45 protein-coding genes and 1 pseudogene (1 of these 46 running past the window's edge) are annotated in these 57,671 nt (G+C 41.9%); 23 read left to right on the top strand and 23 right to left on the bottom strand.

All coding sequences use genetic code 11. The features are described 5' to 3' along the window. Together GFB48_RS10495 and GFB48_RS10490 are read right to left on the bottom strand one after the other, a co-directional pair. Window positions 1-1,492: the 5' portion of a S9 family peptidase gene (locus tag GFB48_RS10495; protein ID WP_163935050.1), read on the bottom strand. It extends 551 nt beyond the left edge of the window; the window shows 1,492 of its 2,043 coding nt (coding positions 1-1,492); it begins with the start codon at window positions 1,490-1,492; its stop codon lies beyond the left edge, outside the window. Window positions 1,493-1,773: 281 nt separating this feature from the next. Then, window positions 1,774-3,282, bottom strand: a complete 1,509-nt coding sequence (locus GFB48_RS10490) for a fumarate hydratase (RefSeq protein ID WP_163935047.1) — start codon at window positions 3,280-3,282, stop codon at window positions 1,774-1,776. 140 nt (window positions 3,283-3,422) lie between these two features. Between GFB48_RS10490 and pabB the strand changes: the two genes are divergently transcribed. The 5 genes from pabB (at window position 3,423) to GFB48_RS10465 (ending at window position 8,765) form a co-directional block, all read left to right on the top strand. After that, window positions 3,423-4,808 carry an aminodeoxychorismate synthase component I gene (pabB, locus tag GFB48_RS10485; RefSeq protein WP_163935045.1) on the top strand — a complete coding sequence of 462 codons (1,386 nt, stop codon included), beginning with the start codon at window positions 3,423-3,425 and terminating at the stop codon, window positions 4,806-4,808. After that, window positions 4,795-5,364: a CoA pyrophosphatase gene (locus GFB48_RS10480; protein ID WP_163935042.1), complete on the top strand. Its 570-nt coding sequence runs from the start codon at window positions 4,795-4,797 to the stop codon at window positions 5,362-5,364. Before pabB ends, GFB48_RS10480 begins: the two co-directional genes overlap by 14 nt. Before the next feature lie 148 nt (window positions 5,365-5,512). After that, window positions 5,513-6,913, top strand: a complete 1,401-nt coding sequence (gene asnS / locus GFB48_RS10475) for an asparagine--tRNA ligase (protein WP_163935039.1) — start codon at window positions 5,513-5,515, stop codon at window positions 6,911-6,913. Between the two features lie 325 nt (window positions 6,914-7,238). Beyond that, window positions 7,239-7,496 (top strand): hypothetical protein, encoded by a 258-nt coding sequence (locus GFB48_RS10470; protein WP_163935037.1) that lies wholly within the window; start codon window positions 7,239-7,241, stop codon window positions 7,494-7,496. 192 nt (window positions 7,497-7,688) lie between these two features. Then, window positions 7,689-8,765, top strand: coding sequence for a heparin lyase I family protein (locus tag GFB48_RS10465; protein WP_163935034.1), 1,077 nt, complete (start codon window positions 7,689-7,691; stop codon window positions 8,763-8,765). Between the two features lie 116 nt (window positions 8,766-8,881). Here the strand turns inward: GFB48_RS10465 and GFB48_RS10460 are convergent, their stop codons facing one another. Then, window positions 8,882-10,576, bottom strand: coding sequence for a YdiU family protein (locus tag GFB48_RS10460; protein ID WP_163935031.1), 1,695 nt, complete (start codon window positions 10,574-10,576; stop codon window positions 8,882-8,884). A gap of 230 nt (window positions 10,577-10,806) precedes the next feature. Between GFB48_RS10460 and GFB48_RS10455 the strand changes: the two genes are divergently transcribed. The 3 genes from GFB48_RS10455 to GFB48_RS10445 all read left to right on the top strand — a co-directional run bounded on the left by GFB48_RS10455 (window position 10,807) and on the right by GFB48_RS10445 (window position 13,451). Continuing rightward, window positions 10,807-11,208 (top strand): hypothetical protein, encoded by a 402-nt coding sequence (locus GFB48_RS10455; RefSeq protein ID WP_163935028.1) that lies wholly within the window; start codon window positions 10,807-10,809, stop codon window positions 11,206-11,208. A gap of 243 nt (window positions 11,209-11,451) precedes the next feature. Further along, entirely contained in the window at window positions 11,452-12,045 is a 594-nt protein-coding gene (locus GFB48_RS10450) for a DUF3365 domain-containing protein (RefSeq protein ID WP_163935025.1), read from the top strand. Window positions 12,046-12,122: 77 nt separating this feature from the next. Continuing rightward, window positions 12,123-13,451, top strand: coding sequence for an AarF/ABC1/UbiB kinase family protein (locus GFB48_RS10445; protein ID WP_240464858.1), 1,329 nt, complete (start codon window positions 12,123-12,125; stop codon window positions 13,449-13,451). An 85-nt stretch (window positions 13,452-13,536) separates the two neighbouring features. Here GFB48_RS10445 and GFB48_RS10440 read toward each other — a convergent pair whose 3' ends face one another. Continuing rightward, window positions 13,537-15,204 (bottom strand): SulP family inorganic anion transporter, encoded by a 1,668-nt coding sequence (locus GFB48_RS10440; protein WP_163935020.1) that lies wholly within the window; start codon window positions 15,202-15,204, stop codon window positions 13,537-13,539. A 512-nt stretch (window positions 15,205-15,716) separates the two neighbouring features. On the opposite strand from GFB48_RS10440, the gene GFB48_RS10435 reads away from it, so the two are divergent. Continuing rightward, complete coding sequence (locus GFB48_RS10435; protein WP_163935017.1) at window positions 15,717-17,069, top strand: hypothetical protein; 1,353 nt, start codon at window positions 15,717-15,719, stop codon at window positions 17,067-17,069. A 46-nt stretch (window positions 17,070-17,115) separates the two neighbouring features. Here GFB48_RS10435 and GFB48_RS10430 read toward each other — a convergent pair whose 3' ends face one another. The 3 genes from GFB48_RS10430 to GFB48_RS10420 form a co-directional block, all read right to left on the bottom strand. Next, complete coding sequence (locus tag GFB48_RS10430; RefSeq protein WP_163935014.1) at window positions 17,116-18,054, bottom strand: GGDEF domain-containing protein; 939 nt, start codon at window positions 18,052-18,054, stop codon at window positions 17,116-17,118. 122 nt (window positions 18,055-18,176) lie between these two features. Further along, window positions 18,177-19,298, bottom strand: coding sequence for a DUF1501 domain-containing protein (locus GFB48_RS10425; RefSeq protein ID WP_163935010.1), 1,122 nt, complete (start codon window positions 19,296-19,298; stop codon window positions 18,177-18,179). 6 nt (window positions 19,299-19,304) lie between these two features. Continuing rightward, window positions 19,305-20,657, bottom strand: a complete 1,353-nt coding sequence (locus tag GFB48_RS10420; protein WP_163935007.1) for a DUF1800 family protein — start codon at window positions 20,655-20,657, stop codon at window positions 19,305-19,307. 548 nt (window positions 20,658-21,205) lie between these two features. Between GFB48_RS10420 and GFB48_RS10415 the strand changes: the two genes are divergently transcribed. The 7 genes from GFB48_RS10415 (at window position 21,206) to GFB48_RS10385 (ending at window position 35,052) form a co-directional block, all read left to right on the top strand. Continuing rightward, window positions 21,206-23,257, top strand: coding sequence for a DUF1302 domain-containing protein (locus tag GFB48_RS10415; RefSeq protein ID WP_163935004.1), 2,052 nt, complete (start codon window positions 21,206-21,208; stop codon window positions 23,255-23,257). Between the two features lie 13 nt (window positions 23,258-23,270). After that, complete coding sequence (locus GFB48_RS10410) at window positions 23,271-24,635, top strand: DUF1329 domain-containing protein (RefSeq protein WP_163935001.1); 1,365 nt, start codon at window positions 23,271-23,273, stop codon at window positions 24,633-24,635. A 45-nt stretch (window positions 24,636-24,680) separates the two neighbouring features. After that, window positions 24,681-25,715, top strand: a complete 1,035-nt coding sequence (locus GFB48_RS10405; protein ID WP_163934999.1) for a YCF48-related protein — start codon at window positions 24,681-24,683, stop codon at window positions 25,713-25,715. Beyond that, window positions 25,705-27,999 carry an RND family transporter gene (locus GFB48_RS10400; protein ID WP_163934996.1) on the top strand — a complete coding sequence of 765 codons (2,295 nt, stop codon included), beginning with the start codon at window positions 25,705-25,707 and terminating at the stop codon, window positions 27,997-27,999. Before GFB48_RS10405 ends, GFB48_RS10400 begins: the two co-directional genes overlap by 11 nt. Window positions 28,000-28,422: 423 nt before the next feature. Further along, complete coding sequence (locus GFB48_RS10395; protein WP_163934993.1) at window positions 28,423-33,264, top strand: NAD-glutamate dehydrogenase; 4,842 nt, start codon at window positions 28,423-28,425, stop codon at window positions 33,262-33,264. A 64-nt stretch (window positions 33,265-33,328) separates the two neighbouring features. After that, window positions 33,329-34,339, top strand: a complete 1,011-nt coding sequence (pyrD, locus tag GFB48_RS10390) for a quinone-dependent dihydroorotate dehydrogenase (RefSeq protein WP_163934989.1) — start codon at window positions 33,329-33,331, stop codon at window positions 34,337-34,339. Between the two features lie 164 nt (window positions 34,340-34,503). Next, window positions 34,504-35,052 (top strand): cell division protein ZapC domain-containing protein, encoded by a 549-nt coding sequence (locus tag GFB48_RS10385; protein ID WP_163934986.1) that lies wholly within the window; start codon window positions 34,504-34,506, stop codon window positions 35,050-35,052. Between the two features lie 84 nt (window positions 35,053-35,136). Here the strand turns inward: GFB48_RS10385 and GFB48_RS10380 are convergent, their stop codons facing one another. The 3 genes from GFB48_RS10380 to GFB48_RS10370 form a co-directional block, all read right to left on the bottom strand. After that, window positions 35,137-35,877 carry a TIGR04219 family outer membrane beta-barrel protein gene (locus tag GFB48_RS10380; protein ID WP_163934983.1) on the bottom strand — a complete coding sequence of 247 codons (741 nt, stop codon included), beginning with the start codon at window positions 35,875-35,877 and terminating at the stop codon, window positions 35,137-35,139. A gap of 93 nt (window positions 35,878-35,970) precedes the next feature. Beyond that, on the bottom strand, window positions 35,971-37,170 hold the full coding sequence (locus GFB48_RS10375; RefSeq protein WP_163934980.1) for a glutathione S-transferase family protein: 1,200 nt from the start codon (window positions 37,168-37,170) through the stop codon (window positions 35,971-35,973). 9 nt (window positions 37,171-37,179) lie between these two features. Next, window positions 37,180-38,064 (bottom strand): bile acid:sodium symporter family protein, encoded by an 885-nt coding sequence (locus GFB48_RS10370; RefSeq protein WP_163934977.1) that lies wholly within the window; start codon window positions 38,062-38,064, stop codon window positions 37,180-37,182. Window positions 38,065-38,153: 89 nt separating this feature from the next. On the opposite strand from GFB48_RS10370, the gene GFB48_RS10365 reads away from it, so the two are divergent. From GFB48_RS10365 to GFB48_RS10355, 3 genes are read left to right on the top strand one after another with little or no spacing between them, the layout of a single operon-like run. Further along, a complete protein-coding gene (locus GFB48_RS10365; RefSeq protein ID WP_163934974.1) occupies window positions 38,154-39,269 on the top strand; it encodes a glutathione S-transferase family protein in 1,116 nt (371 codons plus the stop codon). After that, window positions 39,262-40,038 (top strand): SDR family NAD(P)-dependent oxidoreductase, encoded by a 777-nt coding sequence (locus GFB48_RS10360; RefSeq protein WP_163934971.1) that lies wholly within the window; start codon window positions 39,262-39,264, stop codon window positions 40,036-40,038. The genes GFB48_RS10365 and GFB48_RS10360 overlap by 8 nt, the downstream gene beginning before the upstream one ends. 11 nt (window positions 40,039-40,049) lie before the next feature. Then, window positions 40,050-40,619, top strand: coding sequence for a hypothetical protein (locus GFB48_RS10355; RefSeq protein ID WP_163934967.1), 570 nt, complete (start codon window positions 40,050-40,052; stop codon window positions 40,617-40,619). A 1-nt stretch (window position 40,620) separates the two neighbouring features. Here the strand turns inward: GFB48_RS10355 and GFB48_RS10350 are convergent, their stop codons facing one another. From GFB48_RS10350 to potA, 5 genes are read right to left on the bottom strand one after another with little or no spacing between them, the layout of a single operon-like run. After that, complete coding sequence (locus GFB48_RS10350; RefSeq protein ID WP_205597719.1) at window positions 40,621-41,835, bottom strand: DEAD/DEAH box helicase; 1,215 nt, start codon at window positions 41,833-41,835, stop codon at window positions 40,621-40,623. Between the two features lie 55 nt (window positions 41,836-41,890). After that, window positions 41,891-42,979 (bottom strand): extracellular solute-binding protein, encoded by a 1,089-nt coding sequence (locus GFB48_RS10345; RefSeq protein WP_163934965.1) that lies wholly within the window; start codon window positions 42,977-42,979, stop codon window positions 41,891-41,893. A gap of 3 nt (window positions 42,980-42,982) precedes the next feature. Next, window positions 42,983-43,762 carry a spermidine/putrescine ABC transporter permease PotC gene (gene potC, locus GFB48_RS10340; RefSeq protein WP_163934961.1) on the bottom strand — a complete coding sequence of 260 codons (780 nt, stop codon included), beginning with the start codon at window positions 43,760-43,762 and terminating at the stop codon, window positions 42,983-42,985. Continuing rightward, complete coding sequence (gene potB, locus GFB48_RS10335) at window positions 43,755-44,612, bottom strand: spermidine/putrescine ABC transporter permease PotB (protein ID WP_163934959.1); 858 nt, start codon at window positions 44,610-44,612, stop codon at window positions 43,755-43,757. Before potB ends, potC begins: the two co-directional genes overlap by 8 nt. Continuing rightward, window positions 44,602-45,708: a spermidine/putrescine ABC transporter ATP-binding protein PotA gene (gene potA, locus GFB48_RS10330; protein ID WP_163934956.1), complete on the bottom strand. Its 1,107-nt coding sequence runs from the start codon at window positions 45,706-45,708 to the stop codon at window positions 44,602-44,604. Before potA ends, potB begins: the two co-directional genes overlap by 11 nt. A gap of 235 nt (window positions 45,709-45,943) precedes the next feature. Here potA and GFB48_RS10325 point away from each other — a divergent pair, with 235 nt between their 5' ends. Both GFB48_RS10325 and GFB48_RS10320 read left to right on the top strand, forming a co-directional pair. Then, on the top strand, window positions 45,944-46,774 hold the full coding sequence (locus GFB48_RS10325; RefSeq protein WP_240464859.1) for a glucosaminidase domain-containing protein: 831 nt from the start codon (window positions 45,944-45,946) through the stop codon (window positions 46,772-46,774). After that, complete coding sequence (locus GFB48_RS10320; protein WP_163934950.1) at window positions 46,743-47,363, top strand: DUF2987 domain-containing protein; 621 nt, start codon at window positions 46,743-46,745, stop codon at window positions 47,361-47,363. Before GFB48_RS10325 ends, GFB48_RS10320 begins: the two co-directional genes overlap by 32 nt. 168 nt (window positions 47,364-47,531) lie before the next feature. Here the strand turns inward: GFB48_RS10320 and ttcA are convergent, their stop codons facing one another. Then, entirely contained in the window at window positions 47,532-48,503 is a 972-nt protein-coding gene (ttcA, locus tag GFB48_RS10315; RefSeq protein ID WP_163934947.1) for a tRNA 2-thiocytidine(32) synthetase TtcA, read from the bottom strand. Between the two features lie 168 nt (window positions 48,504-48,671). On the opposite strand from ttcA, the gene GFB48_RS10310 reads away from it, so the two are divergent. Further along, on the top strand, window positions 48,672-50,594 hold the full coding sequence (locus GFB48_RS10310) for a DNA topoisomerase III (RefSeq protein ID WP_163934943.1): 1,923 nt from the start codon (window positions 48,672-48,674) through the stop codon (window positions 50,592-50,594). Between the two features lie 272 nt (window positions 50,595-50,866). On the opposite strand, the gene GFB48_RS10305 is transcribed toward GFB48_RS10310, so the two are convergent. Beyond that, window positions 50,867-51,289 carry a hypothetical protein gene (locus tag GFB48_RS10305; protein WP_163934940.1) on the bottom strand — a complete coding sequence of 141 codons (423 nt, stop codon included), beginning with the start codon at window positions 51,287-51,289 and terminating at the stop codon, window positions 50,867-50,869. Window positions 51,290-51,959: 670 nt separating this feature from the next. On the opposite strand from GFB48_RS10305, the gene GFB48_RS10300 reads away from it, so the two are divergent. Then, on the top strand, window positions 51,960-53,762 hold the full coding sequence (locus tag GFB48_RS10300; protein ID WP_163934936.1) for a putative 2OG-Fe(II) oxygenase: 1,803 nt from the start codon (window positions 51,960-51,962) through the stop codon (window positions 53,760-53,762). A 377-nt stretch (window positions 53,763-54,139) separates the two neighbouring features. On the opposite strand, the gene GFB48_RS10295 is transcribed toward GFB48_RS10300, so the two are convergent. The 6 genes and pseudogenes from GFB48_RS10295 to GFB48_RS10270 form a co-directional block, all read right to left on the bottom strand. Beyond that, on the bottom strand, window positions 54,140-54,565 hold the full coding sequence (locus tag GFB48_RS10295) for a DUF4844 domain-containing protein (RefSeq protein WP_163934934.1): 426 nt from the start codon (window positions 54,563-54,565) through the stop codon (window positions 54,140-54,142). 66 nt (window positions 54,566-54,631) lie between these two features. Continuing rightward, a complete protein-coding gene (locus GFB48_RS10290; RefSeq protein WP_163934932.1) occupies window positions 54,632-55,420 on the bottom strand; it encodes a DUF2071 domain-containing protein in 789 nt (262 codons plus the stop codon). A gap of 71 nt (window positions 55,421-55,491) precedes the next feature. Next, window positions 55,492-56,019: a DUF2314 domain-containing protein gene (locus GFB48_RS10285; protein ID WP_163934929.1), complete on the bottom strand. Its 528-nt coding sequence runs from the start codon at window positions 56,017-56,019 to the stop codon at window positions 55,492-55,494. A gap of 34 nt (window positions 56,020-56,053) precedes the next feature. Next, a complete protein-coding gene (locus GFB48_RS10280; RefSeq protein WP_163934926.1) occupies window positions 56,054-56,371 on the bottom strand; it encodes a hypothetical protein in 318 nt (105 codons plus the stop codon). A gap of 28 nt (window positions 56,372-56,399) precedes the next feature. Continuing rightward, window positions 56,400-56,981 carry an RDD family protein gene (locus GFB48_RS10275; protein WP_163934923.1) on the bottom strand — a complete coding sequence of 194 codons (582 nt, stop codon included), beginning with the start codon at window positions 56,979-56,981 and terminating at the stop codon, window positions 56,400-56,402. Between the two features lie 443 nt (window positions 56,982-57,424). After that, a pseudogene (locus tag GFB48_RS10270) lies at window positions 57,425-57,671 on the bottom strand (transposase); the annotation flags it as partial.

Here is a 57,671-nt window from a genome sequence, read left to right as displayed (position 1 = left end):
GCCCGTAACCCACAGAGCCATGGAAATCAACCATGACAACACCATAGCCTTGACCTGCCCATAATTGCGCATTCCAACGGCCAGAGAAGCTATTACCAAAGGAGCCCTGAGGGCCGCCATGTACTAGATAAGCAATTGGGTATTTTTGACCTTCTTGATAACCGACAGGCTTGATCCAGTGGCCATAAACGGTTTCATCATTCCAACCCTTGAATGTGAATTGCTGGTATTCACCAAATTCAACATTTTTTAACTTATCTCTGTTTGCCTCAGTTAACTGAGCTGTAGCAAAAGAGTTTAAATTGAGGTGATATAAGTCAGCTGGCTTATCAAGGGCTTTGTGACTGTAAACCAGTGTATCCCCTGCAATTGCCACAATCGAATTGCTGCCTTTATCCACCAATTCAGTTACTTTGCCTAAGTTGGTATCGATGCTATAAATGCTAACTTGACCTAAATCATAGGTACTTGCATAGAGTGTTTTGCCATCTTGACTAAAGTGAAGATCGTGGGCGCTACGATCCCATAAGGGAGCAACTTCACGCTCTTGGCCTGTGACTAGGTCACGCAGCATGATGCGAAAGCGATCCGCCTCAAATCCCGGCTTTTTCATGGCTAAGTAGGCCATGTGACGACCGTCACTGGAGAAGGTTGCGTGGGCATCCCAAGCTTGATTGGCTGGGGTAAGGTTAGTGGTCTTGCCTGTAGCCAATTCAATTTGCCATAGGTCATAGTTGGTTGACCATGCCTGATCTTTACTTGGCGCTTTGGCGGTGTAGACCAGATACTGAGAATCCTTGGAGAAGCTAACTTCTTCTAAACCAGAAAATGGCAGTGGTGGAGTATGGGTGTCTAATCCTTGGGTGATGTCGTTAAATTGCGTGTATTGGCCACTTTCATTTAACTTACCTAGCCATAGATGATTACGGGCATGATTGTCCCATGTATCCCAATGTCGAGCCATCAATTGGGTATATTCACGTCCATCGCTTTTGCGCGCTTCTTCAGTTGCAAACTTTTCTTTGCTGCACTTAGCGGTGTCACACTCAGGGAATGTTTGGGTGTACACCACCATGAGGTCGTTACTATTATCTAATTTGAAACCTGAAATTGGCAGTTCAAAGTCCGTCACTTGCTCGGCTTCACCACCGGTCAAAGGTAGTTTCCATACCTGTGCTGAACCACTTCGACTAGAAATAAAGTATACCGCTTGGTTATCTTTGCTGAAGCTAACCGAATGCTCAGTACCTTTATGGCTGGTAATTTTCTTTGCCTTGGCATGTTCTTTAGTAAGATCCAGCTGGTAAAGATCTGAAACAGCATGACGTTGCTCATCAACCAGTTTTAAACCGTAAACGAGAGTTTTGCCATCAGAAGAGACTGCAGCAGAATGAATTTTGTTTAAAGTGGTCAGTTTATGCACATCGAACGGTGCCGCAACCGCCGTTGTACAAAGGCCGCCAAGCAAGGCAGCAATGATATTGTTTTTCATTATTATTTCCCAAAAGGCCGTTTGTAGGTCGTATTTCATAAGAAATTGTTGTTGATTTTACGCTTACTTTTAAGCAATCACCGCCCCCTTTTATAAGGCAACAATTGTTAGGCAAAACATGATTTGCCGATTACGCTAATCAACCACAACGTTATGCGATTAGGGTATTTTTTATGGTGTCAATTTTGGCTAATGTGCCAACATAGAAAAGCGAAGCTGTAAAGCTTCGCTATTTCTTTAACTGAAATCGTACATAATATCTGTACGAAAGGTCAACCGTTCTAGCCTTCTAATTTCACTTTCCAAATAGCAGGACCAGTATCATGGGCATTGGTGCCTTCTGAATCAACGGCAACGGTCACAGGCATGTCTACCACATCAAACTCGTAGATAGCTTCCATACCAAGATCTTCAAAGGCAACGACTTTTGCCTTTTTAATGGCTTTAGCCACTAGGTAGGCGGCACCACCAACGGCCATAAGATATACGGCTTTATGGTGTTTTATACTTGCCACTGTTGCTGGTCCACGTTCCGCTTTACCAATCATACCCATTAGCCCAGTCTCGGCGAGCATCATTTCTGTGAATTTATCCATACGGGTAGAGGTTGTAGGGCCTGCGGGGCCAACCACTTCATCACCAACAGGGTCTACTGGGCCAACGTAGTAAATAAATTTGCCATTAAAGTCGACACCTTCAGGAAGGCCTTCACCACTTTCTAATAAACCTTGAATGCGTTTATGGGCGGCATCTCGGCCAGTGAGAATTTTACCTGACAGTAAAACGGTATCCCCTGACTTCCAAGTTTGGATTTCTTCTTTAGTGATGTTGTTAAGATCAGCGCGCTTAACATTGTCGCCCACTTCCCAGGTAATTTCTGGCCAGTCTTCAAGTTTAGGTGGGGTCAGTTCAGCAGGACCGCTGCCATCGAGATGGAAATGAACGTGACGTGTAGCGGCACAGTTTGGGATCATGACAACCGGCTTAGAAGCGGCATGGGTTGGCGCGCTTTTAATTTTAATGTCTAGAACGGTGGTCATGCCGCCAAGACCTTGAGCACCAATGCCTAACTTATTACAACGTTCGAAAATGTCTAAGCGTAAGGCTTCTTCGGTGGTTTGCGCACCACGAGCTTGTAGCTCATGAATATCCACAGGGTCCATGAGTGATTCTTTGGCCATTACCGCGGCTTTCTCTGCAGTACCGCCAATGCCAATCCCCAACATGCCAGGTGGACACCAACCCGCACCCATAGTTGGAACCGTTTTTTCAACCCATTCGGCAATATCGTCTGATGGGTTTAGCATGACCATCTTTGACTTGTTTTCAGAACCGCCACCTTTTGCGGCAATCATTACTTCGACTTGATCACCAGCTACCATATCAATATGGACAACAGCAGGAGCGTTGTCTTTAGTATTAATGCGCTTACCCGCAGGATCTTTTACGATGGAAGCTCGAAGTGGGTTATTCGGGTTGGAGTATGCCTTAGCGACACCGGCATCAACCATTTGCTGTACCGTCAGGTCTGAATCCCATTGCACATTCATACCAATTTTAACGAAACAAGTCACAATACCCGTGTCTTGACATAATGGGCGTTTACCCTCAGCAGACATACGTGAGTTAATTAAAATTTGCGCCATGGCGTCTTTTGCTGCAGGGCTTTGCTCGCGCAGGTAAGCGCTGTGCATAGCATCAATAAAATCTTTTGGATGGTAGTATGAAATATACTGTAGGGCATCTTCAATACTGTCAATAAAGTCAGCTTTTTTAATGATAGTGCTCATTTGGGCAACTCCGTTGGGGTTGTTCTTGTTATTTTCAACAAAATGTATTGAGTAATACATTTTGGCTATTAATCCTTTTGGTCAGCTATGATACCCTTTCCCGCCTTAATGGGCTAGAGGTATAACATTTAAGGTTTTTCATGACGATTGCGCTGCACACACAGATACTCAAATGGCAGGATGAGCCGCATTATTATTTTGCCCAAATTGCTCATTTACCTTGGGCGACCTATTTGAGCTCTGCCAATGCTGAGCACATTGATGCGCGCTATGATATTATTAGCGCCGATCCTCGCTTGACCATTGAATCTTATTTTAGCAAAGGAAAATGCACCAGCACTATTACCCATAACGGGACTAAAGTGCAGATGGCGGATAACCCGTTTCAATTAGTAAAACATTTCTTAAACCAAGTTTTTCCAATCAAAATCGATTCTAATCTGCCATTTTCAGGTGGAGTGTTAGGGCAGTTCGGTTATGATCTGGGTCGGGCTATGGAACGCATTGATACCATAGCGACTGCGGATATTGATGCGCCTGTAATGGCGGTAGGCATGTATGATTGGGCCATTATTGTCGATCATCAACTAAAAATTGCCACTATGGTGCATTATGGTGATCAACAAGGTTTGGCCAAAAGAATACAGTGGTTGCAGCAGCAACAAGGTGGTGCAACTGAACACTTTGCGTTAACGTCAAAATGGCATAACCAGATAAGCAAACAACAATATTTAGCCAAGTTTAATCAGGTCCAAAATTACCTTGCCAGTGGGGATTGTTATCAAATTAATCTAACCCAAAGGTTCAGCGCAACTTATCAAGGGGATGAGTGGCAGGCTTATCAAAAGTTAAGTCACCATAATAGCGCGCCGTTTTCGGCATTTATCCGCCATCAAGACTACGCGATATTGTCGATTTCTCCTGAACGTTTTTTACAGGTACATAAAGGTGTAATTGAAACCAAGCCAATTAAGGGAACTCGCCCAAGACATCAAGACCCTATTACCGATGCGGCATTGGCTGCACAACTTCAGTCTGCACCTAAAGACAACGCTGAAAATCTGATGATTGTCGATTTATTGCGTAACGATTTAGGACGTGTGGCGGCTGCCGGCAGCGTCACGGTACCGAAATTATTTGATATTGAGTCTTTTCCTGCGGTGCACCATCTAGTATCAACGGTTAGGGCAAAATTAGATAGTCGATACCACCCCATTGATGCCTTAGCCAAGGCCTTCCCTGGTGGCTCAATCACTGGCGCCCCTAAAATTCGGGCGATGAATATTATTGAAGAGCTTGAGCCTAGTCGCCGCCATATTTATTGTGGTTCGATTGGTTATATTAGCCAAAATGGTGATATGGATACTTCGATTACCATCAGAACCTTGATTGCTGAGCAGGGCAAGATCCATTGTTGGGCTGGCGGCGGCATCGTGGTCGATTCTGATGGCGATGAGGAATACCAGGAAAGTTATGATAAGGTAGCTAAAATTTTGCCGATTTTAGAGTCCAATGAAATTAACTGAGCTAATAAATCGTTTTCAATTATGCCCATGTGTAGATTGGCCAAGTCCTCCTAATGTACCCGCTAATCTGCAACAAGCAGCAGTATTAATCGGCATAAGCGATGATATTAGTCCGGCAATCTGGTTAACCCAAAGACCTCTACATATGAAGCATCATCCTGGCCAGGTAAGTTTCCCTGGGGGCAAGGTCGAGTCTTATGATAAAGATATCTACGCCACAGCAGCTCGTGAGGCGCAGGAAGAAATTGGCTTGTTGCCTCAACATCTCCAATTTTTAGGGAAACTGCCCAATCATCAAACCCATACTGGCTTTGATATTACGCCAGTGGTGGCGCTCATCGACCGAAACTTTCAGCCTAAAGTCGATCAAGCAGAGGTGAGCGCCTGTTTTACTTTACCCCTGCAAATTGCCCTTGATAAGCGTAATTTCCATCAACTGAATATTGAACGTAATAATATCAATTATCGTTTGGATTTTTTGCCTTATAAACAGCGCTTGATTTGGGGAGCAACAGGCGCTATTTTGCAGCAGTTCCTGCATCAAATTCGACCCTAGAAGTAGGTTTTTTATAAAAAAGTACAAATATCAATCTTTAAGTTTAAACTTATTGGTTGTTAGCGTGTTTTTCTTCTTGAGAAAACACGCATAATAGGTAGTATAAGCCTTTCATCATGTAATTAATGATTTGGAGTAATAATCAACAATGTCTGTGGCAACTATCGCCGACCTTTTTAAAGGCGCACACACAACTGGCAGTGAAGTAACCGTTCAAGGATGGATCCGTACTCGACGTGATTCCAAAGCCGGCCTTTCTTTTTTAAATATCTATGATGGTTCGTGCTTTGACGGCATCCAAGGTGTTGCTGAGAATTCTCTAAATAATTACCAAAACGAAATTTTAAAACTGACTGCAGGTTGTTCTGTTGAAGTTACTGGCACCCTAGTTGAATCTATGGGTAAAGGTCAGTCAGTTGAAATTCAAGTGACGAACGTAAATGTGGTAGGTTGGGTAGACGATCCTGATACTTACCCAATGGCGGCGAAGCGTCATACTATTGAACATTTACGTGAAGTGGCGCATCTACGTCCACGTACTAACGTCATTGGTGCGGTTGCCCGTGTTCGTAACTGTTTATCCCAAGCGATTCATCGTTTCTACCACGAGCAAGGCTTCATTTGGATGTCTGCGCCACTGATCACAGCTTCTGATGCCGAGGGTGCTGGTGAGATGTTCCGGGTATCAACGTTAGATATGAACAATCTGCCACGCACAGATAAGGGAGAGGTAGACTTTAACGAAGATTTCTTCGGTAAAGAAACCTTCTTAACCGTATCTGGACAGTTAAACGCAGAAGCTTATGCTTGTGCTTTAAGCAAAGTCTACACTTTCGGACCGACTTTCCGCGCTGAAAACTCTAATACCTCTCGCCACTTGGCTGAGTTCTGGATGGTAGAGCCTGAGGTGGCGTTTGCCGACCTTGATGCGGTCGCTAAGCTGTCTGAAGAGATGCTTAAATATGTATTTAAAGCCGTTCTTGCAGAGCGTCGTGATGACCTTGAGTTCTTTGCGCAACGTATCGACAAAGAAGCCATCACTCGTCTAGAAAAATTCGTAGAGTCTGATTTTGCTCAAGTAGACTACACTGACGCGATTCAAATCCTACTGGATTCAGGCAAGAAGTTTGAATTTGACGTAGAGTGGGGCATCGACATGTCATCTGAGCATGAGCGTTACCTTGCAGAAGAGCATTTTAAAGCGCCAGTGATTGTTAAAAACTACCCGAAAGACATTAAAGCATTCTACATGCGTCTTAATGATGATGGTAAGACGGTAGCCGCGATGGACGTGTTAGCCCCTGGTATTGGTGAGATCATCGGTGGTTCACAGCGTGAAGAGCGTTTAGACATTCTTGATGCCCGTATGCGTGAAATGAACATCGATCCAGACCACATGAGCTGGTACCGTGATTTACGTCGCTATGGTACCGTACCTCACGCAGGCTTTGGTTTAGGTTTTGAACGCTTGGTTTCTTATGTTACCGGTATGGGTAACGTGCGTGATGTGATCCCATTCCCACGTACTCCTCGCAGCGCGAATTTCTAATTTCTGCTCTAGCCAGAGGATGTAAAAGGGTTGCCAATGGGCAATCCTTTTTTGTATCCGAGGTTTAAAATTTGCTCAACAAGTGGCCATGTTTATTAGTCATGGCCGCGACTCAAAATGGCAGCAACAATATTGGCTGAGCACTATCGAGTTATTTGCTAACGATCGTGATCACTAAAGGATATTTCTGATTGCTTACAATTAACTGAGAAAACCCAAAGATTATGGTTTATATTTTAATCACCCTTTAAGGTGTTATTGCTGAGGTTGCAATATAGGGTCCTTGTTATCAATTAAGATCACTCCCTAACAAAAGGATTGTTAAATGAACCATTTAATCAGCAAAGTATTTTTATTATTGTTTACTGTGAGTTTGGCCCAGCCAGTGATGGCAAACTGTGAGTCGCAGGTTAAGGCTGCTGAACGAGCCGCACAAGCAAGAGATAGAGCTTGCAACGCCGCTTCTAAGTCTTGGAAAGATAAAACCGCCGATGAAATGAAAAATGCCAATAAACGTTGTGAGCAGAAGCAAAAAGCATATGAGCGTGCCAAAGAGCGCCTGAGGGCTTGCCACGGCAAGTAATCAAGGTTTAGTATTTATACAACATGGTGCTAAAGCCAGCCTAGATTAAGGGCTGGCTTTTTAGCTTTGTAAACATCAATTTACTGATTTTGATTCATATTTAGAATAAATCGATTATTTGTAATTCGTTGCTTGTTAGTATTTTCAGTAATGGAGTATTTTGAATTTTTATCATTGTGGTTGTTAATATTTATGAAGAATAACAAAGTAGTATTGATATTGTTAGCCTTGTTCGCAACAGACTCTCTGGCAGCTCCCGTTGAGCTTAAATCAAGAATTGTTGCTCAAACACAAGTGGCTTTGGAGCAGGATATCATTGATGGTGTCTGGGGCATTGTTGGGAATAAGCCTAACCAAGGCGCCCATGTCTATCGAAACCCGAAAGGGGGGCCAAATGGTGAACCCAGTTATTTATTTCATGCAAAATCAAATAAGGTAAATCGCATTGAGTTTACCGAAGCTTTTGGTCGATTTGATACCCTTGATAAGCTTTCAGCAGAAAGATTAGAAAAAGTATTGGCGATCAAAGATGCCTATTTAAATGTCGATGTTGGTCACTATGGTGATACTGTTACCTATTCATGGTCGACCAAGTTCCCACAAAATCTAGATAAAAACAGCCAGGGTATCGTCGCCCAATGGCATGGCCGTCCGGACCGTACTTTGATTGAAAAGGATGGCCTTATCCAGTACCTGAGTATTGATGAATTTTATACTCTGCAACAGCAGTATCAATTCAGAAAAGATAAAAAGGCCATTAATCGCCGCACCAACAAAGTGGAAAATATCCTAATTGATGGTGCCGCTGGTGGTCCGATTGCGGCATTGCGTCTAGGTGATGGCTATTTACATATGATTGTGCGTTCGGAAAATGCCCGTCGCTCGGACTCCCTCACTAAGGTGAAGCCTAAAGCCACTTCCCCCCTTGGCAAAACCATTAGCAAGGGGTCAAAACAGGGAGCTTTAGTTTGGAAGTTACCTGTTAGTCAAATAACTAAAGATAAGTGGATGAATTTTAAGGTTGAAATTCATTATAGTGAATATTCTTTAGCAGAGGATGAGGTGCTAACACCCGGTCATATAAAAATTTGGCTTGATGGCAAAATGGTGGCTGATTGGCAAGGCAATATTGGCAAAAATGATATTTTAGGCCCTTACTTTAAATTTGGTATTTATAAGCCAGGTCGTAACGGCATTATGGTTGAGCACAGTAATTACCAACGTCAAATCGCCCGTACTAGAAAATCACCAGTGCAACATTTGCATTAATGGTGACCTCTGCTGCCCTAATTGAAGCTTTTCAATTAGGGCATTGTTATTGCGAACTCAATGGCATCTATCGTTTATGGGAAGGCCAATGCTTTAACTTGTCAATGCTGTTGTTGTTACGAAGAGCAGCTGTAATGACTTACGCCACCAAGGTTGAAGGTGTCCAGTGGCTTTAGGCGGTAATACTTTTCTTCAAATTCTTGGCTTTGTTCATCATAGGGAGCGGCAAATAATTGCTGTAGCTCTTGTATTAATGTGTAATCCCCTTGAGCTGCTTGTTGGTAGGCGGGCACGATTAACCATTCACGCCAAGTATACTTAGGGTTGACCAGCTTCATTTTGCTAGAAATACGTTCATTGCTCTGGCGGTTATCAAGCAAACCATGCCATTGGCTTAACCACTCATTCCACTGCTGCGCCATTTCATCATTGAGGTTAGTGTAAAAACATTTACCTAAACCGCTGACATCTTTTGGTAAGGATGATAACTCCCTAAAGAAAATGGTGTAGTCGACATGGCTTTTCATCATGAGGGTGAATAAGGACTTAAGTAAATCTTCATCCGCAGTTTCTAATCCCAGTTTACTGGCCCACATGGCATCGACTTTGTGTTGAACAAGCGTGCCAAACTGTTGCTGCAATTGCTCAAGCTGAGCTAAGGCTTGTTCATCGCCTTTTAGCAAATGCTCTAGAGATCCGCAGAAGCTTTCAAAGTTTTTTTGCGCTGCAGCTGGCTGGTTAAAGAATGAAAAATGGCGGCCGCCACCGGTCCAAGGTTGAAAGAACGGTTCAAAATGTTCGCAAAAACCAAATGGGCCGTAATCTAGAGTAAAGCCACCAATGGCACAGTTATCACTGTTAAAGTTGCCCTGGCAAAAACCCACGCGTAGCCAATTAGCAATCAGTGAGCTTAAGCGTTCACTAAAGTGGCTGGCCAGTAATACAATTTGCTCACTTAAGGGCAGGCTAGCATCAATTTGGTCGCGGTATTCGCGCTCAATTATATGGCTGACAATTTGTTTTAACTCAGCCAATTGGTTTGGATTGGCAAAGGTGCGGGCCCGGCGGCCAAATAACTCTAACTGGCCAACCCGTAAAAACGATGGTGCTACTCTGGTACTAATGGCTACCGGGTTATCTACCATAATATCGGGATCTTCACTGCGTGAACCTTCTGTATACCATGGACGGCTCACTGTCTCTGTGGTTGAGGCAAATAGAGATAACGAACGACTGGTTGGTACTCCAAGGGCGTGCATGTATTCCTGTGCTAAAAACTCACGCACGCTTGAGCGCAATACTGCGCGGCCATCGGCGCCTCGACAATAAGGGGTAGGGCCGCCACCTTTTAATTGCATTTCCCAGCGCTTTCCTTCAAACACCCCTTCAAAAATTGACATAGCACGGCCATCGCCATAGCCATTGCCGGTTTGGAAAGGGCACTGCTGGTTATATTCAGTACCGTAAATAGAAAGCGCATATCCGGTTGCCCAACCTAACTTATTCATACCTTCAGGCAGTTGTGAAGTATCACCTGAGAATAGTTGTTTAAAGATTGGGTCTTGAGCGAGGCTGTTATCTAAGCCTAACTCGTTAAACAATGCCGCTGAGTGGGCAATATAAACAGGGTTGTCAATTGCCGTAGGTTGCACGGGAACATAGTGGCCAGAGAACACTTGCCTTGGTTGAAAGTCTATACCGTCTGCAGTGGCATGGGGATCGCAGTTAAGTGACTCAAGCAAAGAATAACTTGCAGTATTGGCAAACTGCTCAATATTAGTAATTTTAGTTTGATTGATCTTTTCGGCCATATTGCTTATTTCCCTTGATACGGCAAGCTCGAAGCTGATGATAAACATAATACGCCGAGACAAACAAAAAGCCTATGTTTGTTGTCATTAAATAATTGGCTTTGACTGCCATTTTAAAAAAGAGTAAATGATTTATAATGTTAATTTTTTGACATTGATTTCAATTGGTTATGTGTTTATGCTGTTGTCTAAAAAGGAACCATTACAGCATCTGATTTCAAGGAAAAGCAATGAAAAAGCACCTATTAATTTTATTATTAACATTAATTTCTATGTTTGCTACTGCAGGAAAATATGCAAGAGAGGCAAACGAAAATCCATTTCTAGATGGTCAGCTAAATGCAAAATATCAAGGTGAAGTAGTTGCTATTGCTGGTGATGTGATCACAAAAATGATGGTTGATAATCATCGATTTTATTTGCTGGACTTAAAAACAGAAGGGCTGAAAAACATTTGGGTGACTAGCTTTATTCAACCCCAGGGAAAGCCAACCGTTGATGTAGGAGATAACATTATTTTTCAGGGTTATATCTCCACATCTTCAGACCTAGATCCCAGTGGTAAGTTACATTCAGCAATTAAATCACAGACATTATTATTGGCAATACGTGCCAAAAACAATGGCGCCTAAGCGCATATTTGGGGCAATGATAACGCTGAGGGAGCTGAGTTTCAGCCTTAGCTCAAACATTTATCCGCGCTAGTGGGCGGTGATTGTCTCCAACAGCTGTGAGGGTGAATTTTTGCAAAACTGCAATAAAGTCCAATAATATTGGTTAACCTTGTAGGGCTTGTCTACTTTTTGTGCAAATTAGGCGGAAATCATTTCTCTTACAAATGTAATACAGGCCATATTCTTATTTAAGGAACCCCCATGAGAATGAAATGGAAATTAGTCGTCCTCAATGTTGTCATGATGAGTTGGCATTTATCATGTGATGCTAATACTCATGTAATCACCGAGCAACTTAGTCGTGAAGCCTCCCAGTTAACCTCAGCCTATTCTAAAGAATTGCAAGGGGCGTTAGCCGCGGCCATGAAATCTGGCGGACCGGTAGCAGCTGTGCAGGCCTGTAATCATTTAGCGCCGAGTATCACTGACCAATATAATCGTCACGGTGACTGGCAGATTGGCCGCACTAGCGCAAAATTGCGTAACCCTAACAATGCGCCAGATCCATGGCAACAAAAGGGGCTTGAATACTTTGAACAACAAGTTGCTAATGGTGCGGCTCCCCAATCTTTAGTTTATAGCGAAGTGGTTGAAAAAAATGGTCGGCAGCATTATCGATTTATGAAAGCCATTATCATGCCACCTTTGGCTAAAGCCCCTTGTTTGCAATGCCATGGCGCTAAAATTGCGCCAGAGGTTCAAACCAAACTTACCCAGCTATACCCAACTGATCAAGCGGTAGGTTACCAAGCGGGTCAAGTGCGGGGGGCATTTACTCTGATTAAGGCGTTGTAGCTAAATAAACACACAGCAATACAGTTATTCAATAATGGCGTATATAGTTGTATTAGACTTCACTATTCGGAATGACTGTGACAACCAATAAAAATCTACCCGACAACACCGCTAGCAAGGTGCCCAGTTCACGTCTTGGGCGGTTAAGCCAATTTGGTGGTCTAGCCGCTAAGGTATTGGGTAATGTCGCCCTGGAGGGGGCTAAAAAGCTATCCCAAGGGCAACGACCTAAAACCAGTGAGTTATTGCTGACGCCGAGTAACTTACAACACCTGGCGAAAAAGCTCTCTCATCTTCGTGGTGCCGCCATGAAGTTGGGGCAAATGCTGTCTATGGATGCCGGTGAATTACTGTCACCAGAGCTCGCTGGCATTCTAGAACGTCTGCGCTCTGATGCCTCTCCCATGCCCCATAAACAATTGCTTGAAGTGTTGCAGCAACAATGGGGGGAAGGCTGGTTGGATCATTTCTCAAACTTTGAATTAAGGCCTTTTGCGGCGGCTTCTATCGGCCAAGTGCATTTGGCTAATTTAGCCTGTGGCCAAAAGCTAGCCGTAAAGGTGCAATATCCAGGGGTAAAACAGGCGATAAGTTCTGATGTTGATAACGTCGCATCACTGCTTAAAATTTCTGGCTTATTACCGCCACAGTTGGATATTAAGCCACTCCTTAATGAGGCGAAAAAGCAGCTTGAAGATGAAGCCGATTATCAGTTAGAGGCGGATTATCTTAACCGCTATAGCCAGTTAATTGATTCAAAACAGTTTGCCATACCCAGCGTACACTCTCAGCTTGTTACCGATGTCATGTTGCCCATGAGCTTTATAGACGGTGTGCCTATTGAAGCGACCCTCCATTTACCTCAAGCAACTCGTAATAGTATTGTACAAAGGCTAATCGCTTTATTTATGGCTGAATTGTTTGATTTTAAGTTAATGCAAAGTGATCCCAATTTTGCAAATTTTCAGTACCAGCAAAATACCGACAAAATTGTATTATTGGATTTTGGTGCGACTCGAAGGATCCCGCAAACAATCAGTGAGGGCTATAAGCTGCTGATCAACGGGGGAGTGAATCAAGATAACGAGATGATGCTAGCAGGGGCTAAGCAAGTGGGCTTTTTTGCAGATGATATCGATGAGGATTATCTTAACGATGTGTTGACCATCTTCAATCTCGCCTGCGAGCCAATACGCCATCAAGGTGAATACGACTTTTCCACCAGTAACTTAGCCCAGAGGGTTAAGGAACAGGGGATGAATATAAACCGACAAAAGGCTCAATGGCACACGCCGCCTGTTGATGCTTTGTTTATTCATCGTAAACTTGGGGGGTTGTATTTGCTTGCTAATAAGTTACAGGCAAAAATCAATGTGGCTGAGCTCTTTATAGCATACAAGGCTTGAGTGCCTTAGGGACTTCGGCTCCTTGACTGAAGCTGTCATTATTAATCTGATGGCCATTACTTTTACAGTAATGGCCATCCTTCTGTTAAGCAATGATGGTCGCTTCATCGATATTTACTGCTTTGTTCAAAGCATCAAATCGACTCTCCACAATATGGTCTGCACCAACTTTAGCGGTGATCTTCATGCGACTAAACTTTTCCTTGGTTTTAGGATCATTACAGGCAATCCAAACCTTCTTTCCTTGATCTAAAGCTTCATTGACAGCGTTTTCGATTGCAAGAGAAATGGTTGCATCAATTAAAGGAACGTCCGTGAGATCAAAAACCACCTTTTCATAGCTGGCCATATTTTCCTGTTCTCTGGCTATTGCTCTGGAAACACCAAAGATCATCGGCCCACTGAAGTAAAGTAGCATCACTTTTCCTTGGCTCCTGTCTAAAAGTGCACGTTCTTTTCTTCTAAGTGGGATCTGATCATCGGTGTCACTTATCGATTGCACATTTTGCGATTGCAGATGGCTCAGTTTTTCAATCGTCAGGATGTTTGCAATAAAGACACCGATACCAACTGCGACAATTAAATCGACAAAAACGGTTAATAGCATCACGCCATACATAATTAAACTGGCGCTAATTGAAACGTGATGGGCCCTTTTTAAGAAACTCCAATCAAGAATATTAAGCCCAACCTTGATGGCAATTGCGGCAAGAACCGCCAATGGGATGTAAGCGGTCAAGCCCGCCGCAAAGACCACTAAAATCAACAATACTAAAGCACGAGTAATGCCTGAAATGGCTGTGCGTGCCCCCGCTTGAATGTTAACGACAGTGCCCATGGTGGCGCCAGCACCAGGCAAGCCACCACAAAAGCCAGAGACCATATTACCAATACCCTGACCGATCAGTTCTTTATTGGAGTTATGTTCCTTTCGAGTCAAACTGTCTGCTATGACGGCAGTAAGTAGAGCATCGATACAGCCTAAAGTGCCAAGTACAATACCATCGACCACCATTGTGGTAATTAAATCTGCGCTTAATGTGGGAAAGATAATTTCTGGAAAACCAAGGGAAACCGCCCCTATGGTTCGAATGTCCGAATCATTGAGTAGCAACAGTGCCAGCAGCGAGCCGACAATGAGTGCAATCAACTGGGGAGGTACTCTGGTTGCCCACTTTTTAGGAAAGAAAAATAAAATCGCTAAGGTGATGATGCCTAAACCCACTTCAAACCAATTTGCTTGGTTAAATAATACCGGTAGAGCCAATAAATTACCTAAGACACCACCTTCTTGATTTGGGTGGCCTAATAATGGTGGTAATTGCAGAATGATTAAAATGACGCCAATACCAGACATGAAGCCAGATATAACACTGTAAGGCATTAGCGTAATGTATTTACCAAGGTTAAGTAAGCCTAATAGAATTTGGAATGCCCCAGCGATCATAACAACGGTGAAAGCCATCGCGATGCCATTTTCAGGATTGTTGGCAATCATTGTCGTTAATACTGCAGCCATGACTACTGTCATTGGGCCGGTGGGTTCTGATATTAGAGTTGGTGTGCCACCAAATAGCGCCGCAAATAAGCCAACTAGAATGGCGCCATAAAGGCCCGCTTCAGCTCCAGCACCAGAGGCAACACCAAAAGCTAAGGCTAAAGGAAGAGAAACAATGGCTGCAGTAACACCGCCAAAAAGATCGCCTCGAAGATTAGAAAGATTAATCTCATTGAGCCAAGTTGATTTTATCATTATAAATATCCTAACCAATGCAAAGAACACTAGGGGTATTAACTGTTATTTTCCTGCGTAGGGTATCGTGCCATGCTAATTAATAAAAGTGAAAAATCTCGATAACACATCTACAACAGCACCAAAGATAACCAAGACGCTGTCGGGGGTGCTTAAGCTGTTGTTTTTATAGTTTTTTTATTGCGTTGATTAGCATTTAACTGTGGTCTTATCAGTCATTGGGGTTAGCCTTAGGTCAGCTTTATAAGTGCTCATTGCCGAATAACCATTAAATAACAAGGTTTATTATGTTACTTTGGTTACAGTATAGCGTTGTTGATAGTCATTTATATTGACTAGGGGCTTTTTTATCAGTTAACGACCAACGAGCAGTTTGACTTTGTTTTGGTATTCGGTACATTTAGTAAAAATTTATCGATAACAATAAAATATTGTAAGTGTTATAGGATACTTTTTTTGTTTTGCTTGTTTTATAATTAAATGTACTTAATTTCAATAGTATAGAGGTTTTTTTGGCTAATATTCTACTCAAGCGAGATGACAAATTATCGATAAAAGTTAGCCATCAAATGAAGTTGGGGTCGCATCGTCGTGTCGATGTATTTTTCACCTTCCCTAAAGATATGGATATTAATCCTCAAACCTTACCTGAGGAGCATTACTTCAATGTGGGCATAAAAGGCAGACGTTCTTATTTTAGTGATGGTTTACACCAGCCTTTGCTACACACGCGCTTTGCTAGCCTAAACAAGGAAGACAATCATTACCGTACCAATGTTAATTTATTTGCTTATCAATTTGCCATAGCCAATGAAATTGACACAAAAAGCGTACTGAACACCGAAGAAGCCGATGAGCTATATGTAAAAGCACTGGTTCTCGCTCAGCATAATGCTGATTTTCTGAAAAAATTTAGACGCTCTCGGCCAACTAGGGAGAAGCCCCAAGGCCAGTTTGATAATGCTGATAACTATGTTTCCTGGCGTTATTACCAGCAACTTTTAAAGTTAATTGCTAAGGCTCCAAGGGGCGCTGAATACAAAGATTCGAGACGATTTTTATTGGAATTTGCCAATAAAGAGCTCGAATACCGCTGGCAACAGGGTTATCAGAGTGAGACCATGAACGATGATCCCAATCGCTTAGCCAATAAAATGCGTCTTCTTAGGCGTTTGATTGAATATGATGTGCTGTTTAGGCAAAGTATTCGCTCTTTGGGGAAGACCCTTAAAAAGTTTGTCACTGGATTCGTCACTGCGATGATAGCCATTGTGGTACTGACACTTATTATTAAGACTCGTCAAGATCTTGGTGTGAGTGCAGTCATGATAGGAGTATTAGCCATTATTTATGGCTTGCGTGAAGTATTTAAAGAAGATTTACGAAATATTCTATGGAAGTGGTTACGAAAAGGAAAGCCCAAATGGTCTAGCTATCTGTTTGGAAAAAATAGCAATACACCTTTAGTGAAACAGAAGATCTGGCTAGATTATAAAAAAATTGAAAAGTTGCCTGTCGAGGTCCAAAACAAGCTCAATAATACTCTTAAAAGTCGTAATCATGCAGACTATATATTGCATTATCGGATCGAATCTTTAGTGGCAGAAAAAGGTTTTGTCGCCGGTTATCAGGCCTTGCAAGAGACGTTGTATTTTAACCTTCGTCCGTTTACCCGTTATTTAGCATCGGGGACGGGAGAATTATTTCAAGAAGTGAATGGCAAAGTGTCAAAAGTAGCGATTGAAAAGCGCTATCAAATTAATGCTATTGTCAAAATGTCCAGTAAAAAAGATGAACAAGTCATTAAGCGTTATAAAATTAATTTGACTCGTAGCCAAATTATTAATATCGAATTAGCCTCTTGATGGCCTTAGTTAGATGGGGCTTTTACTTACAATAAAAGTGAGTTTATTAGTATTCTACAACTCTGTTTTTACCTAATTCTTTTGCTTTGTAAAGGGCTCTGTCAGCCTTTTCGATGACCATCCTATTGGTGGTATGACTTTCTGGATTCAGACTGTAAATACCTATACTCATGGTTACTATGATTTCTAAATCATTGATAATAAATTGCTTGTTTTCTAATTTTAGTCTGATTTTGTTAGCTACTTCTAATGCTTTTTGGGCATTGTCATATACAATGATGGCAAACTCTTCGCCCCCGTATCGAAAAGGCATAAAAGAGTGGCGGATACAGTTTGCTTTAATAATGTTCGCGGTTTTAATTAAACACTCATCTCCTGCGTAATGGCCAAATGTGTCGTTGTATTGCTTAAAGTTATCAATATCAAGCATGATTAAAGTAAGCGGATGCTTTTCTTCGTAGGCAAGGTTAATAAAAAAGTCTAATTTAGTATCAAATTCACGACGGTTTTTTAAGCCAGTTAAACTATCAGTGGTTGCTTTTTGATAGAGTTCGGCACTTACTACCTCTGGTTCGATGATGCCAAATAAAACTTGCGCTCGATTGTTATCATCTTTTAACAGTGCTTTTGCTTGGGATTTAAAATAAAAGGTTCTATCTAAATCAGAACGATAATAGGGAAAATTATTGTTGTACTCAATAATCTTGCCCGCGCATAGATTTTGGTAATCATCATAGATTTGTTGGGCTTTTTTAGTATTTTTAATTTTAATGTTAGCGTTGTAATCACCAGCAATAGGGCAGCTATCATCCACCGAGTGTTTAAGCTTACTCGGATCAAGAGCAAAAGTTTCACACATAGTAGGATTGCAATAAAAGACATTAGGTTCATTCTCTAGATCCATTAGCCACCAAGAGATATTAGAAAAGCTAAGCAGTTGTTGGTATTGCTGGTAGAATTTTTCTATTCTTTTATTTTGGTGCATGTTGAGCCTGTCCCTAGACTATTTTTGGAGAATTTTTAAATGATTAGTTATGAGTATAGGCCACAATAGAGTATTTGGTTGAATTGATAGAAGTGATCGCTATTTTCAATAGGGACGAAAGTTCAGGCTATAACCATTTTCTGTCTAAGCAATTGAGCACTGGGGAAAGCTGACTTAATATGGTCACTATTCAATTGCCAATGCTGAGCCAATAAAGTGGCAAGCCAATCATGTACATTTGAGGTCGCATTGAGATCTCGGTTCTGAAAAAGCTGCTGCTGTGCCAAACCCGGCCATTGCCCTAATACTTGGCCACCGTTAACCGAACCGCCCGCAATAAACATCATGCTGGCGCTACCATGATCCGTGCCACCTGTGCCATTTTGTCTGACCGTGCGACCAAATTCAGTAGAAACCGCGATGACAGTATTTTGCCATTGGCTGCCTAAATGCTGCTTTAGGACCGCCAGTCCTTGATCCAATTCTGCCAAACGAACGTTAAGGCGGTTAGCTTGTTGGTTATGGGTATCCCAACCTCCAAGCTCTAATACTGCTGCATCAATATTCTCAGAGGTCATCAATTGCGCACAGGCCTTAGCGAGATGAATGAATTTTCCCTGTTTACTTGAACTCTGCTTCGATTGCGGCTGGCGACTCAGTGCTACCCCCTTAGTTAACGCCGTTGAAAGCTCTTGATGATGGCTGTAAAGATCAATAATTGACTGGTAGTTGATGTCTGCATTATTTAAATTGCTTGGGTACCATGTCTGGCTGTTGTGGCTGCCTCTGGCCACAATAGGATTGTTCATTGAAACAACCAGTGCCTGACGCTGTTGTAAGGCTCTCCCTAACCAGCCTGAGTCATGATCAATTTCACTTTTACCACTTTCTAGAAAATCTTGGCCATCAAAGTGAGAGCGCCCCCGATAAGCGCTTGAGGTTGCGGTGATTGCGAGCATTTGTTTTTGTTTAAACCACTGATGGAGATTGGGTAATTCGGGGTGAAGGGCAAAATTAGGATCTAGCCCAAGCAGTTTGTGGGCTATGGCACCATAGAGATCGGGACGATATTGCTGTAACAATTTATGTTCGAATGTAGGGACAAGGGTATGTAAATGATCCAATGCTCCCCTTAGGTTTATCCAGATGAATTTTGCTGGGCGTTTTGCCTCAGCAAAGGCCCACGGGCACTGTAAGGTCAGTAAAGTCGCACCACCTAAGGTCAAAAATTGTCTTCTATCCATGGGTTGCTACCTTTTTAAAAATTCAGGGCTCATTAATATCATGGTGAGCGCTTGCTGCTTAGTTTCAGCTCTCAAGATATGCGTTGAGGAGTGTTGACTGACATGATTGGCAAATAGCGTATCGACAAGACTTTGGACTGATTTTACTTTAGTTTGCCAACGGGCCGCCAATTCATAAGCAAAATTCGCTCTGATATACATATTGTTAGGGGATAACCAGTCGACCTGTTGGACACTGTAGCCAGCAGGAGACCCCGCCTGAAAGGGCAGTTGACCTAATGATTTTAAAATGGGCAACCATTTTTTTGCCAGGCCGTTTTGAGTATTACTGGCCCTTAAGCTTGAGATCACAAATTCCCTTGGCGTTTTAAATTTTTGGGCAATAGGTTGCCAGCATTCAGGGGCTTCAATTAAAGCTTTCATCAGGGTGGGAATATGGCCTCGGCTTGCAAGATAACTCTGAGTCAATTTGTTCACTAACTTTGGTTCGGGTTTATCGCTAATAAAATATTGGGCCAGTTTATAACTGATATGCTTGGCGGTAGCGGGATGATTGGCTAACATTTTAAGCATCTCTTGAGCTTGTTTGTGGTCTTTTTGTCTGAAGGTTATTTTGAGCAATGTTTTAGGTCCGGGTTGGTGAAACCCTTTTCTGTATAAAAATGGGCTGCTGAAATCATCTTGTGCTTTGGGGATACTCCAACCTGTGAGGGCAAGTGCCAATTGCTCGACATCCTGTTGATTGTAAGGCCCCTCTACCCCCAAGGTGTGAAGCTCTAGTATCTCTCTGGCAAGATTCTCATTAATGTTTTTGGTTTTTTTCTTACCAGCAAATGAGTCAGGTCCAATGGAAAGTTCATTATTAAGATATACCAACATGGCTGGGTGTTGGCAGCTCGCCAATAGCATGTCTTCAAAGCGATGGTTAAGGTGAGCAGCAATCACTTCTTGTTCGAAGCTCGGGGCAATAAATTTCATAAATTTATTATGGGTCGTGATTGAAAAGTGATTTGAGAAAAAATCGAACAGTCTTAATTGAATACCTGAAGCAGAATGAATGGCCAAATGGGCTACTTCGGTGGCATGTTTTATTAAGTTTTTTCTCGGTAAAAGCTGCAGCTGTTTAAATTGTTGTTGTTCATCTTGATTGAGGCGACGTTTTTTGTTGGCCGCTTTGAGCTGGCGGTAACGAAAAATTGATTTGAGCGAATCAGTACTTGAAAGCCCTTGCTGTAGGAGCAGTGGGGATTGACATTGCTCTAACAACCAGCTTTTAGGGTGGGTAATATGAGTGGGAGACAGGCTAGGGTTGATCCCTAAACCAAACCGAGTCAAAGCGATATAAGTAGCATTATCCATTTGTAACCTTAAGCAACGAACTTGACAATTTATAAGCGAATTGAGCGTTTAAGTTTCGCTTGGGCAATTGTTATATAACGTTTATTTGCATGATTGGTTGACATTAAATCATTTCGCTTAGCTAACCTATAGATGCCAATATTCGTTCATCTTATGAGTTCGATTGCATAAAAGCAATTTGATTTGGCTAGATCAATTATCACCATACGATTGCTGTTTAGCTTCACATTTTGATGGTAACAACAGCAGCGGCGTTGTTCGACCTTAGTAACCATGTTAAATCCATGTTAAATGGCAGCGCACAGGGCCAAAAAAAATATTGCTGCAAGCGATCCCTTTGAAACCCCATGAAAATCAAGCTATCTGGTACAACCAGCCCGCTTTTTGCTGCTATCTGGTAGCTATTGTTCAATAAAATATTTGCATTTTTTTAAGTTCGACTGTTGCTGTTATGCATGAATTGTTGTAACAATACAATTAATTAACATTCATGTGTTAATCAATTTAAAGATAATTAAAGTTCCGGGTTCACAGGGAGATGGCCGAGAATGACCATAATAAAAAACCAGTTCTCGCGTAATGCAGTTGCGCTCAGTATCGCTAGCGCATTGACCTTATCGATTGCAGCACCGGCAAAGGCTGTGACGTTTTCTTTAGGGGATATTGAAGGAAGTTTTGACTCAACATGGACAGTTGGTGCAACGTGGCGTGTTGAACAACGTAATTGGGATGATTTAATCGGTAAGTCGAATCATCCTCAATATGATTGGCGCGGCTACAGCGCTTTTGATAACCCTTTATATGACGCTAGCCAGATTTGGAAAGGGCCGGGTTCTTATTCGACTAATGGCGATTTAAGCAATCAGTTGTATGCACAAGGTGACACGACTTCAGAAATCGTAAAAGGTGTACATGAGCTTGAACTTGTGTATGAAAATTATGGTGTGTTTGTTCGTGGCATGTACTTTTATGATCGTAAGTTAAACGATGCCGATTTTGGTTATTCCAATCCGATCACCGCTGACAAGTTTAACCCATGTTTGGACAAGCGTGCTTCTGAAGTACAGTGTAAGGATGTTCGCTTATTAGATGCGTATGCATTCGCGGATTGGGATTTCAATGAGGGCGCCACCCCGGTTTCTTTACGTGTTGGTAACCAAGTGGTGTCTTGGGGGGAAAGCACTCTTATTTCCCATGGTATTGGTGTGGTTAACCCAGTAGACCTTAATATTCTGCGTCAACCAGGGGCTGAATTAAAAGAAGCATTCCGTCCTCAAGGCATGGTTTGGGGCTCGATTGGTCTGACCGAAAGCCTATCATTAGAGGGGTATTACCAATATGATTGGGAGCCAGTGTGGATCCCCGCCCCAGGCTCATACTTTGCCACTAATGATTTTGCGGGCTTTGGTGGATACTCTAATGTGGCGCAGCTGGGCTTTTCTGCTAATCCTGATATGAATCTTGATTTTTTAATTTCAGAAATGGAAAAAATTGCAGGTGGCTTACTGACAGGGCAAATTGATCAAGCCACAGCAGGGCAAATGATGCTGGCTTACCCCACAAAAGCAACCTTGGTTGTGGATGAAAAAGAAGCCCGTGATGATGGTCAGTATGGTATTAAACTTGAGTACTTCGCCGAGAGTTTTAACAGTACTGAGTTTGGTTTGTACTATATGAATTACCACTCTCGCCGTCCTATTATTTCAGGTACTACCTCTGATTTCCGCGCAGAAGCGATTGGTCAAGATCTTGGTTTATTAGTCGCAAATCAGGGGCAAATTGATCGTAATGTCATGAACTCACTAAAGACATTTTCAAAAGCTCAAATTGAGTACCCAGAAGATATTAAGCTTTATGGATTCAGTTTCAATACCGGTATTGGTGAAACTTCAGTCGCGGGTGAAATTGCCCATCGCCAGGGCGAACCATTGCAAATTGATGACGTGGAGCTATTGTTTCAAGCGATGCCGCAACAGTTAGCGAATGCTGGTATTCGCCCAGATTTGGATGGTATTTCCCAGTACTCATCCTACATTGGTAATGTAGGTCCAGGTGAACAAGCTGAAGGCTTTATCCGCCGCGATACTACCCAGGCGCAAGCCACCTTTACTCATCTATTTGGCCCAACCCTTGGCAGTGACAACCTAACTGCATTAGCAGAAGTGGGTGGTGTGTGGATCCACGATATGCCAGGCTTTGATGAGTTACGATTAAACGGCCCAGGTACAGCCCGCTCAGGGGGGAATCCAGCCATGCCTGGCATTATTGCCGCAGTGCATAATGGTCCTGAAACCAACCCATTCCCAACAGATTTCGCTTGGGGCTATCGTTTAATTGGCAAAATGGATTTTAACAACGTATTTGGTGGCATAAATATTTCTCCTCGAGTAATTTGGAGCCATGATGTAGAAGGCATTACTCCAGATCCACTTTACCTATTTACAGAAGGGACTAAGTCGGTGACTACAGGTATTAACTTTAATTACCTAAACCGCTGGTATGCTGATGTTAGTTACAATGCCTTCTTTGGTGGTGTAGGTACGACCAACCAAATGGCCGATAGGGATTTTGTATCGTTTAACTTGAAGTACTCGATTTAATAAGGACTTAACAATGAAAAGCATTTCAATTATTTCAGCAAGTGTTTTGTTTGCTCTGTCAACGGCAACGGCTAATGCAGCGGTTACCCCAGCACAGGCAGCTCGTTTAAGCCAAGATTTGACGCCTGTTGGCGCTGAACGTGGCCCTAACGCAGATGGTTCAATTCCAGCTTGGACTGGTGGTATTACTAAGATCCCAGCAAATTATGTTGAAGGTAAGTTTCACCCATCACCATATGCAGCAGACAAAGTACAATTTACGATTAATGCCTCCAATTATAAGCAATATGCGGCCAATCTGACCGAGGGTCAGAAAGCGTTATTTGAGCTTTACCCGGATACCTTTAAAATCAATGTGTATCCAACTCGACGTAGTGCTTCGTTACCAGAGTATGCTTATCAAGCAACCATTAAAAATGCGACTTCAGCCCAACTTATTGCAAATGGTAATGGCGTTGGCGGTGCTACAGTCGGGGTGCCATTCCCAATTCCTGCTAATGGCTTAGAGGCGATTTGGAATCATATTTTACGTTTCCGCGGCCAGCAGGTTTCTACTGAACGTGGTCAAGCAACACCGACGGCTTCTGGTGCTTACAATATGGTTAAGATGGAAGATCAGGTCAGCTTTATCTATTCTCGCCCTGATATTACCGCCGCGGAATTAGCGGATAAAAACCTATTGTTTTATTTTAAGCAAGTGGTCAACTCTCCTGCACGTCTAGCAGGTACGGCGTTACTGGTTCATGAAACCTTAGATCAACAAGCTGAACCCCGTAAAGCTTGGACTTACAATACTGGCCAGCGTCGTGTTCGTCGTGCACCAAATGTTGCTTATGATACTCCAGGAACGGTATCTGATGGTCTTCGTACTACCGATGATTATGATATGTATAACGGTTCTCCATCTCGTTATAACTGGACCTTAGTCGGTAAGAAAGAAATTTATACACCATATAATGATTACCAAGTTCATTCTGGTGATGTCAGTTATGATGATATTTTAATGCCTGGTCATATTAATCCTGAGCTAGTGCGTTATGAAAAGCACCGTGTTTGGGTGGTTGAGGCTGACCTAAAAGAGGGGATGCGTCATATTTATAAAAAACGCCGTTTCTATCTAGATGAAGACTCTTGGCAAGTTGCTCAAGTGGATATTTATGATAACCGTGATCAACTCTATCGCGTGGGTAATGCCCATATTGTCAACTACTATCAAGTGCCAACCACTTGGACCACACTAGAAGTGTTCCATGATCTTCAATCTCGTCGTTATATTGCAATGGGGCTGGATAACGAAGATACAGCACCTGATTTTAATGCTCAAATTAGCGATGCTAACTTTACTTCTAATGCTCTGAAACGCTCAGGCAGACGTTAATTAACCATAAAGCGGGCTTTGCCCGCTTTTTTCCAAGGAAGATGTATGTGGTTTCACATTTTTTTTAGCCTGATCATTAGTGTATTTACTCTAAATCAAGCCTTTGCCGGCCCCGACTCTGCAGCAATCAAAGTGCCTTTAGCTGAACAGGCGTTGATCACGGCGACGGTTAGCCAAGATCAACACCTATTTGCGGTAGGTACTTTAGGTCATATCCTAAAGCGGCATAAGTCCGAACCATCCTGGCAACAAGCAGCGCTATCAAAATCCCCTTTATTAACCGCTATCGCTGCGGATAAAAGCACGTTAATTGCTGTGGGTCATGACTCTAGTATTTTTACTTCATATGATGCTGGTGAAAGTTGGGATATCAGTCAGTTTTTGCCCGAAACCGATTTGCCGTTACTCGCGGTTATGCCGTTAGCAGATAATCACTGGATAGCGTTGGGGGCATATGGCGCTTTTTATCGTTCACAAGATAACGGTAAATCATGGCAGTTTGAATTCCATCAAGAACTACTGTTTGCCGAAGATGCCGCCTTTTTGGATGAATTAAAGCAACAAAGTTATGATGATTATTTATATGAACGCGCGGCCATGCTGCCTCATTTTAATGGGATAGAGCGTTTGCAAGATGGGCGCTTGGTGATCACTGGAGAAATGGGCTTTATTGCCGTCGGTGATCCCATGGCTAAAGCATTTAAACGCATTGAAAGTCCTTATGAAGGTTCATTTTTTAGTGTTAAACGGCTGGCCGATGGTCAAATTTTATTTGGTGGCTTACAGGGTAACTTATTTGTCGCCAACCATGACTTAAGTGAATTTACTCAAGTTTCATTTAAGGTTAAAGCCAATATCAACCATATTGATATTGGCCCAGATCATGGGATTTATCTAGCCACCAATGGCGGTCGTATTTTTAGGGCGGATCCCTCATTAGACTTTACACTAATTTATCGCTCTAAAGGCCAAGATTTTACTTCCTTAGAATTTGTTGATGAGCAACTTTTGGCATTTGGGAGTAAAGGCGTGGAGACGGTGCCATTAGCATCACAAGGAGGTAATAAAGATGCTCAATAATATCCCTAAGGTGTTAGAACGGGCACTATTTGTTTCCCCTCGACTCATCGTATTGCTGTTTGTGGCTTTTACCGGCTTGATGGTGACTCAGGCTTTGAATTTAAAGATGGATGCGGCGTTTACAAAAAATATTCCTCTGCAGCATCCTTATATGCAAACTTATCTCAAGCATGAGCAACAGTTTGGTGGGGCCAACTCGATTATGGTCGCAGTACGAGATAATTCCGGTGACATTTATAATCCAGAATTTTTTGAAGTACTCAAGAATGTCCATGATGAGCTGTTTTTTATTCCAGGGGTCAATCGTTCCCAAGTTAAATCGCTGTTTTCACCTTCCACTCGATTTACCGAGGTGGTCGCTGATGGTTTTGCGGGCGGGCCGGTTATTCCTGCTAACTTTGCGGGTCAGCAAAGTGATCTCGATGTAGTGCGTGAAAACGTCGAAAAAGCCGGTCTGGTGGGACGCTTAGTTTCTAATGATTATGCTTCTGCTTTAGTTCGTGCTCAGTTAATGGAGTTTGATCCTAGTACTGGGGAACCGTTAGATACCCTAGCGTTTGCTTCCCAGTTAGAGCAGCAGATACGCGCCAAGTTTCAATCTGAGGCGGTGTCTATTCATATTATTGGCTTCGCTAAAATGAGTGGTGATGTGGCTGATGGTGCCAAAGATGTTATTGGTTTCTTTGCTATAGCCATTGCCATCACGGCTTTAATGGTGTTTGTGTTTATTCGCTCTTTTGCTCTGACGCTGTTGCCATTATTGACTTCTTTAATGGCGGTGATATGGCAGTTAGGTATGCTGACAGTGTTGGGTTTTGGATTAGATCCCATGTCCATTTTAGTGCCTTTTTTAGTGTTTGCTATTGGCGTAAGTCATGGGGTACAGATGATCAATGGCATCAGTCGTCGAGTGGGGGTGGGTTTTACTCCTAATGTCGCTGCTAGACGGGCATTTCTGGCACTATTGGTCCCCGGCGGTGTAGCACTATTATCTGATACGGTTGGCTTTTTGACGTTATTAACCATTGAAATTGGGATCATCAGGGAACTGGCCATTTCAGCCTCTGTCGGGGTAGGTTTTATTATTCTGACCAACTTGGTGCTTTTGCCTGTTGTGCTTTCTATGATGAATATTAAGCCCCGAGAAGATTTGGAGCCTAGTCCTTTATGGGCACAACTAGCAAAACTAACAGGACCGAAATCATCTGTGTTGGTAATAGCCGTTTTTAGTGGGCTATTTTTACTGAGTTATCAAGGTTCTAAAAATATGAAAATTGGTGATTTGACCCCGGGAGCGCCGGCGCTGCACCAAGACTCAGTTTACAATTTAGATACCAAGTACATCAGTGAAAACTATGAAATCACAACCGATGTGATTTCTGTGATTGTTGAAGCCACACCTGAAGCCTGTACCTATCACGACGTGGTCACTACCATGGCAGAATTCGAATGGTTAGTCAGCAATACTACAGGGGTACAATCTAGTGCCAGTTTAGCGTCGGTTGCTAAACAAGTTAACGCAGGTTTTAATGAGGGTAACCCTAAATGGCAAACCTTACCGAGAACCACTGCGTCATTAGTTCAAGCAATAGGTCGAGTGCCGACCACTTCAGGGCTTCTAGACAGTAAATGTGAAGTCATGCCAATTTACTTCTTCTTAGAAGACCATAAAGCTCCGACTATAGAGCGGGTGATAGAGGCCATTAAAGTCCAAGCTGAGCGTTTGAATCGTGATGACTTGCAATTTAAGTTAGCCAGTGGCCCGGTGGGGGTGATGGCGGCGACGAATGAAGCGGTATCTGCAGCGCAAGTGCCAATGATGTGGTACGTCTATTCTGTAGTAAGCTTGTTATGTTTGCTTAGCTTTCGATCAATCAGAGCAACCATTGTTGTTGTGCTGCCGCTTTATATTGTCTCTACCATGGCGCAAGCCTTGATGGGGCAACTTGAAATTGGCTTAGCGGTCGCCACCTTGCCAGTTATTGCACTAGGTGTGGGGATTGGCGTGGATTACGGTATTTATATTTTGTCGACTATGTTGCAAAAGCTAAGGGCGGGCGAATCTGTTCCGGACGCTTACCATCATGCTTTAGTTGAGCGTGGCAGTGCGGTTATCTTCACCGGAATTACCCTTGCAGTAGGGGTAAGTACTTGGGCGTTTTCAGCGTTAAAGTTCCAGGTCGATATGGGACTGCTTTTGACCTTTATGTTTAGTTTAAATATGTTAGGGGCGATCATCATGATTCCTGCTTTGTGTCATTTTTTCTGGCCAAAGAACCGTTAAATAGTTTGTTTCAGATGAGGGCACCGATTAAGGTGCCTTTTTTCATTTCGGCGTCAATTTACTGGTCTGATTAGTGTGATTTTTTGGGGTACTATTTGACCGCAATATGGGTGGGGCATTTTGATAACAAATCGGGCTGAATGTTGCTATTTATGCTCGCTTGTTGCGGCTATGTTACTAATTAATCATTCCTAGAAGTCTTTTATTCATCAATTGCATTGCATACTCGTGTCTTTATCCTGCCATTACCCCATAACGGTTATCTTTATTGGAAAATATCACTAATTTTTTACTACAAAAATCTTCAAGTTAGCATTACACTTCGCTGTGAATATAAAAAGTGAACTGCCTCACAGCTAAACAGGCAGCAATCACCACTTTATTGGGCTGGGTTAACCCCAATAAAGCATTAAGGAAACAACAATGGCTCTGAATAATACTTCCCCATCTGTATTGCTCGAAAATGTAGTGAGTTTAATTCACTCAAAAGTAACGGGTCCGCAAGCATTAACATTAGAAAAATTTGCGACTGCGATATATCAATTAATGCCGAGCGATGATCTACAACAGCGCAGTGACAGTGATCTGTACGGGGCTGCGTTAAGTTTGTGGAATCGTTTAAATCAAACACCATCAAAAGCATCAACGATTCGTGTCTATAATCCTGAGCTATCTAAAGATGGTTGGCATTCGAGCCATACTATTATTGAAATTATTCAACCAGATATGCCATTTTTGGTTGATTCTATTGGCATGGCGTTAAACCGTATGGGGCTGACAGCTCATATGATGCTGAACAAGCCAATTTCAGTGGTTCGTGATGAACAGGGCTTTGTTACCGATATTTCATCGGTAAATCATGGTGAAAATAGTGAAAATGTCGCAACTTTCAGTATAGAAATTGATCGCCTATCCTCAGTTGATGATATCGCTGCTCTAGAAAAAGAGCTTGGCGCTGTTTTATTTGATGTTCAGAGTGCGGTAGATGATTGGAAGCCGATGTCTGAAAAAATGAGTGAAGTCATTACTCAAGTGGAAACTGAGCCGCAACCCTGCAGTGAGGCCGCGAAAGCTGAATCAGTTGGCTTTTTGAAGTACTTACAAAACCATCACTTTACCTTGCTTGGTTATCGCCACTATAGCCTTAACAAGGTAGAAGGCGACTTAGTGTTGCAGCCAAATATCGAGACCTCTCTTGGTTTACTAAAACGTGCTGATCAATATGAACATGGCAGTGTCAGTTTAAGTGAGTTCTCTGGTGAAGCGAGAAAAGAAGCACTGAGTCCAAATATACTGATTTTAACCAAGTCAAATAGCAAGAGTCGTGTTCATCGTAACGCTTATGTTGATTACATTGGTGTCAAAGAGTTTGATCAGCAAGGCAATGTTATCGGTGAACATCGTTTCTTAGGTTTATACTCTTCAAGCCTGTATAACAGTTCACCTCGTGTTATTCCACTGCTAAATTCAAAACTTGAGCGAATCATGGCTCAATCAGGTTTGACACCTTATTCTCATGATTATAAAGCTTTATTAAATATTCTAGAAACTTACCCTAGGGATGAGCTGATCCAGGCTACAGAAACTGAACTAGCCCAAATTTCCCGGGGAATTCTGAAGATGCAGGATAGGGATAGAGTGAAAAGCTTTATCCGCAAGGATGTATTCAACCGTTATTTTTCGGTAATGGTTTATGTATCTAAAGATAGATACAACACTAAACTTCGTGAAGTAACCCAGCGCCTTTTGGCCGACTATTTCGATGCTGAGACAGAAGTAGAATTTAATACTTTCTTCTCAGAGTCTCCATTAGCGAGAACCCACTACATTGTGAAAGTGGAAGAGAATAACAATAAAGAGTACGACGTGACCCACATTGAACAAAACTTAATTGAAGCTGCCCGTTCATGGGAAGATAAGCTAGAAACGGCCTTATTTAATCAGTTTGGTGAAGAGAAAGCCAAAGCACTTTCAGACCGTTTTGCCGCCGCTTTCCCACGCAGCTATAAAGAAGATATGCTGCCAAATGCGGCTTTAGTCGATATTGAACAGCTTGAAGCCCTAGACGATGAGCACCAGCTTGGTATGCTTTTCTTCCAACCGCAAGAGGCGGTATTAGCGGATAAGCAGGTGCGTCTGAAACTATTCCAAAAAGATGAACCTATTCATCTTTCTGATGTGTTACCAATGTTAGAAAACTTTGGTTTACGTGTCATTGGCGAGCGTCCATACCGCATTAATTCAAGTGATGGTCAAACTTTCTGGATCCTTGATTTCTCTATGTCTGTAAAAGGCAATGTAGAAAATATTATGGACAACCAGCAAAATTTCCAACAAGCGTTAACTCAAGTTTGGCAGCAAATCCTAGAAGATGACGGTTTCAACCGGTTAGTTCTAGCCGCGAGTTTATCAGGCCGTGAAGTGTCAATTGTTCGTGCCTACGCCAAGTACATGCGTCAAATTGATGCCACTTTCTCACAAGCTTACATTGAAGAAACGTTCACTAACTACCCGCATTTTGCCAAGTTACTGGTAAAAATGTTTGAGACCAAGTTTGACCCAGTGGTGAAAACTCGTGCTCTTGATAAGCTGATTGCCCAGGTTGAATCGGCTCTTGATGATGTATCAAGCCTAGATGATGACCGTATTATCCGTCGTTACCTAGACCTTATCCAAGCCACGCTGCGTACTAACTTCTACCAAAACGACGACAGTGGTAATAATAAGCAATACATTTCATTCAAGTTCTCTCCTGAGCTTATTCCAGAAATGCCGCTGCCATTACCTAAGTTTGAGATTTTTGTTTACTCAACCCGTATTGAAGGTGTGCATCTTCGTGGTGGTAAAGTGGCTCGTGGTGGTCTGCGTTGGTCAGACCGTCGTGAAGATTTCCGTACCGAAGTGCTTGGCTTAGTAAAAGCCCAGCAGGTTAAAAACACCGTAATTGTACCAGTAGGCGCCAAAGGTGGCTTCGTATGTAAGCAACTGCCGACTACTGGCGGTCGTGATGCTTTCTTCGCTGAAGGTCAAGAATGCTACAAGATGTTCATCCGTGGTCTGCTAGACATTTCAGATAACATTATTGCAGGCGAAGTGGTACCACCGATTGATGTGGTACGCCATGATGACGATGACCCATACCTAGTCGTTGCGGCTGATAAGGGCACTGCAACTTTCTCTGACATTGCGAATGCCATTTCTGAAGAATACAACTTCTGGTTAGGTGATGCGTTTGCCTCGGGTGGTTCTAATGGTTATGACCATAAGAAGATGGGGATTACCGCTAAGGGTGCTTGGGAATCTGTTAAGCGTCACTTCCGTGAAATTGGTGTTGACTGTCAAAGTACTGATTTTACTACCATTGCGGTAGGCGATATGGCGGGTGACGTATTTGGTAACGGTATGCTGTTGTCTAAGCACATTCGTTTACAAGCGGCATTTAACCATATGCATATCTTCATCGATCCTAATCCGGATTCAGCTTCAAGCTATGAAGAGCGTAAGCGTCTGTTTGAACTGCCACGTTCAAGCTGGGAAGATTACAATAAAGAACTGATTTCACAAGGTGGTGGCATATTTAACCGTAGCGCTAAATCCATCAAGCTAACCGCTGAAATCCAAGCCATGCTCGGCACCAAGAAACAAACTATGGCACCAAATGAGCTACTTAAGGCCATCTTAATGATGAAAGTAGACTTAATTTGGAACGGTGGTATTGGTACTTACGTTAAAGCTACGACTGAGTCTCACGCGGATGTGGGCGACCGTGCTAACGATGCGATTCGTATCAATGGTAACGAAGTGCGAGCTAAGATCATTGGTGAGGGGGGTAACCTAGGTTGTACCCAGCTTGGTCGTATCGAATTTGCTGCTAACGGTGGTCGCGTAAACACTGACTTTACCGATAACGTAGGTGGTGTGGATTGTTCGGATAACGAAGTAAACATTAAGATCCTGCTTAACACCCTAGTGGCTAATGGTGACCTAACGGTTAAACAGCGTAACGTGCTGCTAGAAGACATGACTGAAGAAGTGTCTGGCATTGTTCTTGACGATTGTAATCAACAAAGTCGAGCAATCTCAGTTACTCAACTAAACGGCGCCTCAGAACTGAAAGAGCATACTCGTTTTATTCAACACTTAGAGCGTGAAGGTCAGTTAGATAGAGAGCTTGAGTTCTTGCCTTCGGATGATGAGCTTGCAGAACGTCAAGCGGAAGATGGCAGCCTAACTCGCCCTGAGTTATGTGTACTGTTTGCCTACGCTAAGATGGTTTTAAAAGAAGAACTATTGATCGATGATATTGTTCAGAACAGCTATTTTGACAGTCATTTGATTAACTACTTCCCAGAGCGTTTACAGCAATCTTATCAAGCAGAGATGGCTGATCACCCTCTACGTGGTGAAATCATTGCCACGTCCTTAGCTAATGCTATGGTTAATGATATGGGGCTAAGCTTCTGTCAGCGTATGCAAGAAGAAACAGGCGCAAGCCCAGCAGATGTTGCTATTGCTTATGCTATTGCCCGTGAAGTGTTCGGTGTAGAGTCTATTGTGGATGAAGTCATTGCCCTAAATGGTGATGTTGATACTGATGTTCAATATGAAATGTTAACGCAAATGCGTTTAACGGTTCGTCGTGCGACTCGTTGGTTATTACGCCGTCGTAACCGCAACTGGAGCATTGAAAAGTCAATCGCTTTCTTCAAACCAGTATTTGAAACCCTAGAGCAAAACTTTGATCAATTAATGATCGAAGAGGAGCTGGTGGATCTTAATACGGTTGTCGAGCAATATGTAACTTCAGGTGTTCCTGCTGCTACTGCCCGTAAGATGAGTCATTTAAGCACCTTATTCTCAAGCTTAGATATCGCTCAAATTGCTAAGCAAGCTGAGCGCGATGTGTTGCTTGTGGCTGAAACCTATTACAAATTAGGTGCAAAAATTGAACTGCATTGGTTCCTAGAGCAAATTAACGCCCAACATGTTTCTAATCACTGGCAAGCACTTGCCCGTGCAGCATTACGGGAAGATCTTGATTGGCAGCAACGCTCATTAACGTTAGTGGTACTGCGTAATTGTACTTCTGCTTGCGCCGCCGATGACGTGATTTCAGCTTGGTTATCAGATTGCGAACTGCTGATGAAGCGTTGGTTCCAAATGTTGGCTGATTTTAAAACCAGTGGCAATGATGAATTTGCAAAATTCTCAGTAACGTTAAGAGAATTAAATCTGCTGATTCAGCAATGCGAGGATAACGTTTAAGTTATTTTTGATATATAATTTAAACCCCGGCCACTGCCGGGGTTTTTTATACCTAGGAGTTGAAATGTTTTATAAAATTGCCCAAAAAATCATGTTTCAAATGGATCCAGAGTTGGCCCATGAATTTTCAATTAAGTCATTAGGTCTTACGGGTAAAACACCTTTAAATATTTTTTATAAACAAACGCTTCCTAAAAAGCCAGTTGAAGTAATGGGTATTACTTTTCCAAATATTGTTGGTCTTGCAGCAGGTCTGGATAAAAATGGTGAATGTATTGATGCGTTTGCCGATATGGGATTTGGCCATGTTGAAGTGGGTACCGTTACTCCAAAAGCACAACCTGGTAATGATAAACCAAGACTATTTAGATTAAAGCCAGCAAAAGGGATCATTAATCGAATGGGCTTTAACAATAATGGCGTTGATGCATTAGTGGCTAATATTAAAGCCGTTAAATCTGATGTAATTATTGGCGTTAATATTGGTAAAAATAAAGATACTCCCGTTGAGAATGGTAAAGACGATTACCTAATTTGTATGGATAAGGTTTACGATGTAGCTAGCTATATAACCGTTAATATTTCCTCTCCAAATACTCCAGGATTACGCTCTTTACAATATGGTGAATTATTAGACGAATTACTGTCAAGTTTAAAGCAGAAGCAACTAGAATTAGCGGAAAAATATGGTAAATATGTCCCATTAGCTTTAAAAATTGCTCCAGATCTTTCAGACGAAGAAATTGAATCAATTGCAGGTTCAATACTACGTAATAAAATGGATTGTGCCATTGCAACGAATACCACTTTAGATCGTGAAGCAGTCGCCGGTCTTGAGCATTGCGATGAGGCAGGTGGATTGAGTGGTTTACCTGTGCGTGATAAGTCAACAGAGGTTGTCGCTAAACTGTATTCGCACTTAAAAGATCAAGTTCCGATCATCGGTGTTGGTGGTATTAATTCTGCTGAAGATGCACAGCAAAAATTAGATGCAGGTGCTAAATTAGTTCAGGTATATTCTGGTTTTATTTATAATGGACCAGAGTTAATAAAAGAGATCGTAAATAAGATCTAAATTATAAAGATCTTTATTTAGATCATAAAAGGATCCTTTTAGGTTTGCTTTAGGATCCTTTTTTTATCTTGCAAAATATTTTTCTATTTGCTAAATAGTTGATATTGTGTATTTAATCAACTATATTAAATTTGTATTAATTATTTTTTGAGCAGGATTATCAAATGTTATTAATGCCAAATGACACTTGGCAATGGAATTATGATAGTAATCGGGATGCCTTATTAATAAGCTTGGGTAATGAGTTAAATTTTATGACTGAGCTTAAAAGTAAGAATTTAATTCCTGACGCTTTGTCGTCTCAAATTTTTAATACTCAGCACGCTATTTATTACACCCAATCGTTAGAAATGTTATCACAGCAAGTTAAAGCTTCAGAGCCTCTGTTGGTACAAATGGCGTTAAATGCAACGGCAGCTAAGTTTATGTGGCAGCATCAAGCGCCAAAATCTCATTTATTTAAGATGAGTCATGAATGTGTATATTCAAAACCAGGTAAGGTGTTTTACTTACAAACAGAACAAGCGAAAGGGCTTTGCTTTGTTATTGATGCCAGTGCCACATCATCAGTCGTATTATTGCTATCTGAACTCGCTGTAAGCGATTCCGACTTGTTAATGGCTTTTTCTACTATCAAGGTATTAAATTCACGTTTATTGCCACTGGTGTCTTCTTTTAGTGGCCATATGATGGATTATGCTAAAAGAGCATAAACTAATATAAAATGGTGTTGCTGTATTTTTAAATGATAAAAAAAGCTCAAGCAATGGCTTGAGCTTTTTAATTGGATGTTGCCTTTAGAAGTGGTAGAACACACCTAAATAAGCGCCATCAATTTTTACGTCTGCGCCTTCTTCGTCATTATCCATAAAATCGAGCTCAAATTGGCGGTAGCCCGCTTCTAGACCTAGTCCGATGCTGGTTTCATAACCCACTGCGGCTTCGATATCCATGAATTTTTTATCGCTATAGCCAATGCCGTTACCACGAACGCTGGCGTAAAGGCCAGAAAGTGGTAGCTCAAATTTTACCTTGCCGTAAACCATAGGTAGGGCTTGGTCTAAACCTAGCTTGGCTTGTTGAGCCATAGAGGTAATGCTTGCTTCACCTTGGAATAGGCGGGCAGTAAGACCAACATCGACAGATACCCAATTATCTAAGATTTCGTAGTAAATCGTCGCATCTGTGTGGCTAAAATCGATATTGGATTCAACGTTTCCTGAAACAGGAAAGACAACACCGCCAAATTCAATATCTTGAGTAAGGGTGTTGTTACCTTTAAGTTGGATTTGAGATTGTTGGATGCGAACATTAGGGATCAGTGGTAACGGATGCTCAAAGTCGGCATAAAAATTTGGTTTAGTTTCGGAAGCAATATTGAGTTGTTCTTGGGTATCAATTTTTGATACGCCGTATTGAACCTTACCGGTCATGCTTTGGTTCCAGGCATTAGCGCCAACCACGAAACCTAACATATCCGCATGAGCTGCTGGTGTCATTGAGATTGCAGCGGCTAAAGCAAGAGTTTTATATTTCATCAAGTTATCCTTAACAACTTTATTATATTTAGCAACATTTTATAAGCGTCACAATAACACCAGTAATTAAGGACTTAAATCGAATTTCTTTCACTATGCTTGATGAGCTTTGTTGTTTTTAGAGGCAATACGATTATCGGCAATCCCATCCACGACAAATGGTGGATTAAAACCATCATAAATGTTGTTATGAACCACCTCTTGCTGCAGGGCGAAGATAAGTGATGTCGGCAGAGCTTGCTCTAATAGAGATTTTGTCTCTATTTTTAAGGCCTGAAAATTCAGCTGGACTTTTTCAAAGGCCACCATTCTATAGGGGCTGCTACGGTAGGTCCCAGTAACGCTATCTACGGTCAGTTCAAAACTTTTATTACCCTGGATATGGGCATTGATTTGGCTTAAGTTCAGCGGAATATAAGTACGACTAATAAAGCTTAATAATGGCTGCAGTTGTTCTAGGGCTTGTGCAGTGGTCACCCAGTTACCGAAATCGGTTTGACCACAATTGCCCCTTGTGTCTCCTAGATTAGAGATAATATCAAGCCAGTGGCAAACCAATGGGAATTGGGTTTCAAGCCAAGTTTGAGAATAGGGATCCTCATAAAAATGGACTTGAATTGGACCGTATAAAGCAAAATCTGCCAGTGATGGTCGCTCCCCCAGGACAAAGCTATTTTGCTTAAATAACTCTTCTAATATGGCCATTAATTCATGGATTTGTTGCGTGACACTGTCACGGGTGGCTTCATTTAGGGCCAGCATGTTGTCAAAGCCGGTTTGCCTGTTGAGGATAAAATCCGCAGTGGGTTTAAATTGTGTTAGGCTCACACCAAAGGTGAGGTAGCGGGCGATTTTATGGCTAATGGTTTGCCTGTTTTGCTCAAAACCCCAGCGTGTATGCATAATAAAGCGGGGCATATACTCATCAGCAAAATCTTCTATTAACAGGTTAAAGAAGTTCAGTATAGAGCTTTGTGGGAAGACACTAAAGTCAGGGTGTTGTTTCTCAATTTCTTGAATGATCATGGTGGAATCAAGCATCACCTTATCATCTGGAGTTAACACCACAGGGACCATGGTTTGACCTATCAGCTTCGGTAAGGTTGCCCTAAAAATTTGCATATTAACCATGACTTTTTTGTACTCAATGCCTTTGTAGTGCATATAGGTTTGCAGCTTACGGGAGTAGGGCGATTGGGGACTTACTAACAGGCGATATTTATGCTGCTCATCAGCATTAAGTGTCATGGCTTGTTGAATATGTGTTTGCTGTCTTTTTATGTAGTTTTCCATAACACTTCCTTAATTGGTGGCGACGGTTTGTTTATGTGTCAGGTTATAAAGCAACATAATCAATGCTGCTAATGGGATCATAATGGTGATCACCACAACTGATGGGTAGGTTGCTTCGATTGATTGCAGCGAGTTAGTGGCAACAAATAACGACAGCAACATATTTTTAAGGCAGGTCTCTACACTGATGGTGGCGCAATCTTTGGCATTGACGCCGAATGCTTTAGGGATATAGAAACCCACAAACATAGCGGTAAAAACCAATAGAGTTGAGGGTAGGGCAACGCCCATGGCACCGTCTAAATTATTCTGTGCGTCCGACAAAATCACCATCACAAAAGAAGCCACCATAGAAAGGGTGCTAAGTTTCGTAAGCATAGGCTCATAATTGACCGATTTAGGTTTATTTCCCCTTAACCACATGCCAATCGCGACAGGCACGACCGTAAATAAACCAATTTGTGCTGCGGTTTTCACAATAGGTAATTCGACCTTAATGGCATCAGAGCCAAAGTATTCAAGACCAAACCCGACCCATAAAGGCAGAGTGAATAATGTCAGCGCAGTAGCCAAAGCGGTAATGCTAATTGATAACGCCGTATCACCTTTACCTAGATGAACCACCAAATTCGATGTGGTGCCCCCAGGAGTGGCAGCAGCAGCAATTAAACCCACGGCTAGCATAGTGGATAAGTCAAAAAATAACCCTAGCACAATGGCAACAATGGGCAGTAATAAGAGCTGAATCATTAGGGCAATAATCGTTGCTTTAGGAAAACGAATAATACGCTCAAAATCTTTGGTGGTAAGGGTTAAGCCCATACTTAACATGAGTAAAAACATAGTGATAGGGATCAATACTGAGGTCATCAAATCCATTTGCAAAGTACTCATTTTGAAAACAATTATGTTTCAGACTATATATTGACAGATATTGTGTCAATAGTTATGCTGGAGCTAATTTCAGTGCTAAGGACAGTTCAATGCAAACTCAGGCTGACATCATTCTTTATGGGGTTCATTTATCTTATTATTCAGGTAAAACCCGCGCTCACCTTAAATATAAAGGGGTTAACTTTGAAGAAAAAAGGATCAGCAAAAGAGCATTAATGGAAGATATTTTGCCGGTGGCAGGCACGCCGATTATTCCGGTGATCAAAACTCAATCGGGGCAATTGGTACAAGACACCACAGAAATCTTAGACTTTATTGAGCAATCTTATCCAAAAGCCTCAGTATACCCATCAACCCCGAAACAAAAACTCGCAGCTTTGTTATTAGAGTTTTATGGTGATGAATGGCTGTTATTGCCCGCGATGCATTATCGATGGAGTCACCTAGACAAACACCATGATTTTATTATGAAAGAGTTTGGGGTGCAGGTGACCCGCTCAGAGGACCCTGAAGAACAAATCGCGGCAGGGATAGAGCATTCAAAACCCTTTAGAAACTCAATTAAATGGTTAGGAATACAAGCTGAAACAGAAGATGCGATAGAGCAGCGTTATCTGCAAGATTTAGCGTTACTCAATCAACGATTCGGCAAAAGTGACTTCTTATTTGGCTCTAGGCCATCTGTGGCTGATTTTGGGTTAATGGGGCCTTTGTATGCTCATCTTGGTCGAGATCCCTACCCAAAAGCTATCATGCAAGAATGTGCTCCTCATGTATATCAATGGTTGCAGCGCATGAATAAGCCACAACCACTTACTGGCGAGTTTGCCAATAATGATGATATTAGCCCGCAAGTTTTACAACTGTTACACCATCAAGCTCTCGAGCAGTTGCCTGATGTTAGCAGTGTTATCAGAGCGAACGAGGCCTATATGAAATTGAATCCGGATAACAATATCCCAAGAACTTTAGGTTTCCATCCATTCACCATCGGAGGGGTGAAATCAACCCGATTGATCAGCACTTATACCCAGTGGATGTTCCAACGCAGTTATGACTTTTATCATTCTCTTGGGGCTGATGATAAGCAAAGCTGCACTGAACTATTAGCCCAAGTGGGTGCATTACCGTATTTTCAAAAGCCGATTAATGCTCGTGTTAAACGCCAGTATGGTCAATTAGAGTTGGTGCAAGATCGTGGATAAATTACTGGATTTTGATGGTCAGAGGGTTTTTATCAGTGGCGCTGTTGGCGGTTTTGGGTTGGGATTATGCCATGGGTTTGCTCAGCGTCGAGCAAACCTATTTATCACCGATATAGACTCAGATAAATTAACCAGCGTTAGTGCTGAGTTAACTAAGATCTATCCCATGATAAAGGTAGAAAGTTTAGCAGGGGACATTAGTGTCGAAAGCTTCCATGCAGATTTAGTAGAAACCATTAGAACCCGTTTAGGTGGTGTCGACATTGCTATCAATAATGCCGGTATTGCTCAACCTCCACAGGCGTTTCATCAACAAAATTTAGCGACCTTTCAAGCCCAGTTAGACATTAATTTAACAGCAGTGTTTTTAGCGATGCGTAGCCAACTGACGATGATGAAAGCCCAAGGTTGTGGTCATATAGTCAATATTAGTTCTGTCGCAGCAACAGAAGCGGCTCCTGCCATGGCTGGCTACAGTGCAGCCAAGCATGGTGTTTTGGGGTTAACTCGCACAGCGGCTTATGATTATGCCAATATGGGGATCAGAGTTAATGCTGTTTGTCCCTTTTTAGCAGCCACCAATTTACTTAAGCAAATCGGTAAGGAAGGCGCAAATACCGCCATTGAAGCAATGTCAGCTAAACACCCAATGGGTAGAATTGCTTTAGTTGAAGAAGTCGTCAATGCAATTTTATTGCTTTGCAGTCCAGCCAATACCTTTACTAATGGGCAGGCCATCGTGGTTGATGGTGGTATATCAGTTTATTAATAGGGAAGTTTATGAGTTATTTAATTGCGTTGATTATCTATATCATATTTTGGCTTTGGTACTGTGGTTTGGGCACCAAAGTTAGCCAAAAAGATATCGATCTGTGGTATCAACAAAGCTTACAACTGCGACAGTTTGATGAACAACATCTCATAAAGGTGAAGCAATTTTTTGAGCAAGATGACGGCAAAGAGTTTGTAATGGTCAATGCCTTGCAACTGAAATCACCTAAATCTGAGAGCCTTGAGCATTTGCAGAGCTATGCAAAAAAATTTTTTGGTTTTGCTTTGATACGAGCTTGCCATCCGCTTTTAGCTGGAAAAGTGATCGGCAATAATATCGAATTAATAGGTATACCAGCGACGAATTGGGATAGCTTCTTTTTAGTGCGCTACCGCAGTCGCAAAGATTTACTGGCTACCATGCAACATATTATGGGGCAAGATCATCAGTTAAAGTTATTGGCTCTGGATAAGACTTTTGCTGCGCCTGTGAGCCCGCGGGCTAACCCTAGCAATCCAAAATTATTGGTCGGATTATTATTATTAGCCCTTGCGGGTTTAGCCCATTTGCAGATTTAAATTATTTTTTTAGGGCTTTTCTTCTAGCCCTTTTTTTTATGGCAGCTTTTGAGGCCGTTTTAGGGGCCATATCCGCACGCATCAGATCTGGTTCAAAACCAGGTAACCATTGCTTTGGTAACCTCACATCTAGCAGTTGTTCAATGTCTTCTAATAGGCGCGCATCTTCAGAGCTATAAAAACTAATGGCGTAGCCTTTATTACCATTGCGCCCTGTTCGGCCAACTCGATGAACGAAGTCTTCTACTCTAAAAGGTAAATTTAAATTAATGACACAGGGCAGTTGGGGAATATCAAGTCCTCGAGCAGCAACATCGGTCGCCACTAGCACCCGCAGATTCGCTTCTCTAAATTCATTAATCACTTTATCGCGTTTTGCTTGGGTTAAATCACCATGTAATGGTTGGCAACTGATCCCAGCATCAATGATTTTTTGAGCAAATTTATCGGCTTGTTCTTTTTTTCTAGCAAACACTAAAACTTGCGACCAATCATTACGTTTTAACAGTGACAGACAAGCTGCTTGTTGTTTTTCAGGATCGACCTCAAAGAGTTTTTGTTCAATGTCTTGATTAGATTGGTTAACACTGACCTGTAATACCTTTGGCTTATTCAATAAGCGACCAGCAAAACGATACAACAGGGGATCGAAAGTAGCGGAAAATAATAAAGTTTGTCGAGATTTAGGTAATTTTTTAACTATCGCTTGGAGTTCCTCCATAAATCCTAAATCTAATAATCTATCGGCTTCATCAAGAACTAAGTGTTGGCAATTTTTTAGGGTTACTTTGCCTTTTCTATTGAGATCTAATAACCGTCCCGGGGTGGCCACCAAAATGTCGACTCCTGGTTTTAATGCTTCGATCTGGGGCTCTATTGGGGCACCACCAATAGCAATTGCTAACCGCAGCTCAGTGTTAGTGATAAAACCTTCTATTGCCGTTTGTATTTGGCAAGCCAGCTCCCTAGTTGGCGCTAAAATCAAGGCGCTGCAGCTTAAGCCTATAGGCTGAGTTTGCGTCTTTAATAGCTGTTCGATAATTGGTAAAGCAAATGCGGCCGTTTTTCCAGATCCAGTCTGGGCACCAGCCATGAGATCCATTCCAGTAAGGATCACTGGAATGGCATTGGCTTGTATTTCTGTTGCATGCAGAAAGCCTTGAGCCTGTATATTGCTTAATAATTGAGGTTGATGGATCAGTTGGTCAAAAGTCATGATTTTTATTACATTAAAAAGGCACCCTAAGGTGCCTTATAAACAGAAGGTTAAATTAACGACCCGAACGCAGTTTTTGCCAGTATTTATCGTAAATTAGCTCTGCTTCGCCAATGTCATTATGGAATTCACCCGCGTCTTTAACTTCTTGTGGAGGGTAAATTAACGGGTTATTACGGTATTCTTCAGGCATCAGCGGCTTCGCTGATTCAACGGGGCTAGGGTAGCCAATCTCTTCAGAAATTTTAGCCGCAATTTCAGGACGCAATAAGAAGTCGATGAGTTTGTGTGCACCTTCGACGTTTTGTGCACCACTGGTAATGGCCATCGAATCCATCCATAACACTGCGCCCTCTTTAGGGTAAACCATGGTGATAGCAGGATTTTCTTGTTGAGCAGTAAAGGCGGAACCATTCCATAGCATACCTAGATTAACTTCACCAGCTAGGAAAGGCAGTCCAGGGGTATCAGAATTGAATACTAAAACATTATCCATTAAAGGTTTTAAGGTTTGGTATGCTTGTTCAATCTCAGCTTCGTCGGTGGTATTAGCCGAGTGGCCATTGATGCGTAATGCCATGTGGAATACTTCACGCACATCGTTCATCAATAAAATAGAATTCTGTAATTTAGGATCCCATAGATCCTTCCAAGAAGTAATACTGCTTGGATCAATGGCGTCAGAGTTGACACCGATAGCGGTTATTCCCCAAGTATAAGGAATAGAGTATTGATTACCTGGGTCGTAGGCTTGGTCAAGTAATGCTTTGTCCAGGTGCTTGAAATTTGTGATTTTGCTTTGATCAATTGGTTGGATCAAGTTTTCATCACGCATTTTGTTAATGAAATAGGTCGACGGAACCACAATATCATAGCCTTTGCCATCTAAAAGTTTTAATTTAGAGTACATCGCTTCATTGCTATCGAATGTTGTGTAAATGACCTTAATGCCAGTTTCTTCAGTAAACTGTTCTAAAATGCCATCAGGCATGTATTCTGACCAGTTATAAAAATATACTGTGTCATTTTGCATCGGTGTGGCTTGGGTTTGCTCTGTTTTATTATCAGAACAACCCGCTAAAAGCACGCAGGCAGAAGTCACTGCAGCTACCCAAAGCTGTTTTAGAGTTAATGTGGTTTTCATAAGTTATCCATTATTAGTTTTAGACTTTGATAAAATAAATTGTGCGATGCCTACCATGGTCAATGAAAGCAACAGCATCACAGTTGCTAGAGCGTTTACTTCTGGAGAAACTCCCACCTTAACCATTGAATATATTTTTACCGGAAGAATCTCAAATTGCGGCCCACTTACAAAGGAGCTGACAATGACATCATCTAACGATAAGGTAAATGCTAATAACCATCCTGCAGCTATACTAGGTTTGGCAATTGGAACGATCACTTTAGTGAGAGTTTGCCACTCAGATGCACCTAAATCTTTTGCGGCATCAATAACTTGTTTGTCAAAACCATTAAGCCTGGCCGATACAGACAGCACCACAAAAGGTAAACAAAAAGTAATATGGGCAAGCAACAAAGACCAAAAGCCTAACTCAATACCTATTAGTATGAATAAGCATAGTAAAGAAACCGCTAAAATAATATCTGGTGAACTCATCACAATTAATAGTAAGCCGTTTAAGATCCCTTTGCCTTTAAAACGAAAACGAAATAAAGCCACAGCGATCATAGTGCCAATTAATGTGGTGGCAGTTGCAGCAATCAAGCCGATGCTCAAACTATTAAAGGCGGCATCCATCAAAGAGTGGTTATTAATGAGTTTTTCGTACCAGTCAAAGGTAAAGCCTTTCCATTGCAGACCAAATCTATGTTGGTTAAAAGAGTTCGCAATTAATACAGCGATTGGCAAGTATAAAAATAAGAACAAAATAAACAAAAATAGAGCACGAGAAGCTTTAGCCATTGTCCAGCTCCTTATTACGACGATTTAGCTGAACAAAATAAACCCAAAGTAACAGCCCCATAATGACAGTAAGAGCGGTACTGAAGGCGCTTCCAAAAGGCCAATCTCGGACAATCATGATTTGGTCGCGGATGACATTACCTACCAATAAATTCTTAGAACCACCGAGTAAATCTGAAAGGTAGAACATTCCCATCGCTGGTAAAAACACCATTAAGGTGCCGGCGATGATCCCTGGCATAGTGAGTGGCAACATAATTTTGGTGAAATAGTGAAAATTGTTTGCCCCTAAGTCTTTCGCGGCATCTTTTAAACTGTTCGGCAGTTTTTCAATAGCAGAATATAAAGGCAGAATCATAAAGGGCAATAAAATATACACTAGACCAAAGATCACGGCAGCTTCGGTGTACATAAATTTAATAGGTTTATCGATCAGCCCCAGATTGAGCATAAGCCAATTCAAAACACCGTTAGTACCTAAAATGATTTTAATGGCGTAGGTTCTGATCAACGAATTGGTCCAAAAAGGAACGATAATCATAAACAGCAATAATGCCCTACCGATAGGGCCAAAACTGGAGATGATCCAAGCCGTTGGGTAGCCGATGATTAAGCATAAAATAGTGGCAATGCCAGCCATGAACAAAGAGTGCATTAAGATCTCTAAATACATAGGATCTAACAGTCTTTGATAACTTAAGATATTCCACTCAAGGCTGATTAAATTACTTGGATCGCGGCTAAGAAAACTGGCTAAAACGACCATTGCATTGGGTATTAATACAAAAATGATTAACCAACCAAATGCAAGTGTTAATGAAAACCACTTAAAAGCCTGACTAGTTTTCATAAGGCAGCACTACCTCCCAGCTAGGCACCCAAGTTACCGCTACTTTTTGACCAATTGAATGGTCGGTATCAGGATCATCTTCATCAAAAAACTCAGAAACAAGGATGGTTTGTCCATTTTCAGTTTCAACGACTGAATCTAAAGTCATGCCCTTATAAGTGCGTTCAAGAACATGGCCAATGATCAATGATGAGTCTTCTGATTCTTTTAATTCGGTAATGCGGATATCTTCTGGTCGCAATAAAATTTGCACAGGCTGTTCAGGTTGTAATTCTATGTCGCTGTGAATAGGGAAGGTTTTGCCATTGATATTAGCAAGGTATTCTCGTTGAGATACATGGCGGATCACCTGTGCTTTAAAGACGTTTGACTCACCAATGAATTCTGCAACAAACATATTCACAGGCGTCTCATAAATTTCTTTGGGGGAGCCTATTTGTTCAATGATACCGTCACGAAGTACCACAATGCGATCAGACATCGACAGTGCTTCTTCTTGGTCGTGGGTGACGAAAATAAAGGTAATGCCAAGCTTTCTTTGTAATTGCTTTAGTTCAGTCTGCATTTGTTTACGCAGCTTGTAATCGAGCGCACTTAACGATTCATCAAGCAGTAACACTTTAGGCTGATTGACGACTGCACGAGCGATAGCAACACGCTGTTGTTGACCACCAGAGAGTTGGTGGGGACGTTTATGCATATGCTCGCTTAATTTAACAATATTTAACGCTTCTTCAGCCCTTTGTTGAGCTTGGTTTTTATCGACTTTGGCGATGTTTAAGCCAAACATCACATTTTCTAACACGCTCATATGTGGGAACAGTGCGTAGTTCTGGAAAACCGTATTGACTCGACGCTGTTCTGCGGGAATAGAAGTAACATCTTTACCATCAAGAAAAATCTTACCGCTGGTTGCAGTTTCAAGCCCTGCAATAAGACGAAGAAGAGTGGTTTTACCGCAGCCAGAAGGACCAAGCAAGGTTAAAAATTCACCGTCATAAATGTTAAGTGATAAATTATCAATAATATTCTTTGACGAATAATTGATAGATAAATTGTCAACGGTGACAATCGCTTTAGCAGTATTATTAGGCATTTTTTACTCGGCTCTCCACCAAGGCTCAAAATTTAGGACGGCGCATTCTAGAGCCAGTGTAAAGTTAAATAAAGCTTTTTTTTAATAACAGTAGTTAATATAGCTACTAGTTAAATATAAGTACTAATTTTTGAACAAAAATATCTACACAAAACCATCAATTGCATGATAGTTAGAAGTTTTATGGTATAGTGTCAGCAAAATTTTAGCGAAAGGAAGAGTAACATTGCGCAGTGTGAAAGTTGGACAAATTACTTTGGCGGCGGGGATAGTATTCATGTTAATGATCCTTGCAATCATCTTTTTACTTCCCAGACCTAAGAGCACTGACAGTGAAGAACAATGGATTTTACCCTATCACACAGAGCAAATTCCTGATTTTCGCAGCATCACTGATGTTAATCATAAAAAGCAGGCCTTTTTTGGATTCCTAGCGCCTTTGGTGAATCGAGCGAATGCATTAGTTTTGCTTGATAGGCAGTTTGTTGAGCAAAAGATTGCTGAGTTTCAATCAGGTCAGACTATCACCGCAGTAGATATAAAACGATTAGCCACGATTGCTAAAGAGTATGACATTGACTTTGTGGAAGTCTCTGATTCGGTATTTGAGCAGCTCTTGTATCGAGTAGATGAGATCCCAATAGATATGTTCTTAATCCAAGCGGCGAATGAAACTGGCTGGGGTACCTCTCGCTTTGCCGTAGAAGGTAAAAATTATTTTGGTCAATGGTGTTTTTCTAGGGGATGTGGTTTAGTGCCAAGCTCACGAACCGCGGGTTTAGAGCATGAAGTCGCAAAATTTGCCACGGTTTTTGCCTCTGTGCAAAGCTACTTGAACAACTTGAATACGAACTCAGCTTATCGAGGCCTGAGAGCAATACGAGCCCAGCAAAGAGCCGCCGGTGTGGCGCTCAATACCTATGAGTTAATTCAGGGACTCATCCATTATTCGGAAAGAAAGCAAGCTTATATTGACGAATTAAGACAAATGTTGAAATACAATCAGAAGTTTATCGATGCAACCAAAGATCAAAATGTTAGCAACCCTGTTGCTGCCACTAATTAGCTTAACGACTGTTAACGCGACTGAAAATACTATCAAACTGGGTTATGAGGGGTTTTATAGCCACTTAAATGGTTTTAAAAAAGGGAATTACAAAAATATCGATTTGCGCTTTAATCTGGCAGGTGAAAAGCAATATCAGTGTAAAATCCAGCAGGGAAAAATTGTTACCGAGAAAAGTACTTATCCAATTGTATTGGCTAAAGATGGCGCCATTTTATTACCGTTTGATAAGCAATTAAAAACGGACAGAGCAGTTGTTGAACTGAGTGTTAATGAAGGCGATCAACAAAGCTGCCATCTTGGGGTTAGCATTGAAGCAAGCGTGCGTCGCGATAATGATTATGGAGCAATTTTATCAGAGCTAGACAGGGTATTTAGCGACTTTGCAGGTTTCCCTATGAAATACTTTAGACCTAAGTTATCCGGGTTAACTCTAGTGGCACAGGCCGACCTAAAGTGGCATGCAAGCAATGGTGAAATAATCAGCTTAAAAGCGACCCAAGCTCATCACTACTTTTTGCCAAAAGCCTTAATCGAGCAGGGCGGCCAATTAATCGGCCCGGTCGACAAAATACGCCCGGCGATGTAAGCCAAGGCAAAGCCTTGGAGAGCGCTTCGCTTCGAGAACGGCTTCGCCTCCGAGGACGCAGCTGCGCAGCTCGAGTAATAAATTATCGTATGTAAAAAAGGGGTTGCTTAAACTAAGTAACCCCTTTTAACTATTCTCGCTTCTCGCTTCTCGCTTCTCGCTTCTCGCTTAAGGTTGGAAATTCTGGACGATATCGATGCGCTGTAGATAAGAATGATCTCTTTGCTCAGCTTCTAATTCATCTAGATTGATGTGACCTGAGTTCTCTACGCTCATAAAGTCAAAAGCCGCCATATCAGCTTCTGCCGTGGCACCACTTGGTTTGGCATCTTTGTCTTGCACCAGTGACATAAAGTCAAACAGGTTGCGGTCGGCTAATTGGCTTGGCGCAACATTTTGAATCGCGGTGAAAATGGTTTCAATACGGCCCGGGAAGCGCTTATCCCACTCGTTTAGCATATTCTTAACCATTTTACGCTTAAGGTTTTCCTGGGAACCACAAAGGTTACACGGAATGATTGGGTATTGTCTGAAATCAGCAAACTCAATAATGTCTTTTTCACGGCAGTAGGTCAGCGGACGGATCACCACGTTAGCACCGTCATCAGATCTAAGCTTAGGTGGCATTGCCTTTAGCTTACCGCCGAAGAACATGTTTAAGAAGAAGGTCTCAACAATGTCGTCTCTGTGGTGGCCCAGTGCAATCTTAGTGGCGCCAATTTGCTGGGCAAAACCGTACAGGGTGCCGCGGCGTAGGCGAGAACATAAAGAACAAGTGGTCTTGCCCTCTGGGATCTTGTCTTTTACCACCGAGTAAGTGTCTTTTTCTAGGATGTGATACGGAATATCTAGGCTATCTAAATAGGCCGGTAACACATCTTCTGGGAAACCAGGCTGCTTTTGATCAAGGTTAACCGCCACAATTTCAAAATTAATCGGCGCACTTTTTTGCAGCATGGTCAGCACATCAAGCATGGTATAACTGTCTTTACCGCCCGACAGACACACCATTACGCGGTCGCCATCTTCAATCATATTGAAATCTTCAATGGCTTTACCCACCTCACGGCGTAGGCGTTTTTGTAATTTGTTTTGGCGTGTTTTCTGTTTTTTATCCAGTTCAGTTACAGCTTCAGTCATGACTCTACTCAATGGCTAATTTGGCGGCGGATTATAGCAAGCCAAAGCCGCCATTGCCTAGTGCTATCAATAACCTTGGTCACAGCTTCGACAAAAGATTGTAACTTTTGTCAAACTCGAGTACAGTTAACTGTCTATTTATACAGTTGTTTGGGTTTTACATATAACATGCTGCTTTATATTGCTGAGAAACCAAGTTTAGGGCGCGCCATCGCCACTGCGATTGGTGGTAAACAGTCTAAAAAAGAAGGCTATATTGAATTGGCCAATGGTGACTGCATTAGCTGGTGTGTCGGCCATTTACTCGAATTAGCCGAGCCCCATGTCTATGACGAAGCCCTAAAAAGCTGGCGACCAGATACCTTACCGATCGTTCCTAGGCAATGGCAGCTTAAACCCAAAAAGCAAACGTCTAAACAACTGACCATTCTTAAAAAGCTGATTAAAAAAGCCACTCAACTGGTGCATGCGGGCGATCCCGACAGGGAGGGGCAATTGCTGGTGGATCAGGTGATCCATTACGCAGGGGTATCTGGCGCTAAAGCCCAACAAACCCAGCGTTTACTGATCAGTGATTTAACCCCAGCTGCCGTTAAAAAGGCCTTAACCAAACAAGTACCTAACCGTGATTTTATTCCGTTATCCACCAGTGCCTTGGCCCGCAGTCGCGCCGATTGGTTGTACGGCATTAATTTAACTAGAGCCTATACCTTGTCCGGCCGTAAAGTGGGTTACCAAGGGGTATTATCGGTGGGCCGAGTGCAAACCCCAATTTTAGGTATGGTGTGTCGTCGCGACAATGAAATTAAGCACTTTCTCTCTAAACCTTTTTATGAGGTACTAGCCCATAACCAAACCGACACCCAGCAAGCTTTTACCTTGAAATGGCAACCCTCTGAAGCCTGCCAACCCTATATGGATGAAGAGGGCAGAGTGCTAGCCATGGGCCTTGCCGATAACGTAGTTAACCGCATTACTGGGCAAACGGGTACCATTACCGAGCTAGAACAAAAACTAAAAAAGCAAAAACCACCGCTGTTATACAGTCTGTCGGCCTTACAGATTGATTTGTCGAAGCGTTATGGCATGAGCGCCCAGCAAGTGCTGGATACCTGTCAGGCATTGTATGAACGCCATCAGTTACTGACTTACCCCCGCTCTGACAGTAAATATTTACCTAACGAGCAACATAAAGATGCTCCAGGAATTATTAACGCCATTGCAAGGGCCAACAGTGAATTTCAAACTTACGCCCAGCAGGCGGATCCTAAGGTGAAGTCAAAGGCGTTTAATTCTAAACATGTGGACGCCCACCACGCAATTGTGCCCACGGCCAAAACCCCTAACCTTGGTGGATTATCTAAAGCTGAACAGCAGGTGTATTTGCAGGTCGCTAGGCAGTATTTAGCCCAGTTTTATGCAGATTATGAATTTGATGAAACCAATGTTAAAGCCAACATCGCAGGCGGATTATTTAAGGCAAAAGCCAAAGTAGAAAGAGCACTAGGATTTAAAGTGCTTTTCCCCCGTAAAAATGAACCTAAAGGGGATGAAGAGCCCTTAGCTAAATTACCGCCATTAGTTAAGGGGCAAACCTTTCAATGCGTAAGGGGCGAGCGCATTGATAAAATGACGCAACCGCCTAAGCCCTATAGCGATGCCACTTTGCTAAGTGCAATGACCGGCATTAGTCGTTACGTTAACGATCCGCAAATTAAGAAAATTCTTAAAGAAACCGATGGTCTGGGCACTGAAGCCACCCGTGCCGGCATTATTGAGCTGTTATTTAAGCGTGGCTTTTTAACTCGCTCAGGTAAAACTATCAGTGCCACCCAGGTCGGCCAAGGCTTAATCGCTTCATTACCCGAGGTGGCTACCACCCCTGATATGACCGCCCTGTGGGAACAAAAACTTACCGGTATGAGTCAGCAGTCCTATAAATACCAAGACTTTATGGCCGAGTTAGAAGGGCAGTTACAACAACTGGTCGCGCAGGCCAACCAACATATTCCCACCTCATTGCAGGGAGTTAAGTCCGCCAAACCAGCCTTTAAAAAGCGCAGAAGACGGACGACTAAGAAGAAGGCTTGAATTTGAAATGGCTGCGTCACTACATGCCCCTTGACAACTGGGTGCAAGCTGCGTTTGCCACTGCTTACTATCTTACTATCTTACTATCTTACTATCTTACTATCTTACTATCTTACTATCTTACTATCTTACTATCTTACTATCTTACTATCTTACTATCTTACTATCTTACTATTGAATAAATGCTTGCTACGAATTGAGTTAGTAATGCCGTCAAAAGGGGATGAAACCAGCACTATGAAGCAGCTGTAGCGCAACACTAACAGGCCTTACTATGGATTTTTAAGTAGTTCAGATAGTTTCTTTTTACCGTTTATACTATGGATAACTACGCTACTTGCACCTTTATCGGCAGTCCACCAGGAACAATTTGCGTAAGACTCCTCAGTGAATATTTTCTTTAAGAATTCTTCTTCATCAGGAACAGTTAATGTGATTTTATTTCCTGGCATAGACTGAATCAAATAGTCCCCGCTTCCTATTTCGGTATAGCCACTTATTGCTAGAGTTTTGTTATTTGTAGTACAAAATAAAGAGTATTCATCAATTTTAGCCCTATCACCAACAGTTAAGTCTTTGATATACAGTTTTCCGGTAACCGTACCAATTTTATTTAAGGGTATATCCCACAAGACTTCAGCATTGGCTAAAGAGGCAATAAAAAAAACAATAGATGCAGCAAATCTCAAAAACATGATCTTATTCCTATAAAACACAACAGCTTATTGCGTTAAGGCTCGACAATGCCGAGCAAACATTAAATATTACAATTAATATGTCACTTAAAATCGATTAAATAAAGTACAAACGTTCCAGGAAGATCAGAAAACTGAAAATGATGTCAAATAAATACGAGTTGCAAATCTCTATGGGGATAGTTCGATTTTGGTAGTTGGAATGGAATATAAACGAGTGATTAGCTAAACAGGTAATCCTCTATAGAGGAGGTTACCTAGTTGGTTAATATAACGAACTCAGTGGGAACGGTAACAGTTAAAAGTCTTGTATTTTAATCGCTGGTTATATTCATTGGGCAAATAATCAGCCCCGTTTTTAGGGGCATCGGTAGGAGACCCGCTAGTTCACAAAGATGAGCTAGTGAGTTGCGAGTATGATAAAGTGTTGTTGCCAGTTTGTTAACGAGGGGTCTAGAGGCTGCTGGGTATGAGCTTGCCACTGCAGAATGCAGTTGAGCTCGCTGTCAATGGTGGTTGTAAATCGTCTTGCTCAAAGCATAACCGCGTAGTAATACCCCCCAGCAGCTAGGGCTTTAAAAAAGTTGCTGACACTTTTTCGGGGATTTATTAAGTAATTAATAAACTTAAAATGAAATCGGCTGCGAATGGATACTAATCAGGATAGATTATGCTTAAAAATATTAATAATAATATTACTCGAATGATTAATTTAATGAATTCAGGAGAATTTGTTGCCGCTGCAAAAATAGCAGATGACTTGATTGGGATGAATATTCAGGATCCACGCTTTTTACATGCGAGTGGTTATGCCTTTTTGCAAGCGGGAGCGCAAGCAAAAGCAATGGTGCAGTTGCACAAGTTTATCGCGTTAGTCCCCAAACAACATGCCATCATTAATATTGTCGCTGATTTGCGTTCAAAACTAGGTTACGCCGATGCCGTTAATTATTTTGAGCAGTCAATTAATCTTAGTCCAACAACCCCGCAATATTATTTTAATTATTCACTGCATTGCTATCGAGCCGAACACTTTTCAGCTGCGAAGCCACTGTTAATAAAAGCTTTGCAGCTGCAACCTGACTATATAAAAGTAATCAGTCAGTTGGTTAAAGTATGTATAAAGTTGGAGGAAACTAATGAGGCGCAGCATTACCTGCAAAAGCTGGCATCTTCCATCGTTGATAAAAACGCTGAATACTATAACTTGGCTGCCAATGTTTATGAATTGACTAAAGAGCATGCCAAGGCTGTAGATAATTACATATTGGCTTCGGCTGAGATGGTTGAACCCGCTGTATATGAAGGCATAATAATCAATTCAGTTCATGCAGGACAGATAGACACAGCATTAACTTGGTGCATGAGGGCAATAGAGGCGTTTCCTGAACTATTGCTCTTCTATGATTTATACACCAAGCTAGCAATTGAAGCCGGCATTGCAAACCCTCTCGCAGTGTTGAAAGAGGCAATGATAAAATTGGCTAGGGATGATTTTTATGCGTCCTTTATCACGATGAGTTTAAACCTAGGTGATATTGCTGCAGCAAAAGATGCATTGAAGCAGTTCAGCAAGGTCTATTCCTCTGGTTATCAGTTCATCATGAAGCGTTGTGAAGTAGAACAGTTTCTAGGCAACCATAATGAAGTTAAAACGTTATTGACGGCAGTGGAACCACAAAGTGATGCCTATTTCGAAGTCAAAGTGTTGACCGAACTGGCCCTGGGTAACTACCCTCAAGCTAAAAGTGACATCGAAAAGCTGATCAGTAACAATGAAGAAAACCAATACTATAAAGCACTGCTTTCAACCTGTAACAAGGTCGCAGACCCCATCTATTACGCTGACGCTTACCAACCTCAACATGTCGTAAAATGCAGTGATCTTTCGCACCGATTAGGGACTGATAATTTCGATGAATTTCAAAAGCAACTTATCGAGTCGGTTGATAAACTTCATGTGATGAAGCATCATCCGGCTAACCAATCAGGCCGAGGTGGTAGCCAAACACCAGGGCATTTGTTGGAAAGAAATGATATTCCAGCTATATCTAAACTGAAAGAATTACTAACGGTTGAAATTAACCATTTATTGACCGAGGTCGACTTTGAACGCTGGCCACACTTTTCAAAAAACAATCATACTGGCAAATTTAAATTTGTTACTTCCTGGTCAATGAAATTAAAAACCGGTGGCCATCACTTGGCTCATTGCCATTCAAAGGGATGGTTTAGTGGGGTTTACTACATTTCTATACCAGATGATATGAATGTAAATGATAACGAAGGTGGCATTTATTTTGGTAAGCCAAGCATTCAGGTTAAGGATGAAATTACGCCAGATCTAGTCATTAACCCGAAGGCGGGCGATCTAGTGATATTCCCATCAATGTACTGGCATGGCACAGTTCCATTTTCGAGCGAGCAAGACCGAATGGTGATAGCGTTCGATATTTTGCCTGTGGCGCTATAATAAAACCAATGGGGGCAGAGTCTGATCTATCCCCATATAAATACTCGAAAAAATAAGAAGGCAACATTCATGATGTTTGCAGATCAGAGCTATCGCTAAACAAAACTAACCTAGTCACATCATGAATGTACGCCCTATATTCAACAAAATCATTCCCATTATCACCCCCTAAAATGCACTCTAGAAGTAAAGGCGCTCTAGTCTCTACTATTGAAATCTTAGGATCTGGCTGAGTAGCGTCGGTAACCTAGGAATACCAGCATGAAAACGGACGATATTACTTGCTTTATCTATGAATTAGCTCATTTAACAAAGCCTGAAATCAATTAGTGTTGGAGGAGGAAGAGATCTTTTTATTGAATTTGTTTATTAGCTTGTTAGTGTGAACTTGGGTCTAAACCATAACGCCACTCATTTAGCTTACCAGCCGACGATTCAATCCCATATATGTCCATTATCTTTTCCATGTAATATAGCCCTTGATCCATTTCCTCTGAGTCCATGCTTTCAAGTTTTATTGCAGCAAACTTTAAAACGTTCCAAAACTCTTGTTCACTCAATCTGTTATCTTTTGAGGCTAGGAGTTCATCTATAACATTATTTATGATGCTCTCAGCCTCAACTCTAGTTTGCTCATCTGGCGCACCAGGGTAAAGTTCACTAAGATTTTCAACAAATTTCTTTTGGGACTTGAGGTTTACAAGCGCTTCTTTGATATCAATTCCGTTAGGTAGCAATCTGCTTTCTTCTTTATAAAACACTGAAATCATCAAGCAGGCTAGTAAAATTATTAAGATCTTCATCCGTTCACACTAATGCCAAGCTAACCGAGCGAGTGAAACGAGTCGGTTGCGGGCCTTGTTAAATGTTTACCCAATAATGGTGGGAGGCAAGTATATGGTAAATTCATTTACTGGCTCTATTAACACACTATAGGGCGTTTTTTGCTCGGCCTCTTTGACAATGCCAAGATTAGATAAAAGCTTGAAATTTGCTGATTTTAGCTTGGCCGGCTTAACCACTAACTCTTTATGCCACACTCGATATGTGCCTAGCTTATTATCTCTTCGATAATAAAACCCAGCTAGCGGATGAGTTAAATAAACCAATGCAGACTCTACGTCAGGGAAACCAGGGAATTCGAATAAATCAGATTCAGACTGAACTAAATCAACTGAAGCTTCAGCCCACTCGGATTCAGTTTGCATCTGATATTTATCGTACAAGCCATTAACTTCATTAAAAGTGCAGTCAAAGCTTACTTTTCCAGAATGCCAAGGGAGATTCCATAGGAGTCTTGGCACCACTAATGTCCAAGAATCTAGCGTAGTGCCTAGGAACCATACACAACGCTCACCAGTTTCACTATCGATAATATATATTCGGTAGTTTGTTTGACCCATTGTGAATTTCGGGAACGGAAATACTGCTGAGGTGAAGTCAACATCGATGAATGGAACAACCGATATAAGCCCCATCTCTTGCCCGTTGATTTCAACGGTGTCTAATTTAAACCGTTCAGGAAATATACCTTGAAACCTCTCAGAAGGGACAGCGTAAGTAATGATTGCGAAATGCTTCAAACCGCATAGAACATCTATGCCTTTGGGTTTAGGCCTTTCTATCAAATAATCTTTGAGCTTTCGTGATTCTTGCACTTTGCTTCCTTGAAATTTAACGCCCTGCATAGCCCATGTAGTCATTTTGTCACAGCTTGTTAGGTGCAAATTTATTGCGAAATCTTTTCATATGATGAAATACCTATGTACTCATCATATTCTGCCTTTTCTTGGGCTGTAGATAGTTTACTGCGATGTACGCGGATAGTATATCCACCTTGCACATGCCCATCTGTATTTATCATCCAGTCAAATACATCTTCAGATTCGAATCCTAAACGCTCACCAACTTGGTGCCATTTTTTTAATCCTGCTGGAACTTCAAAGAAAATACCCGAGAGGATATTTTCCTTCTCGTGATAATAAACATCCGTTAACCAAAGGTATAAAAATTGGTCCTTTCCAGATTTGTCTGAAAGCTCAGGATCTCGAAATCTGAGTTTGGCCATATAAGCGCCATTTCCTCTATTCTTAACCAGTTCTACGAACTGTGAGACAGAGTTAGCTGCCATCGAATGAGCTAGGTTAATTGCTGCATCTAAGTCGCTTATAGCTTTAAAATTTGGCTCAATGGATTCTCCAGCGGCTGATGTATTCATTACAAAAAATCCTAGCAGTATGATGATAATGTATTTCAAGGCACGATCCTTAAGCAGCTAACGCCAAGCTTTGTTAGGTTGTGATTGTTGGCCAATGAGACTTAAATACGTATTCAATATGAGTACACCTAAGACAAAACAACCACATATTGCCAGAGAGATTTTCACAATCTATAGCAATAATATCCCATGGAAGCTCTAAGTCCTCTGGCTCATCATTCTCAGCATCGATAGAGGTTAACTTGGCCCCTTTAAATACAGCCGTAAGCTGATTAGTCAGATCTGACCACGGTGCAATCGTTAGCTTTATCCCGCTTTCATCAAAACTGATCGATTTTACCCCATGCGTGCCGCATGACCGCAATAGTTCTAGTTCAATCTCTGTCGCCATTCTCTGAGTTCCAGTTGAACGTAACGCCTCAAGTAGAGGCGACAGCTTCGCTGGCGTCCAGCTGGCTTGACTTGTTAAGCGATTCTTTACGAATTACGACGGTGCCAGCAATAAAGTCATGTAACGCCCTACGTTTTTTGTTTGTGAGCATGACTATGAATTCACTCCATATCCATATATTCATTGCTATGCTTGCAATGTTGTACCAGCTAGGAGCACGCTCAATCATATACAAAGCTCGCTCTTGCCAGCCCATTGAAAAGTATTCTGCGTCTGTCATTCCCAATGCCACTGGTATTAGTGCAGCGGACATAACGAATGAAATTACTAACAACACAGAATAGCGAAGCATCGCTTCTTTATAGCCCACATCACTACCATCGACTTTGGCTATTTTTATTTTTAAAAGCAATTTGCCCGGTGTGCCTCCATACGTTTTCACAAGATAAACGTGAAACCAAAGGCCAATGATTAATCCAGGAACTAGCCAATATAATTGAAACAAACGAGATTGTTCGTTACCCCATAGTGACAAAGCCATTATTGGAAGAAAGACGATCACATCTATCCAATATGCTCCAAATCTTTTCCAAAATCCTGCGTAATCCATTATTTCTCCTTTTCGCTTAACAGCCTATTAAGCGGAAGCTCGATAATCTTCCGCGCAAAATTTAACTTACAAATAATATGTCATTTTAAGCTGTTGAAATAAAGTACAAATTTCTCACCAAGATAAGAAAAAATGAAAATCACGCTCTGAAAAAACGAGACCGTGGATGTAGGGTTTCCCTACATCCCTTGGCTACTTTCAATTAACTATAGCCACCCATTATCAATTAACTATAGCCACCCATTATTAATCAATAAGTTACAACACTAAGGATTGCTCTTCAATCAGGCATTACTTATGTTGAGGTTAGTCAGTGGCCATTGAGGGGGAAACTTGTGTTCGATTAGCTTGGTTTGTTTGCTTTAAGTGGTTATATGCACAAATTGACGCAGCATCAACCCACCGCGAATGCGGTGCACAGATTGAATAGATAACAGATATGCTTACTCGAAGAGTTGGCAACTTTGTTTGAAATGCTTTCGCCGCCTTTCTAAGTGCTCACAGTATTTATCATACTCTTGCAAGGTACCCACGGGGCCATGAAATACCTTACCAAAATCATTGACGATTTTTGCCCAATTCTCTGCTGGGATATTGAGCCGTTCAAGTATGACTTTACTGTTTTTACTTATAGCACCACGCTTGTCATCGCGAATGATTCTGCCCGTATCATCAACCAGTTGCAGATAA

This window comes from Paraferrimonas sp. SM1919 (assembly GCF_010993985.1).
Lineage (GTDB): Bacteria > Pseudomonadota > Gammaproteobacteria > Enterobacterales > Shewanellaceae > SM1919.
This window is presented reverse-complemented; position numbering and strand designations above follow the sequence as displayed.

What these genes read in the sequence shown, in the direction of transcription:
- GFB48_RS10355 (WP_163934967.1), top strand. Translation starts at nt 40,050, where the DNA reads ATGAGTTATTTAATTGCGTTGATTATCTATATCATATTTTGGCTTTGG.
- GFB48_RS10395 (WP_163934993.1), top strand. Translation starts at nt 28,423, where the DNA reads ATGGCTCTGAATAATACTTCCCCATCTGTATTGCTCGAAAATGTAGTG.
- GFB48_RS10310 (WP_163934943.1), top strand. Translation starts at nt 48,672, where the DNA reads ATGCTGCTTTATATTGCTGAGAAACCAAGTTTAGGGCGCGCCATCGCC.
- GFB48_RS10450 (WP_163935025.1), top strand. Translation starts at nt 11,452, where the DNA reads ATGAGAATGAAATGGAAATTAGTCGTCCTCAATGTTGTCATGATGAGT.
- GFB48_RS10380 (WP_163934983.1), bottom strand. Translation starts at nt 35,877, where the DNA reads ATGAAATATAAAACTCTTGCTTTAGCCGCTGCAATCTCAATGACACCA.
- GFB48_RS10425 (WP_163935010.1), bottom strand. Translation starts at nt 19,298, where the DNA reads ATGGATAGAAGACAATTTTTGACCTTAGGTGGTGCGACTTTACTGACC.
- GFB48_RS10490 (WP_163935047.1), bottom strand. Translation starts at nt 3,282, where the DNA reads ATGAGCACTATCATTAAAAAAGCTGACTTTATTGACAGTATTGAAGAT.
- GFB48_RS10300 (WP_163934936.1), top strand. Translation starts at nt 51,960, where the DNA reads ATGCTTAAAAATATTAATAATAATATTACTCGAATGATTAATTTAATG.
- GFB48_RS10410 (WP_163935001.1), top strand. Translation starts at nt 23,271, where the DNA reads ATGAAAAGCATTTCAATTATTTCAGCAAGTGTTTTGTTTGCTCTGTCA.
- GFB48_RS10320 (WP_163934950.1), top strand. Translation starts at nt 46,743, where the DNA reads ATGTTAGCAACCCTGTTGCTGCCACTAATTAGCTTAACGACTGTTAAC.
- GFB48_RS10405 (WP_163934999.1), top strand. Translation starts at nt 24,681, where the DNA reads ATGTGGTTTCACATTTTTTTTAGCCTGATCATTAGTGTATTTACTCTA.
- GFB48_RS10400 (WP_163934996.1), top strand. Translation starts at nt 25,705, where the DNA reads ATGCTCAATAATATCCCTAAGGTGTTAGAACGGGCACTATTTGTTTCC.
- ttcA (WP_163934947.1), bottom strand. Translation starts at nt 48,503, where the DNA reads ATGACTGAAGCTGTAACTGAACTGGATAAAAAACAGAAAACACGCCAA.
- GFB48_RS10385 (WP_163934986.1), top strand. Translation starts at nt 34,504, where the DNA reads ATGTTATTAATGCCAAATGACACTTGGCAATGGAATTATGATAGTAAT.
- GFB48_RS10365 (WP_163934974.1), top strand. Translation starts at nt 38,154, where the DNA reads ATGCAAACTCAGGCTGACATCATTCTTTATGGGGTTCATTTATCTTAT.
- potB (WP_163934959.1), bottom strand. Translation starts at nt 44,612, where the DNA reads ATGAAAACTAGTCAGGCTTTTAAGTGGTTTTCATTAACACTTGCATTT.
- GFB48_RS10470 (WP_163935037.1), top strand. Translation starts at nt 7,239, where the DNA reads ATGAACCATTTAATCAGCAAAGTATTTTTATTATTGTTTACTGTGAGT.
- potA (WP_163934956.1), bottom strand. Translation starts at nt 45,708, where the DNA reads ATGCCTAATAATACTGCTAAAGCGATTGTCACCGTTGACAATTTATCT.
- potC (WP_163934961.1), bottom strand. Translation starts at nt 43,762, where the DNA reads ATGGCTAAAGCTTCTCGTGCTCTATTTTTGTTTATTTTGTTCTTATTT.
- GFB48_RS10455 (WP_163935028.1), top strand. Translation starts at nt 10,807, where the DNA reads ATGAAAAAGCACCTATTAATTTTATTATTAACATTAATTTCTATGTTT.
- GFB48_RS10375 (WP_163934980.1), bottom strand. Translation starts at nt 37,170, where the DNA reads ATGGAAAACTACATAAAAAGACAGCAAACACATATTCAACAAGCCATG.
- GFB48_RS10480 (WP_163935042.1), top strand. Translation starts at nt 4,795, where the DNA reads ATGAAATTAACTGAGCTAATAAATCGTTTTCAATTATGCCCATGTGTA.
- pabB (WP_163935045.1), top strand. Translation starts at nt 3,423, where the DNA reads ATGACGATTGCGCTGCACACACAGATACTCAAATGGCAGGATGAGCCG.
- GFB48_RS10295 (WP_163934934.1), bottom strand. Translation starts at nt 54,565, where the DNA reads ATGAAGATCTTAATAATTTTACTAGCCTGCTTGATGATTTCAGTGTTT.
- GFB48_RS10275 (WP_163934923.1), bottom strand. Translation starts at nt 56,981, where the DNA reads ATGGATTACGCAGGATTTTGGAAAAGATTTGGAGCATATTGGATAGAT.
- GFB48_RS10465 (WP_163935034.1), top strand. Translation starts at nt 7,689, where the DNA reads ATGAAGAATAACAAAGTAGTATTGATATTGTTAGCCTTGTTCGCAACA.
- GFB48_RS10370 (WP_163934977.1), bottom strand. Translation starts at nt 38,064, where the DNA reads ATGAGTACTTTGCAAATGGATTTGATGACCTCAGTATTGATCCCTATC.
- GFB48_RS10350 (WP_205597719.1), bottom strand. Translation starts at nt 41,835, where the DNA reads ATGACTTTTGACCAACTGATCCATCAACCTCAATTATTAAGCAATATA.
- GFB48_RS10345 (WP_163934965.1), bottom strand. Translation starts at nt 42,979, where the DNA reads ATGAAAACCACATTAACTCTAAAACAGCTTTGGGTAGCTGCAGTGACT.
- pyrD (WP_163934989.1), top strand. Translation starts at nt 33,329, where the DNA reads ATGTTTTATAAAATTGCCCAAAAAATCATGTTTCAAATGGATCCAGAG.
- GFB48_RS10430 (WP_163935014.1), bottom strand. Translation starts at nt 18,054, where the DNA reads ATGCACCAAAATAAAAGAATAGAAAAATTCTACCAGCAATACCAACAA.
- GFB48_RS10305 (WP_163934940.1), bottom strand. Translation starts at nt 51,289, where the DNA reads ATGTTTTTGAGATTTGCTGCATCTATTGTTTTTTTTATTGCCTCTTTA.
- GFB48_RS10460 (WP_163935031.1), bottom strand. Translation starts at nt 10,576, where the DNA reads ATGGCCGAAAAGATCAATCAAACTAAAATTACTAATATTGAGCAGTTT.
- GFB48_RS10420 (WP_163935007.1), bottom strand. Translation starts at nt 20,657, where the DNA reads ATGGATAATGCTACTTATATCGCTTTGACTCGGTTTGGTTTAGGGATC.
- GFB48_RS10440 (WP_163935020.1), bottom strand. Translation starts at nt 15,204, where the DNA reads ATGATAAAATCAACTTGGCTCAATGAGATTAATCTTTCTAATCTTCGA.
- GFB48_RS10415 (WP_163935004.1), top strand. Translation starts at nt 21,206, where the DNA reads ATGACCATAATAAAAAACCAGTTCTCGCGTAATGCAGTTGCGCTCAGT.
- asnS (WP_163935039.1), top strand. Translation starts at nt 5,513, where the DNA reads ATGTCTGTGGCAACTATCGCCGACCTTTTTAAAGGCGCACACACAACT.
- GFB48_RS10280 (WP_163934926.1), bottom strand. Translation starts at nt 56,371, where the DNA reads ATGGCGACAGAGATTGAACTAGAACTATTGCGGTCATGCGGCACGCAT.